Source organism: Pseudomonas sp. Z4-20, from assembly GCF_051131955.1.
GTDB lineage: Bacteria > Pseudomonadota > Gammaproteobacteria > Pseudomonadales > Pseudomonadaceae > Aquipseudomonas > Aquipseudomonas marvdashtae.
On the sequence record NZ_CP071641.1, the window covers coordinates 5,288,941 to 5,346,611 of the forward strand.

Consider the following 57,671-nt stretch of genomic DNA (forward strand, 5'->3'; position numbering starts at 1 on the left):
CGCATACGTCTTTACTTGTATGTACAAGCATATGCAATCGAACGGCCAACTTATTGGAGACGATCTTCAGGAACGGTTGGGGAATTGGCTGAAGCCTTGTGATTTAAGGGCTGCTGAGCTGCATGAAATTTTTGAAGAGGGTATTCGAGGGGGAAATCGGAGGGGCACAGAAGCGTGGTATTGCGCCACGCTGGGGCGTTCGGTAACAAGTTGGTGCGCGAAGGAAACGGCGAAACCTGCTTTTGTGGCGAGGGAGCTTGCTCCCGCTGGGTTGCGCAGCGACCCCCCATTTTTTGTGGGCGCTTCGCACCCAAGCGGGAGCAAGCTCCCTCGCCACAACAGCTCTCAAGCCGCAAATTAGTGGGCCGTCAGCTCAATCACACAGCATTGACCGTGGGTGAAGACATCCACCAGCCCGGTGTTACCGCTCAGTTGCAGGCAGTCATAGAGTCCCAGCTCGGCGATCGACTCGCCCACCTTGACGCTCAACGCCGGGTCCGCACTGAACACCAACACCGTCCCCGCCTCGCTGAAGAACCGCTGCTGCCCCCCCATCCATTGCAACCGCGCACGGTAACGCTGCGGCGCGTAGATCAGGTTGAAGTCGCGAATCGGTCCGCCCAGCAATGAGCAGTGCACATGGCTCTCGCCGCTGAACGCGAAAAGATCCAGCGGATGCAAAGACCGCGTGGAATGGCCATCGACGTTGAGCGTCATGCCGTCCCCCTGCAAGACACTGATGATCCGCTCATAACCGGCGAACGTGGAAAAGCCGCCGGACTCACTAATATCGGCAATCGACAGGCGCCAGCCGAAACCTTCCAGGCCCGTGCCGGCATCGCGGGTGATTTCTTCAGTGCTGCCACCGCCATTCTTCCATGGCATGCGCGGGTACTGCGCGGCACGTAAAACCTTCACCTGGCTCATTTATGAAAACGTCCTTCCAAGCTGTGACGGGAGCCCGGATGGATCAGCCGCGCGGCGGTCACCGGTTGGCGCCCGGACCAGGTGCGACGACGGATCAACAGGCACGGCTCGCCCCTTTCGATCTGCAACAACTTGCATTCGCTCGGTTCTGCAAGAATTGCCTCGACCACGTGCTCGCCTTCGGTCAGCGGCGCAACCTGGTTCAGGTAGGCGTAGGGGGTTTGCACGGTGAAATCCTGCTGGAGGTATTCCGGCGCCACCAGTGCGTTGACGAAACGGTCCTCGATCTGCACGGGGATGTCGTTTTCGAAATGCACGATCAGCGAATGGAACACCTTCTGGCCTTCGCGCATGTCCAGGGCCAGCGCCCGTTCGGAGCCGGCCGCCTCTTCTTCCAGGGTGATGACCTTGCAGGTGTGGCGATGGCCCCGGGAGGCGATCTCGTCGGCAATGTTGTGCACTTCGAACAGCGCGGACTGGCTCTTGGGTTCGGCGACGAATGTGCCGACACCTTGCATGCGCACCAACAGGCCATCGGCGGTCATTTCTCGCAGGGCGCGGTTGATGGTCATGCGGCTGAAACCCAGCTGGCTGACCAACTCGCTTTCCGATGGCACGCGGTAATGCGGCGGCCAGTTTCCACTGTCGATCTGCTGGGTAATCATCTGTTTGACGCGGGCGTACAAGGGCGCCGGACTGTCACCCATGTGTGCGGCCAGCGGCGGTTTGGCAGGCGGAGTCGGCACGGCGGTTCCCTGTTCTGCGAATAAGGTTGCTAGCTTGCCGGAGTTTACCGGCCAGGCAAACGTCTGTATATGTATATACAAATTACACACACCGAGGTTCAACCCATGTCCGCCTTCTTCGCTGAGCGCGCGCTGTTGCCTGATGGATGGGCCAATGATGTACGTCTTGAGGTCAACGCCGAAGGCGTCTTGATCCATATCCAGGCCGGTTCCCACGCAGACGGCGCCGAACGGCTGGCGGGTCCTTTGTTGCCAGGCATGCCGAACCTGCACTCCCACGCCTTCCAGCGGGCGATGGCCGGGCTGGCGGAAGTGGCGGGCAATCCCAACGACAGCTTCTGGACCTGGCGCGACCTGATGTACCGCCTCGTTGGTAAAATCAGCCCCGATCAGCTCGGCATCATCGCTCGGCAGCTGTACATCGAAATGCTCAAGGCAGGCTACACCTCGGTCGCCGAATTCCATTACGTTCATCACGACACCGACGGCACGCCTTACGCCAACCCGGCCGAACTTGCCTTGCGCATCAGCCAGGCCGCCAGTGCCGCCGGCATCGGCTTGACGCTGTTGCCGGTGCTCTACAGCCATTCCGGCTTCGGCGGTCAGGCGCCCAATGAAGGGCAGCGCCGATTCATCAACAGCACCGAAAACTACTTGAAGCTTCAATCACGCTTGCAGCCGATCCTGGCCGGGCAAGCGAATCAGGCCCTGGGCTTGTGCTTCCATTCCTTGCGCGCCGTGACGCCCGGGCAAATCCAAGAGGTGCTGGCCGCCAGCGATCCCCATTGTCCAGTGCACATCCACATTGCGGAGCAGCAAAAGGAAGTCGACGACTGCCTGAGTTGGAGCGGCGCCCGCCCGCTGCAATGGCTGTACGAAAATGCCCAAGTCGACCAGCGCTGGTGCTTGGTCCACGCTACCCACGCCAATCCCCAGGAAGTCAGCCTGATGGCCAGGAGTCGGGCGATTGCTGGCTTGTGCCTGACCACCGAAGCCAATCTCGGCGACGGGATCTTTCCGGCCGTAGACTTCCTCGCCCAAGGTGGGCGGATGGGCATCGGTTCCGACAGCCATGTGTCGTTGAGCGTGGTGGAGGAGTTGCGCTGGCTGGAATACGGCCAGCGCCTGCGAGACCAACGGCGCAACCGGTTGTACCGAACGGATCAACCGATGGTCGGACGCACGCTCTATGGCGCCGCGCTGGAAGGTGGCGCTCAGGCGTTGGGGCAACCCATCGGTGCTTTTGCAGTAGGTAAACGTGCCGACTGGCTGGTGCTCGATGGCAACGATCCGTACCTGGCCACGGCCAACGGCGACGGCATTCTCAATCGTTGGCTGTTCGCCGGTGGCGATCGCCAGGTCAGGGATGTGATGGTGGGCGGCCAGTGGGTGGTGCGGAATGGGCGCCATGCCGGGGAAGAGGAAAGTATCCGGGCGTTTACCCAGGTTTTGTGCGAACTGTTGGGCTGAGAAAAAGCCCCCGGTAAACGATACCGGGGTGCTACCTCAACGGCTGACGACCTCTTGGGACTTGTCGACAATTCGCGCTTGCCTCAGCGAATGCTCGATGATCACCGCTTCAATGCTACGAACGCTGATGCCCAGCCGCTTCTTGGCTACGACCAGCCCATAGGCCGCCAGCTCATTACTGGCGATGTCGCTTGCCACAGCAGGAACCTTCACCAGAAGCACTCCGTCACCCAGCAGGGTCACCTGCAAGCTCAGGCGATTGCCGTTGGCCATTGCGACTGAACCTTCCACCGAGCCGCTACCGGAGCCTTGCAGCACAGGCGCTTGACGGTTGCTCGCATCTATCAGCTCCAGCGTAAGGCTGTTGCCCAGGTCGGTCGCCGAATACTGCCCTTCCCCATTTAGCGGTTCGCCGGCACGGGTGCGGTAAAGCGCCAGGCTTTTTTGCACCGCAGGCTCGGCGACACCGTCAGCCAGGGCCAGGCTCATCCTGCCATTGCCGTTGAGTACAGCATCCTGCAGAACCAGCTGATTAACGCCGACAAAATTGGCAGCGACATCAGTCAGGTTCGGCGTATCGCTGAACAAGGCGGTAGACGGGATCGGCTGCGCGGGGGACAGCCCCTCTGCAACCACCCGATCTCCCGGGCGCTTGATAGCGACTTCGGTGCCATTAGCTCCCGGCGCAACATTGATCAGCCCCACTGGAGTGTGAAAAGACGGATCAATGTTTGCCGTGCCCACTTGCAGCTGGTCAGCCAGCTGATAATTGGCCGCATCGGCGCCGTGCAACAACAGGTTGATCACACTCACGGGCTTGCCCTGGCCTGCCTTTGGTGTGTCAAACAACGCCTTGCCTGTGGCCCCGACCCCGTCGCCGGCAATCACACCAGCAAGAGCGACAGCCCGGATGGTCGCGGTATTTCCACCGTCGAAAGGTTTATTGGCGATCCCTATCGTCGCATTCAATAGCTTGCGGCCGATATCTGCGGTGCCGATCCGGGCAGTGGTGTCGAACGCATAGTTGTTCGCCTCGTCACCGCTCAAGGCAACGCCCGAGCCACGGACCGCTTTGTTCTGGCCGGCGTTCTTGTTGATAAAGGCGCCGGTGGTGCCACTGGCGTTGACCTTGCCGGCATCAGCACCCAGGATGCCGATCAGCGCGAGGTTGCTCAGGTTGGCTGTGGTGTTGCCGTCATAGATTTTGTCGGCGACGTCGGCAGTGGCGGTCAAGACCTTGCGGTCGATATCGGCCGTGCCGATCCGGGCAGCGGTGTCGAATGCGTAGTTGTTCGCCTCGTCACCGCTCAAGGCAACGCCCGAGCCGCGGACCGCTTTGTTCTGGCCGGCGTTCTTGTCGACAAAGGTTCCGGTGGTACCAACAGTCTCTACCTTGCCGGCATCAGCACCCACGATGCCGATCAGCGCGAGGTTGCTCAGGTTGGCTGTGGTGTTGCCGTCATAGATTTTGTCGGCGACGTCGGCAGTGGCGGTCAAGACCTTGCGGTCGATATCGGCCGTGCCGATCTGCACGGTGGTGTCGAACGCATAGTTGTTCGCCTCGTCACCGCTCAAGGCAACGCCCGAGCCACGGACCGCTTTGTTCTGGCCGGCGTTCTTGTTGATAAAGGCGCCGGTGGTGCCACTGGCGTTGACCTTGCCGGCATCCGCACCCAGGATGCCGATCAGCGCGAGGTTGCTCAGGTTGGCTGTGGTGTTGCCGTCATAGATTTTGTCGGCGACGTCGGCAGTGGCGGTCAAGACCTTGCGGTCGATATCGGCCGTGCCGATCCGGGCAGCGGTGTCGAATGCGTAGTTGTTCGCCTCGTCACCGCTCAAGGCAACGCCCGAGCCGCGGACCGCTTTGTTTTGGCCGGCGTTCTTGTCGACAAAGGTTCCGGTGGTACCAACAGTCTCTACCTTGCCGGCATCAGCACCCACGATGCCGATCAGCGCGAGGTTGCTCAGGTTGGCTGTGGTGTTGCCATCATAGATTTTGTCGGCGACGTCGGCAGTGGCGGTCAAGACCTTGCGATCGATATCGGCCGTGCCGATCTGCACCGTGGTGTCGAACGCATAGTTGTTCGCCTCGTCACCGCTCAAGGCAACGCCCGAGCCGCGGACCGCTTTGTTCTGGCCGGCGTTCTTGTTGATAAAGGCGCCGGTGGTGCCACTGGCGTTGACCTTGCCGGCATCAGCACCCAGGATGCCGATCAGCGCGAGGTTGCTCAGGTTGGCTGTGGTGTTGCCGTCATAGATTTTGTCGGCGACGTCGGCAGTGGCGGTCAAGACCTTGCGGTCGATATCGGCCGTGCCGATCCGGGCAGCGGTGTCGAATGCGTAGTTGTTCGCCTCGTCACCGCTCAAGGCAACGCCCGAGCCGCTGACCGCTTTGTTCTGGCCGGCGTTCTTGTCGACAAAGGTTCCGGTGGTACCAACAGTCTCTACCTTGCCGGCATCAGCACCCACGATGCCGATCAGCGCGAGGTTGCTCAGGCTCGCCGTGGTGCTGCCGTCGTAGGTTTTGTCGGCCACGTCGGCAGTAGCGGTCAGGACCTTACGATCGATCCGGCCAACATTTCCGCTGACACTGGAGGCATCGACCTGATAGCCAAAGATCTTTACCGCACCCTTGGTCGCTTCGGACACTTCGACGTTGTCCACCGTCACCAGCTTGCCCGCCCCCGCATTTCTATCCGCGTAAGAGGCACTGCCGAACGAAAGTACGTCGATGGTATCGCCATCGATTGCCCCACTCATGGCAAAGTTGGGGTTCGTCACCGTCGCGGTGGTGTTTCCATCATAGGTCTTGCGCACCTCCCCCTGCAGCTCGACATGCACCTTGGGCGCAAAACTGTAGAGGTGGCCATTGCCCGTACCCAGCACCGTGTCGCCAAATTGCGCTGCGTACTGCTTGAAGGCGGCAGCCAGTGCGCCGCGGGTATCATCCAGCGGGCTGGTGGAATAGGTCAGCCATCGGCCATTGTTGGCAGCCAATGCGTTGGCGCCGGCCTGGTTGACCAGGTTGCGCGCGGCGACCAATACGACGGCATCGCCGGTGCCCTGGGCGCTGACCGTACCTGCGCTGCCGATGACCACATCCCCGGTGCCCGCTTGGGCGATGATATGCCCGTTCGCATGGGTGTTGCGCAATTGTCCATCGATCTGGATGTCGCCATTGAGCAGCGTCAGGTTGTTGCCGGCACTGAAGCCGAAACCGGAGGCATCAACCGAGGTGATGCCGGTGCCGTCAGAACGGCCGATAGTCAGGTTGTTGGCCCCCAGCAGCTTGCTGATGTCCGTAGCCGGCGCGTTCGCATCCAGGAGAATGCCGCCACCGGCACTCCCGCTACTGCTGTTCAACTGGATGTCCGTAGTCGCATCGAAGGGTTCCAGGCGAATGCTGGCAGTACTCAGGTTCTGCAGCGTCGCCTGGGTGAAGTCGACGTTGTTGGCACGCAGCGTCAGCCGGCCGGCGCCGGTATTCAGGTTGAGCGTGTTGGTGAAGTTGATCGCCCCGTCGGTATAGATCGAGGCCCCGGCAAGCATGGTCATTGGCGTACTGAAGTTGACATCGCCGCTCAGGCTGAGTAAACCCGCCAGACGCTTCTCTCCGGTGGAACCGCCTAGCGCCTTGCTGCCCATCGCGTCGCCGAAATACAGCCGTCCCGCGCCGAGCGCGATATTGCTGTTGAGGATGGCAATGCTATCAGCGTTTGCGGCGGTGCCGAACGACAGGTAGAGGTTGCCACCGTTGGTGGTGATCGGCGTATTGATGGTCAATGCGCCACGACCACCGCTATCGGAATCGCTGGACATCCTCACGTAACCGCCTGCGGTGGTCAGCGCGCCGGCAATGGTCAAACCGTCGGCACCCAGCAACGTGATGCTGCCCGCTCCAGGCGTACCGTTGCCAATCGAGGAGACGTTGTGATCGGGCAAACTGGCCAAAGCGGGATTCACGCCGGCGCCCGACGCAGTTAGGTTGAACACATTGCTGATAGAGCCGGTGCCAGTGCCGCCGGCCTGCATGTAGATACTGCCCGTACCGGAAACCGCAAGCGTATTGTTCGGGTTGGCGAAGGTAATGGTTGCGTTACTGCCACCGAGCGCCTCGGCACGGAAACTGATGTTTTCCTGCAGGGTGATGACGCCGTCGCCACCATTGAGGTTCAGATTCGCAAAGTTGATATTGTTGGTTGCCTGCATCAGCACGTTAGCCAACTGGGCTTCCAGCGTCTTCTCAAAGACCGTCACGTTACCGCTGCCGGCGGACCAGTTACCACTGACCCCAGTGCCGCCGGAAACGGTGATGTTGGTCGGGTCGAGCAACAGATCACCCGTGCGCCCCTTGGCCGCACGGGCATCGGTCGTGCCGGCATACTGCAGCGTCTGCTTACCGGATACTTCGGCCTTGCCACCGTTGCCGCCCCGGGCACCGCCACGGATAGAGATATCGCCGGCAAAACGGTTGTCCCCGTCAGCCCAGAACACGACAGTACCGCCGTCGCCGTCGTGGGTCGCATCCGCGTTCACCTTGACGTTACGCTCGACCGTCACCTGCCTGGCGGTGGCCACGCCGGTATCCTGGCCTTGCCAGCCACCACCGACCTTGATCGTACCGCCACCGCTCGTCCCGCTGGCCTTGAGGGTTGCATCGGCAACGACGATCCGCTCCCCCGTCACTACGATGTCGCCGCCCCGGCCATGCCCGGAGGACGCATCAAGCGTACCGGCGATCTGGGTCAGACCGCCCTCGCTATCACCGTCAAGCAGGATGCGACCACCGCGCGTGACCAGACCTTTGGCCTCGATGAGGCCGGTATTGTTGATCACACTGTTCAATGCGGCATCGGCGGAGCGTGCGCTCAAGGCAACCATGCCGCCGTCGGCGCTGATATGGCCATCGTTCTGAACGAGCGCGTCGAGCACACCGCGGTCGATGTTGACGCTCACCAGGCCGTCCCCCTGGAAATCGAGGCTGACCTTATCGCCTGCGGCCAGCACGGTGCTGCCGCCAGGGGTACGGATTGTTCCGCTGTTGCCGACCTGCGGGCCGATCAATGCGACCACGCCACCCGGCGCCGCGTTGACCGTGCCCTGGTTGAGCACCGCACCCGCTCCGGCGCCATCCTTCAAAGCGGTTTTGCCAGCAAGAAAATCCTCGTCGGTGATCTTCAGGGAGGACGCCACCAGACCGCCAACATTGACTTGCGCGCCTTTACCGATCACCACCCCATTAGGGTTGAGCAGCCACACCTGACCATTAGCGTTGAGCCTGCCCATGATCCGACTGGCGCTGCCGCCGCCTGTGACGCGGTTGAGCGCGACGCTCCGGGCGTCTGGCTGACGGAAAGTGACGCTGGCATCAGCAGCAATATCGAAGCTGTTCCAATGGGTGACGAGTTTGCCGGTGTGCTGGTCGATGACCATATGGCTGCCGTTCTGCGAGATCGCTCCGCTGCCACCGACTACAGATCCGCCAGTGGGCAGCTCGGCCGCTTGAACCATCCCGCTACCGAGCAGGCCAAGGACGGCGAGGACGCCGACTACCCCAGCGCACTTGCCCCTTGAGGTGGAATGTTCCGCTATGGCAACAAATGCCTGATCGGCATCGCTCCAGACAAGACGATAAAGATGGTTCAATGAAGCGCGCTGCATGAGGTGCTCCTAGATAGAGACCGTACCAGGTCTGATCAGAATGCGTATGAGACCTGGACCCAGGCGCGCCAGTGGCTGTCGCGGCCGTCCGCGTCCAGCCCTGACTGTCCCCGTCCCGGGTTGCTGCCTAGCGTGCGCGCCACAGCGGTACGGACACTGAAATCGCCCGCCCACAGGTTGGTGCCCAAGCCGACGGCGTGCAGGGCGTAGCGATTCGTCTGATCGGCATTGTTGAGCGAGCCTGGCCAAGGGTTCTCGTTCAGCCAGACACGACCGGTGTCGAAAAACCCGAGGCCCTGCATCGTGACGCTTGGCAGACCCAGATCAATGTTGCGGCGCAGCTCAAGGGTGGCCAGCCAGCCATGATCCGCGGAGGCTTCGCCAACCGGATAGGCGCGAACACCGGCAGGGCCACCGAGCAGGAATTTTTCCGAGGAGTCGAGGTTGTCACCGGCCCACTGCGCCGAAACGCCGCCGAACAACGTCCATGGACTAGCGAGCCCCAAGCTCTGCAGGCGGGAAACACGCACGTTGAGCTTGTGGAAGCTGCCGTCGCTTTGGGCACTTGTGCTGTCGGCAAACTGATCATCGCGATTACCGGACAGATCCAGTTCGCCAAGCGTCAACGCCACCATGGCATCCGTCACACCGCCACCTGCGAAACTGTCGAAGCGGTTACCGTTCAGGGCAACGATCAAATTATTCAGCTCGCGATCACGCAGGTTGGTACCCAGGCCACGATCCTCGAGCGCCTTGTATTCATAAGTCGCCGACAGATTGAGATTCTGCAGGCGTGAGCGAATCAACGGATAGCTGAGCCCCAGCGAGCCGCTACGGGCTGAACCACGCAGATCCAGCGAGCGGAACTGCTCCTGATCCACCTCATACCGCAGATAAGAGGCCGAGGCGTTGAGGCGCAGACCGGAGGCTGTCAGCGGCACACTGTAAGAGCCGCCAACAATGTCGCTGCCTGTACTTTTGCTCAAGCCGATACTCAGTTGGTCGCCGATACCCAGTGGGTCGTTGAGGTTTATCTGTGCATTGGCACGGGCAGTACCCGTACTGCGATTGCCATAGTTGTCCATCGAAACCCCGCCATCGACCAGGGCACCCTGCTTGGCGTTGATCAACAGGCGGCTGGTGCCGCGCTCAGTGCCGCGCTCAAGCGCCGACTGGGCACTTACACCGGGCTGATCATTGATCAGCAGCAAAGCGCGCTCCAGATCCTCGACTTGCAGCACCTTGCCTTCCGGCAGCGCAGCCTCGGCGATTTGTCGCAAGCGAGCGTTGCTGCTGCGGGTATTGCCGTTCAGTTCGATGCGTGAGGCGCCAGACTGCAGCCGCCCCTTGACCAGGGCGATCTGCAACTTGCCCTCCGTCAGATCCTGCCGGGGCAGATACGCGCGGGCCAGCACGTAGCCGCGTCCGCGAAGGTAGCGGGTGAGGCTGTCGGCCAACTGCTGCAGACCTGCATGATCGAGTGTCTTTCCCAGGGCGGGCTTGACCAGTTCTTGAAGATTCTCCGCTTGGGCCAGCCCGGTATCACCACTGAAGTAAATCTCTTTGAGCTGCACGCGAAGCCCGGAATCCGCAGGACGGCGGCTGTCGGAGGGAAGCTCGAACGCCGGCGGTGGTTCGGTAGAACGAGGCTCGGACGGCAGTGTCTGCTGGTGCTCGTTCAATAACTGTCCGGCATCGGGAATGCTCAGCGCGAAGACGAACGGGGCCGCACTCGCCCCCACCAGCGCGACGGCGTAATACAGCAGACGCTTGCCCAGGCGAGCGGGACACTGGTAAGGAACTGGCATGGTACAACTCCATGAAAATAGGGAAACCACCCACCGTGCCTCGGCCCGCCAGAAGCAGAACGCGTAGGGTTCAATTACGCCGCCAATGTCCCGACTGTGCTTGACCGGACCGATGCTTTGGCGCAGGCGTAAAAAACCACTCATTCACGCAAACGGCGAGGAACATGACGCACGCGACCAGAGCGCGCACGTCGCCTGCTGCATATCCAGGAGGAGTTACTGAGAGTTCTGCGCAATGTATCGACAGAGTTGAGCAGATCTTGACCCGATGCGGGTTTGAGGAGAGTTGCAGCACGCACTCAGTCGATGACCAGACTGAACGGCACCGCCAGCGGTACGATGTCCAAGGCGACGCCGATCAATGCCGACACGCTCACGAAAAGCGGAGTGTTGACGCCAGTGCCCAGCGTACCGTCATGGCGAAATTCAGAATCCGGGCGCAGCAGAGCGCCCTATTGAGAAGTGCGAATCATCAGGCCAGTTCAAGACCGCTCACGCACGTTGATTCAGGACAGTAGTCAATCCGAAGTCTTGGCCATCTGCCGATCCGACGCACGCCAGATCAACCGTGTCGTGTCATAGCCCTGCTGGCGCGCCTTGCTCAGCAATTCTTCCCGCACGTCCACATTGACTGTTGGCGAGCGGGACAGCAGCCACATGTAGCGACGGCTCGGATCGCCGACAATTGCCGTCTTGTAATCGTCGCTGACGTACAACACCCAATATTCACCCTTCGCCACACCCGGTACGATCCGCGAGAACCAGTTGTCGAATTCGACCCACAGCTTGTCAGTCTTGCCTGGCACTTGCGGGGAGGCCGTACCCCTGGCTTCCTCCCACTGCCAGTCCGACGTCAGGCAGCGGTTGAATACATCCACATTGCCGTCAGGCTTGAGGGTGTAGTGGGCTTCGGATTGTGCGCAGTTGCGCTGGAAATACATCGGCAGCCGGGCCAACTCGTACCAGGTCCCTTGGTAACGCTTGAGATTGACACTGTTGACAGTCTTGGGCGCCAACGGGTCTTCGCCAGAAGTGGCACAGCCAGCCAATACCAGGCCAGCCAGAAGCACAAAAACTAACCGCATCATTATTTTTTTCTCCCGCGGGCGCTTGGCCCCGGTTTACTTCAGATCACTTCAGGCCTTGGCCGGAAAACATCAACACTTTGTCACCCGCGTACTGCACGCTGATAAAGCTTTTCTGGTCGCCCCAAGTGCAGCTGGACATGCCGAGCGCGCCCGAGCAATCAGTCGGTTGCCCCAGTAACGTTTCGACCTCGGCCTTGGGCATGCCGGCCGACAACTTCGAATAGTTTTCCTGGTTGACCTTGCTGCATGCGGTCAACACGACGCACATAAACAGCAGGGCGATAGATCGCAGCGACATGGTGTAACTCCTGGAACGGAAGGGAGGTGGCAGGGTGCCAACCTGAACCTTAGAAGAGAAAACCCCTATCTGGTTCCCCGACGGACCCAGTATTTATTGGCCGCACAGTGGTGTTTCATCGGCCTGGTCGTCCAGTTTGTGACGCCGTCGTGCCTTTCGTCGGGAATGGGCCGCTGAAGCCTGATGGGCCTGACCTTTGCGCCGATAAAAAGTAACAGCGCAAAGTCCAGTGTTATGGCAAATTGGCGCCCCTTTCTGACCCGTCCCTCCGCGGTAGCGCTCTTAATGACCAGAAATATGAAATTCAGCCATAAAATCCTGCTGGCGGCCGCCCTCGTGGTGGCCGTCGCATTCGCCTGTTTCATCCTGTTCAACGATTACCGCCAACGACAAAGCCTCAACGCCAGCACCGAGACGTCCATGCAGGAACTCGGCAACCTGACCAGTCGTAATATCCAGACGTGGGTCGAGGGCCGTATTCAACTGTTGCAATCGCTGGCCCAGCAAATCGCCATTGATGGAAACAGCGCCGAGAGCTTGAAACGCGCCGTGGGCCTGCCGGCTTATACCGGCAACTTCCAGCTCAGCTATTTCGGCGGTACCGACGGCGTCATGTTCTCGATACCCGCCGGCAATCGTGCCGCCGATTACGACCCTCGCGCTCGCGGCTGGTACAAGGCCGCCAACAGCGCCCAGCAAACCATCGTCACCGAACCCTACATCGCGGCTTCGTCGGGCAAGCTGGTGATCACTGTTGCCACGCCGGTACAACGCCAAAACCAGATGATCGGCGTGGCGGGGGCGGACATCGACCTGTCGAGCGTCAGCGCCATCATCAACTCGCTGAATTTCGGCGGCCACGGCCATGCGTTCATCGTCAGCGCCGAGGGCAAGATCCTGGTCCATCCCGACAGCAAGCGCGTGCTCAAGACGCTCGCCGAGGCCTACCCCAACGGCGCGCCGCACGTCAGCCCGGGCATGAAGGAAGTCGAGTTCGACGGCAAGACCCAATTCATCTCCTTCACCCGCGTGAATGGCGTACCCGGGGCGGATTGGTACGTGGCGCTGGTGCTCGACAAGAGCACGGCGCTGGCGATGCTCAGCGAGTTCCGCACCTCGGCGTTGATTGCCATGGCCATCGCCGTGGTGTTCATCATCGCCCTGCTGGGCATGCTGATCCGCGTACTGATGCAACCGCTGCTGACCATGGGCCGCGCCATGCATGACATCGCCGAGGGCGAAGGTGACCTGACCCGGCGCCTGGTCATTCATGGCCAGGACGAATTTGGCGCCCTGGGCACCTCGTTCAACCGATTTGTAGAGCGTATCCACACATCGATCCGCGAAGTGGCTTCGGCGACCGGTCAGGTCAACGAAGTGGCGCTGCGCGTAGTCAGCGCGTCCAACTCGTCGATGTACAACTCCGACCAGCAGGCGTCGCGCACCAGCAGCGTGGCCGCGGCGATCAACGAGCTCGGCGCCGCCGCCCAGGAAATCGCCCAGAACGCCGCCCTCGCCTCGCAGCATTCCAGCGAAGCCCGCAACCTGGCTGAAGATGGCCAGCAGGTGGTGGATAAAACCATCACGGCGATGCAGCAGCTGTCGGCCAAGATCAGCGACTCGTGCGGCAACATCGAAACCCTGAACAGCAACACGGTGAACATCGGCCAGATCCTTGAGGTGATCACCAGCATCTCCCAACAGACCAACCTGCTCGCACTGAACGCCGCCATCGAAGCCGCCCGGGCCGGTGAAGCCGGACGTGGCTTCGCGGTGGTCGCCGATGAAGTCCGCAACCTGGCCCACCGCACCCAGGATTCGGCGCAACAAGTGAAGAAGATGATCGAAGAGCTTCAAGTCGGCGCGCGGGAAGCGGTGCTGACCATGACCGACAGCCAGCGGCAGAGCGAGAGCAGCGTCGGCATCGCCAACCAGGCCGGCGAACGCCTGGGCAGCGTGACCCAGCGCATCGGAGAAATCGACGGCATGAACCAGTCCGTGGCCACCGCCACCGAAGAACAGACCGCCGTGGTGGAATCGATCAACGTCGACATCACCGAAATCAACACCCTGAACCAGGAAGGCGTGGAGAACCTGCAAGCAACGTTGCGGGCCTGTGCCGACCTTGAGCAGCAGGCGGCGCGGTTGAAGCAGTTGGTGGGTAGTTTCAGGATCTAGCGCCTACATCCCGAGCAAGCTTCACAGAGACTGTGCGGGCTTGCTCGCGATAGCGGCATTAGCGCATGCGAGACCTTATGTCAGCGCAGCCCTGACGCAAGACCGAATTAAGACTAGAATCGGTCCATCCACAATTCCGAGGTCCACCTGATGAAGCTGTCATCCCAAATCAAACCCATCAGCTACTTGAAAAGCCATACCGCTGAGATCGTCAAGACGATCACCGAGACTAGAGAGCCGCTGGTCATCACCCAGAACGGTGAAGCCAAGCTGGTGGTGATGGATGTAAAAAGCTTCGAAGAGCAAGAAGACACAATGGCGCTGCTGAAATTGTTGGCGATGGGCAATCAAGAGATTGAAGACGGTAAATTCAAGGCGATTGAAGAGGTCTTCGGTGAGTTGGACAAGGCCGACATTCAATGAGGTTGAACATCGTCATCCTTCAATCGGCTGAAGCGGACCTTAAGGAACTTCGTAGCTATCTCATTGAGCGATTTTCTCTTCAAGCTTGGCAGAATACCTACGCCAGCCTTAAAACGGCGATCCGTCAGTTGGAGACCTTGCCCTATGCGGGATCAATTCCGGCAGAAATCGAAAGGCTCAATCTCGGCCAGTATCGTCAAATAGTGTCAGGGATGAACAGAATCATTTATGAAGTACGAGGCCAAACGATCTATGTCCGTATCATTGCCGACAGCCGCAAGAGCTTACCCACGTTGCTGATGAAACGATTACTTCGAAGTAATCCGTAGGGCTTCACTAAAATCGCGACCCAGGCCTCTTCAAAAACTCCATCTCCTCAGCCGTCGACTCACGCCCCAACACCGCATTGCGATGAGGGAAGCGTCCAAACCGGGCAATGATCTTCTGATGCCGTTCGGCATAATCCAGGTTGTCTTCAAACACCGCCCGCTGCGCCTCCGGTTGCTCCCGGACCAGGTCGATGAACCGCGACACGGCTTCGTTCTGCACCGCGAGGTTTTCGCAGTGTTCGAGTACGAGGTAGATAAATACGCGCTGGATGGGCTTGAGGTGCCGGTCGAAACCCGCCGCCAGTCCCTGTGCTACCAGCGCTTGGGCACGCAGGTCGCCGGAAAAGCTTCTGGGGGTGTCGCGAAAGATCATCCGCGGAAGTTGATCGAGTAACAGCACCAGGGCCAGCCAACCTTCCGGGCGTTGCGCCCATTCGGTCAATCCGCCGGCCAGTGCCTGCTCGACCAGAGCGCCGAAGCGCTCTTGCGCCTGGCGATCGTGGCCCTTGCCAAACCACAGCTTGCCCTTGTCAGCCGCTATTTCGTCCGGGGTGTTGGCTGAACCAAACCACCAATCGAGTAACGGCTGCCAGGGCTCGGCCATGATTTATTCCTTGTGGTAGGCCGTGGCGCGGGCCACTTCTTCTTTCGAGCCAAGGAACACTGCTACGCGCTGGTGCAGGCCTTCAGGCTGGATATCGAGGATACGCTGGTGGCCATCGGTGGAAGCACCGCCCGCCTGTTCCACCAGGAACGACATCGGGTTGGCTTCGTACATCAGGCGCAGCTTGCCCGGCTTGGACGGCTCACGGCTGTCGCGCGGGTACATGAACAGACCGCCACGGGTCAGGATACGGTGCACATCGGCAACCATCGCCGCGACCCAGCGCATGTTGTAGTTCTTTTTCAGCGGACCTTCTTCACCTGCCAGCAACTCGTTGACGTAGCGTTGTACCGGGGCTTCCCAGTGACGCTGGTTGGACATGTTGATGGCGAATTCCTGGGTGGTTTCAGGAATGGTAATGTCTTCGTGGGTCAGTACGAAGCTGCCCATCTCGCGATCCAGGGTGAAGCCTTTCACGCCGTCGCCCAGGGTCAACACCAGCATTGTCTGAGGGCCGTAGATGGCATAACCGGCGGCGACCTGCTCGGTGCCCGGTTGCAGGAAGGCCTTTTCATTCAGGGCTTCGTTCTGGCTCAGGTATTCGTTCGGGCAACGCAGCACCGAGAAGATGGTGCCGACCGGCGCGTTGATGTCAATGTTCGACGAACCGTCCAGTGGGTCGAACACCAGCAGATAGGCACCCTTGGGGTATTTGCCCGGGATCTGGTAGGCGTTGTCCATTTCTTCGGACGCCATGCCAGCCAGGTGGCCGCCCCATTCGTTGGCTTCGAGCAGGATTTCGTTCGACAGCACGTCGAGTTTCTTCTGCACTTCGCCCTGCACGTTCTCGGTGCCCATGCTGCCCAGGACACCGCCCAACGCGCCCTTGGACACGGCATGGCTGATTTCCTTGCATGCACGCGCCACCACTTCGATCAAAAAGCGCAGATCGGCAGGGGTATTGTTGCTGCGGGTCTGCTCAATCAAATAGCGACTCAAGGTAACGCGGGACATGGACGGCTCCGAAGAATAGGGGGCGGAAAACCCGCGCAGTTTAGCGCGAGTCTGGACTTAATTCCTCCTATGAGACGGGATATGGAGGATTGAGTTCACGGGCTGGGGCTCGCTTCGGTGTTTATGTTGATAAAGAGGACGCATCACCAGCAGGCTCGCCCGTTATGGAAGCGAGCCTGTTGATAAGCAGGCGCTTCAATTATTGACCGGCGGCTTGCGCAGCAGGCTGAACGCCATCGCCGCGAGGAACAGCACGCCCAGCAGCAAAACCACCCACAGGCCGATCTTTTTCCAGTTGGTCTCGACGATCGCGGGCGTGGTTTCAACCGCCGGGGTCGAGGTGGCCGCACCGTTCACTGTTGCCGTTCCCAATGTCGCCAGCCGCGACGGCTTGTAATCCGGCACCAGTGTCGTCAATGGCAGGCTCGCCGCTTTCACCGTCGCGCTGCCCAGCGCCAGGCTGTACGGGCCTTCGCCACGCGCCAGGAACACCACCTGCGTCGGGCGCACGGCAAAACGCAGGGCCGGGGCTTCGACGCCCAAGCCACCGCCGCGCTCATCCACGGTCAGTTTCAACTGCTGGACAGTCTGTCCCGACAGCTGCAGCTGGTTTTGCAGCACGTCCTGGCCGTTCTGGGTCAAGCGATAGAGCAAACCGCTGCCCATTGGCTGCCAAGGCTGGCTGCTTTCACGGCGGCCGGCCAAGGTCACCGGCGCCAGGCTGTTGGCCTGGCTCAGTTCCACCTGCACCTGCTCGATGTTCACCCCCATGGGCAACTGCCAGGTGTATTCACCGGCCTTCGTGGTACCACCGGCCAAAGGCTGCGACCACACCAACGGCAACGGCAGGCTCTCGCGGCTGGCGCTTTGCAGTTGAGCCGAGGTCAGCACCGGCGCCGAGGAAGGCGAATCCCACAACAATCGCAAGTACCGCGCCGATTGCCCCGGCAAGCTCACTTCATGCTGCTCGACCCGCTCGTCGGCGAATGTCAGCCGCGCAACCTGGCCTTCGCCCCAGGCTTGCCAGTGTTGCAAATCGTCACTGGCTTCGATGCTGAAGCGCTGGAAGCCGTCGCGTTCGCTGGTCCAGTCGAGGATCAATTGCTGCAAGGGCGCCTTGATCGCGCTGGCATCGAGCAACCAGCCACGCAGCTCCTCTTCGCCCGCCTCGAGCCGACTGGACGGCTGGACTTCGACCAAAGTGCCGTTGGCGTTCGACTGCACACGCACACTGGGCGCTCGCTCGCTGTCATCGGCAGCGTTGTATAGCGGAAACCACTTCACGTCGGTGAGGGTGCGGTTTTCCCGGCTTTGCGCCGATTCACGAACCAAAGCATATGCCTGAGGCTGTCCGGCCGCGTTGAAGACCCGAAGGTCGCTGAGATCGGTCTGCCGCGCCTGCAACTGGACGTCCAGCGGCAACGGCAGGCGATACCAAGGCCCCTCCCCGCTCAAGGCCAGAGGCACCTGATGGGCGAAGTCCGCCGGTTTTTCCTGGGCCGTAGCCGACAGCGCCACCCACAACCCGACCACGCCCAGCCCGATCCGATTCAACTTGCGACTCAAGACGACACTCCCTCACTGACAGGCATCGGCGGCTCGGTTTCCGAGACCGTTTCCGGGCGTTTCGGTGGCAGCGGCGCGAAATAGCCCACCACCAACAACAAGACCCCCACGCCGATAAACGACACGATCCGCGCCAGACCGCCACGGTTACTCAATTCGACAAAGAACAACTTGGCTACCACCACGGCGATCAGCGCCGCGCCGATCAACCACACTTCACGCCGGTGCCGCAGGTGCCCGCCAATCATCAGGCCGAGGGCAATCAAGGTCCAGACGATGGACAAGCCGGCCTGCACGAACATGGACTCAAGCAGCGCGTCCAGCTCGTACGGGACATCCATCCACTGGTGGGCAACGCGCATCACCAAGGCGGTGAAGAACGCGAACAGCGACACACCGGCGATCAACTGGGCGACCTGTCCGATGCGATTCCAACGGTTCGTCGATTGCTCCACGGCGTTGCGGGCCCACACATAGATCCCGAACAAGGCGAACAGCAGGCCCAGCTCCAAGGGATTGAGCAACGGCACGTAAGGCAGTGGCTCTGAGTTGCCGTCACTGAAGGTGTTGGTCATCCAGAACCAACCGAGCATCAACAGCGCCATGGGCGCCGCCGCGTAGACACGATATTCGCGCGGTTGGGCCGATACCGGCCACGGCAAGGTACGCGGCGCGGCCATCAGCACCAGGTAAAGGCCTGGCAGGATCGCCCAGGCCAGCCAGCGCCAGGCGTTGTACTGCTCAGACAGCAACAGCAGGCCGTAACGCAACTCCAGCATCAGCACCGCCATGAGCAACCAGCAACCGAGCACATGAGCCGTACTGCGCGCCTGGGCCGGCAGCGTCGTGGCCAGGCGTTTCAGCGACAGGAAATGCACGGCAAATACCGCCAGCCAAGCCAGCCAGCCAAAGTCCGCCGCCGGGTGATAGTGGCTGTGCCCTGTTGCCACCAGCACACAGCCCGCCGCCGGGATCAACAAGGTGCACAGCAGCCCCAGCGCCGGCCATTTCAACCGCAGCGACAATACGCTCCACACCGCCACGCTGGCAGCCGCGACAATCAGCAACAAGTTACCTTGCAGGTTTTGCGGGGCAAAGCGCAGCACTTCGCTGACCCACGCCAGCGCCCACCAACCGGCACCCCAGATCAGCAACAGCTCGGACAAGCGCTGCAAGCTCAAGGCATCGAGTTCCTGCGCCGCGTGCGCCCGTTGCAGGCGCCATGCGCCCACCAACGCGGCCAGCCCCAGCACCAGCGGCGTCCAGAAACCGCTATGGGCCAGGGGCCGCAGGTCCTCGGCATTGAGCGGACCCAGCAGTGCCGGCCCTGCCACCAGGAACGACGCACCGCCAAGCACTTGCAGCAATAGGCCAAAGACAAAGCTCACGCGTTGTTTGAGGTACAGGCTCAGCCAGATGATCAGCAGGCCGCTGGCCGCCCACACCCCGCTCGCCGTTTGCCAGGGCAGGACGAACAGCACGGCAAGGTTGATCAGCACCAACCCGGCCAGCAACACCACCGACAAGCCGCGCAGCAACCGGACGTCATTGCGCACCATGTCGTCGCGAGCCGCCAGCAACATGCCGCCGATCAATGCCAAGCCGATCAGCGAGGCGCTAAGCAGACCGCTCCAGCCGGCATTGAGCACTGCCGCCGAATCCCCTTCGGCACCTTGCAGGCGCAGCAAGAACAGCGCGCCGCCCAGCAGTTGCACGGCAAACGCGGTAAACAGGAACGCGCGCGATTGCAGGCGCAGGCCAACCACCAGCGTTGCCAGGCCGGCCAGCGCCCAGGCGATGGCTGTGGCGTGGATGAAGAAGAACAGCGGCGCCAACAGATAAAGGAAGCCCAGCCCCAGCACCGCCAGCACTGACTGCCCGCGGCGCTCCCAGCTTGCGGTGTGCCCAGGGTCAGCCTTGCGCAATTGATAGAAGCTGAACAGCAAGGCCACACCAAGCATCAACGCGCCCAGCGGCGCGCCTTCGAGCAGACTGCTTTCGCCGGTACTCAGTTCGCTGATGAAGGCCAGTGCCGAGCCCAATTGCAGCAACAGCGCAAAGATTCGCGCGAACGGCCGCTGCTGGCGCAGGCCCAGCCAGAAGATCCCGGCACCTTCCACCGCCCATGCCGCGGCAGTCCAGCGTGCATCAAGGCCAAGCGGGATGGCCAGGCTGCTGAAAATCACACCCAGGGCCAGGCAGGTTTCAGCCAGCAGCACGGCGCGACCGCCCATCAACACGCGAGCCAGCCCCATGTAGATCATGCCCAGGGCAAGGGCACTGAACGCTGCGGCGAATTCCAGATGCTGCACCAATGCCAATTGCAGGCCGAAGCCTACCAACGGCGGGCCGAACAGCATGGTGCCGTCCACGTAATCGCCCTTGCGCGCCGACCAGCGCAGCACGGCATCGCGGCTGTCATCTACGGGGGCATCGCTCATTTCCTGCAGCTTGCGCCGGGTGAACAGCAAGCCGATCGCCAGGTACATCAGGAAGAAAACAATCAGGAACGGTTCCGTGCTCCACAACAGTTCCGGCGCATAGGAACGCAGGCCCCAGGCAAAACCGATGCCGAAGGTGCCAACGAAGCCAATCAGGTTGAGCAGGCGCCAGGCCCTGAACCAGGCAATGGCGAAGATCCCGGCATTGAGCAGGATGAAATAGCTGAACAGCGCGACATGGTTACCGCTGCCGGTGGACGTCAGGATCGGCGCGGCAAACCCGCCCAATGCCGCGGCCGCTGCCAAGCCCAGGGCGTTTTGGGTAACGGCCAGGATCGCCGAAAACACCGTGACCGCCACCAACAGGCCCAAGGCAGCCTTGGAGTCGAGCAACGGATGCAAGCGCATGGCAGCAAATACGGTCAGGTACAGCACCGCAATCCCCGTGCCCTGCAACATCAGAGCATAGTTGCTGTTGCGTTGACGCAACCACCAGCCCAGGCCCAGCAGGCCCAAGGCGCTGGCCGCGACGCCGGCGTAACGCACCTCGATCGGCACGATCATGCCTTCGGTGGCGTAGCGCAGCAAAAAGGCCAGGCCAAGGAACAGCAACACCACACCCACTCGCAGCACGGTGTTGCCGCCGAACAGCCAGTTGCGCGCGCCAGTCCAGGCATGGTCGAACAGATTCGGGCCCCGAGGGGCTGCCGGTTCCGCAACCCTCGGCTCCATAGGGAGAGGCTCAAAGTCGCGGTCAGCACCCCGGCTAAAGGTTACTGGCGCAGGGCTCCAGATTTCGTCCGGCAACGGCTGGCTGGCCTGGGTGGCCATGACGGAGACGGGTTCGAGCTCGGGTGGCAGATCCCAGACGAGCTCCGGCCCGGTGCGGGCTTCGGGTTTTGCGGCTTGGGGCACCACAGATTCGGGCGCGGGAGCCGGATCAATTGGCGCGGCAACGGTGCCGCTTTCGAGGACCGCCAGACGCGCTTCCAATGTGAGCACGCGCTGCTGGGCGTCTTGCAACAACAGCTGTTGCTTGGCGACCTGGATACCCAGTCGTCCCAATCGATACGCCTGGGCGACGCCGAGCCCCACCAACGCCCCGACCAGCGCATCAGCGAACGACTCATCCACCACCCAGCCAAGGGCCAGGCCCAACAGTGTCAAAATCCATTGCATATGGTCGATATCCCTAAGCCGCCCGTCGCGGGCATGACCGGAATGATGCGGTGCCCGGGTCAGCTTGGCGAAACCGTCCAACCCCTGTCGGAGTGTCGGTATTTGCGTTGCTGGGCCCGGCGACCATCATGCCCGGCGAAACTGGCGCCTAGTATATCGACGAAGCCCAACGACCGTTGGGCTTCGCTCACATTTCTTGCAACAGATCAGTCCAGGGCCTTCCAGATGTCGGTGGCGTATTCGCGGATGGTCCGGTCGGAGGAGAACCAGCCCATGCGCGCGGTGTTGAGCACCGCCGAACGCCACCACTGCTTGGAGTCGTGCCAACGCTCCTCGACCTTGGCTTGGGCGTTCCAATACGCGTCGAAATCGGCGCAGACCAGGAAGCGGTCGTAATCCACCAGCGAGTCCACCAGCCCGGTGTAGCGCATCGGATCGTCCGGCGAGAACACGCCACCACGAATCGCCTGCAGCACGTCGTTGAGCCTGTGGGACGCGGCCACGTCCGGCGCGGCGCTGAATTCACCGTTGCGCTTGCGCGCTTCCACCTGCTCGGCGGTCAGGCCGAAGATGAACATGTGCTCGCCGCCGACGCGCTCGTGCATCTCGACGTTGGCGCCGTCCATGGTGCCGATGGTCAGCGCGCCATTGAGGCCGAACTTCATGTTGCTGGTGCCCGACGCTTCGAAACCGGCCGTAGAGATCTGCTCCGACAAATCCGCCGCCGGAATGATACTTTCGGCCAGGCTGACGTTGTAGTTAGGCAGGAACACCACCTTGAGCAGGCCGCGCACGGTCGGGTCGTTGTTGACCACGCGGGCGATGTCGTTGGTCAGCTTGATGATCAGCTTGGCCTGGTGATAACTGGCGGCGGCCTTGCCGGCGAAGATCTTCACCCGCGGTACCCAATCCACTTCCGGCTCGGCGCGGATTGCCTGGTACAGCGCCACGGTATGCATCAGGTTGAGCAACTGGCGCTTGTATTCGTGGATCCGCTTGACCTGCACGTCGAACATCGCCGCCGGGTTGACGGCGATGCCCAGCCGCTCGTGGATCAGGTAGGCCAAGGCTTTCTTGCTGTGCAGGCGCTGTTCGGCGAACTGTTTGCGGAACGCCGGCTTGTCAGCGAACGGCTCCAGTTCGATCAGGCGCTCCTCGGGGTTGTCGAGCACGCTCGGGCCGAGGGCGTCGACCATCATCGAGGTCAATTCGGCGTTGGCCTGGAACAGCCAGCGGCGGAAGGTGATGCCGTTGGTCTTGTTGTTGATCCGGTCCGGGTAGAGCTTGTGCATCTCGGAGAATACCGTGCTGCGCATTAGCTGCGTGTGTAGCGCGGATACACCGTTGACGCTGTGGGAGCCGAGGAATGCCAGGTTGCCCATGCGGACCCGGCGGCCGTTGTCTTCTTCGATCAGCGACACCGAACGCAGCACGTCGAAGTCATGCACGCCCTTGGCTCGCAGCGAATCGATGTGTTGGGCGTTGATCAGGTAGATGATCTGCATGTGCCGCGGCAGCATGCGTTCCATCAGCCCTACCGGCCAGGTTTCCAGGGCTTCAGGCAGCAGTGTGTGGTTGGTGTAGGACAACGTGTCCTGGGTGACCTGCCAGGCCGCGTCCCATGCCACGTCGTAGACGTCGACCAACTGGCGCATCAACTCGGCCACGGCAATCGATGGGTGAGTGTCGTTGAGTTGGATGGCGGCATGGTCGCCCAGGGTCAGTACCGAGGTGTGCATGTTGCGATGACGGCGCAGCAAATCCTGCAACGAAGCGGCGACGAAGAAATATTCCTGACGCAGGCGCAACTCCTGGCCAGCCTCGGTGCTATCAGCGGGATACAGCACGCGGGAAATACTCTCGGCCCGGGCCACTTCGGCCACCGCGCCGAGGTGGTCGCCGGCGTTGAAGCGCTCCAGGTGCAAGTCCTCGACGGCTCGGGCGCGCCACAGGCGCAGGGTATTGACGCTGGCACCGCGCCAGCCCACTACGGGGGTGTCATAGGCAATGGCCCGCACGGTTTCAGCCGGCGACCAAACCTGGCGGGTCTTGCCGCTCTCGTCGGTAACGGTCTCGACGCTGCCGCCGAAGCCGATCGGATAGACGACTTCCGGACGCTCGAACTCCCACGGGTTGCCGAAGTCCAGCCAGTGCTCGGTCTGCTCCTGCTGCCAGCCGTCGACAATCGCCTGGCGGAACAGGCCGTGCTCATAACGGATGCCATAGCCATGGCCGGCGATACCCAAGGTCGACATGCTTTCCATGAAGCACGCCGCCAAACGGCCGAGGCCGCCGTTGCCCAGGGCCGCGTCGGGCTCCAGCAAGCGGATGCGCTCCAGGTCCACGCCCAGCTCGGTCAACGCCTCGCGGGCGGTATCCAGGAGGCCGAGATTGCTGAGGCTGTCATACAGCAGGCGACCGATGAGAAATTCCAGGGAGAGGTAATAGACCCGCTTCTGGCCCTTGCGGTAGATCTGCCGCGTATGGTCCATCCAGTGTTCGACCATGTGGTCGCGGGCGGCAAGGGCTATGGCTTCGAACCAATCGTGATCAAACGCATGATCGGGGTCCTTGCCGACGGCATAAGTGAGTTTGGTCAACACGGCGTCGCGAAAAGCGGCAACCTCCGCTTCGCGAACAAGTGGTTCTTGAGTCATTGATGAGACCTCGAACGAGCATGGAATTGTCTGAGCCTAGTCGGTCTGACAGACGGTACAGGCTCTGGTTCGGTGTTTTTCCTCCGCGCCGGAGATTCGTCGCCAAAGAAATGCCAATTAACGGGAGCAATGCAGGGGCCGTGCCGGTCTTGAAGGGTTTTGTCGGGCCAGAAAAAAAACCGGCAGATGGTCGTTCAAAATTTCACCAGTCCCGGTATGATCGCGCGCCCTGATGCATGCTGGTAAACCTTGATGATGAAGCCCAACCTGATCGCCGCCGCGGAGATCGACCGACTCGATACCTGGGCCAAGTACTCCGCCCCGATGTGCGGTTCCTGCGTGTCGAGCTGCTGCACGCTGCCGGTAGAGGTCAAGATCAAGGACCTGATCCGCATTGGCATCGTTGACGAATTCGAGCTGGGCGACCCGCCGAAGAACATCGCCAAGCGCCTGCAGAAGGAAGGGATCGTCGAGCGCTATAACCAGAAGTCGGAAATCTTCACGCTCCAGCGCATGAGCAACAACGATTGCCTGTATCTGGACCGCAAGAGCCGGCTGTGCACCATTTACGAGAAGCGCCCGGACACCTGCCGCAATCACCCGCGGGTCGGACCACGCCCGGGTTACTGCGCCTACAAGCCCAAGGAAGTGGAACGCGAGCGTAATCCGCGGACTTTGGACAAATTTTGATCGGGCGCTAGCTTTCCTGGCATCCGCTCGCGATTGCCGCTTTCCAATACCGTGAAACCCAGACATAAAAAAACGCCCCCAATCTCGCGACCGGGGGCGTTTTTTTTAGCCGCTAACTAAGTCGAAACTCAGTTACCGCTTTTCTTGGCAGCGCGGGTACGCTCGCTTTCGCCAAGGATTTTCTTACGCAGGCGAATCGACTTAGGCGTCACTTCACACAGCTCGTCTTCCTGTACGAACTCCAGCGCTTGCTCCAGGGTGAACTTGACCGGCGGAACCAGGGCGATGGTTTCGTCTTTGCCCGAAGCACGCATGTTGTCGAGCTTCTTGCCTTTGGTCGGGTTCACGCCCAGGTCGTTGTCGCGGCTGTTCAGGCCGACGATTTGACCTTCGTAGATATCCTGGCCGTGCTCGACGAACAGCTTGCCGCGCGCTTGCAGGGTTTCCAGCGAGTAGGTCAGTGCCTTGCCGGTCGCAACCGATACCAGAACGCCGTTCTGACGGCCGGACATGTCGCCGGACTTCATCACGTCGTAACGATCGAAGATCGACGTCAGGATGCCGCCGCCGGAGGTCAGGGTCAGGAACTCGTTACGGAAACCGATCAGGCCACGGGCCGGGATGTTGTACTCAAGGCGCACACGGCCCTTGCCATCCGGAACCATGTTGGTCAGGTCGCCTTTACGCAGGCCCATTTGCTCCATGATCGCGCCCTGGGATTCTTCCGGCAGGTCGATGGTCACGTTTTCGTACGGTTCGTGCTTGACGCCATCCACCATGCGGATGATCACTTCAGGACGACCTACACCCATTTCGAAGCCTTCGCGACGCATGGTTTCGATCAGTACCGAGAGGTGCAGCTCACCACGGCCAGACACTTTAAACTTGTCGGCCGAGTCGCCTTCTTCAACGCGCAGGGCAACGTTGTAGAGCAGTTCCTTGTCCAGGCGCTCCTTGATGTTACGGCTGGTCACGAACTTGCCTTCGCGGCCGCAGAACGGCGAGTCGTTAACCTGGAAGGTCATCGAAACGGTAGGTTCGTCAACGGTCAGCGGCTTCATCGCTTCGACGTTCAGTGGGTCGCACAGGGTGTCGGAGATGAACAGCTGGTCGAAGCCGCTGATGCAGACGATGTCGCCGGCCGCTGCTTCTTCAACGTCGATGCGGTGCAGGCCGTGGTGACCCATCAGCTTGAGGATACGACCGTTGCGGCGCTTGCCGTCGGCGTCGATGGCGACCACCGGGGTGTTCGGCTTGATGCGACCACGGGCGATACGGCCAACACCGATAACACCCAGGAAGCTGTTGTAGTCCAGTGCCGAGATCTGCATCTGGAACGGACCGTCACGGTCGACTTTCGGCGCAGGTACGTCGTCGACGATCGACTGGTACAGCGGCGTCATGTCTTCGGCCATGGCGGTGTGGTCCAGGCCGGCAATACCGTTCAGGGCCGAGGCGTAGACGACTTTGAAGTCCAGCTGTTCTTCGGTGGCACCGAGGTTGTCGAACAGGTCGAAGATCTGGTCCAGAACCCAATCCGGACGCGCGCCTGGACGGTCAACCTTGTTGATAACCACGATCGGACGCAGGCCGGCTTCGAAAGCCTTCTTGGTCACGAAGCGGGTTTGCGGCATAGGGCCGTCCTGGGCGTCGACCAGCAGCAGCACGGAGTCGACCATCGACATCACGCGCTCTACTTCACCGCCGAAGTCGGCGTGGCCCGGGGTGTCCACGATGTTGATGTGGTAGCCGTTCCAGTTGATGGCGGTGTTTTTCGCCAGGATGGTAATACCGCGCTCTTTTTCCTGGTCGTTGGAGTCCATCACGCGCTCGTCGTTGAGCTCGTTGCGCTCCAGGGTGCCGGATTGACGCAAGAGTTTGTCTACCAGGGTGGTCTTACCATGGTCAACGTGAGCAATGATGGCGATGTTGCGTAGATTTTCGATCACTTGTGTATCTCGATCAGAGGATTCGGTGTGCTGACAGGTCGTGGCAGCGATTTACAGTAGAGTCCGACAATTACAGCGTGTCGGCGGCGTCGGGGGGCCGGTGACGCAGGCCACAGGCAAACAGCCCCGGGCACTTAGCTCGGTCGATAAACGCGCACATTGGCATGCCCCTCACTGAGCAAATGGTGGGCATGCAGGCGACTCATCACGCCTTTGTCGCAATACAGCAGGTACTGGCGAGTAGGGTCCAGTTCCTTGAAACGCGCGTTCACTGCATAGAACGGCATCGTTTGTACCTCGATGCCGGCGACATCCAACGGGTCGTCCTCAGCTTCATCCGGGTGTCGGATGTCGATGATGATCTGACCGGCCAATGCTTCGCCGACTTCCTCAATCTGTATGTCCTGGCCCAATTCATCGATGACCCGATCAATTGGCACCAGCCTGGCGTTCTCGATCGCACGCTCGAGGACCGCCATGTCGAATGCTTTCTCTTCGTGCTCCACGCGTCCGCGCTTGGCCGCCGTCTTCGGATTGACCGAGATGACCCCGCAATACTCGGGCATGTGCCGGGCAAAATCAGCGGTGCCGATTTCATTGGCCTGGTCGATGATGTCCTGCTTGTGGCTGGCAATCAGTGGGCGCAGCACGAGTTTTTCAGTGACGCAGTCAATGACCGACAGGTTCGGCAACGTCTGGCTCGACACCTGGGAAATCGCCTCGCCAGTCACCAGCGCATCGATCTGCAGGCGATCGGCGATGTTCGACGCGGCCCGCAACATCATACGCTTCAAAATGACGCCCATATGACTGTTATCGACTTTGCCGAGAATCTCCCCCAGGACTTCCTCGAACGGCACGCTCACAAATAACACGCGTTGGGAGCTGCCGTACTTCTTCCAGATGAAGTGCGCCACTTCCATCACGCCCAATTCGTGGGCGCGCCCGCCGAGGTTGAAGAAGCAGAAATGGCTCATCAGCCCGCGACGCATGATCTGGTAGGCGGCGACAGTGGAGTCGAAGCCACCGGACATCAACACCAGCGTCTGCTCCAGCGACCCCAGCGGATAGCCGCCGATGCTGTCGTGCTGGCTGTGGATCACGAACAACCGCTGGTCGCGAATTTCAATGCGTACCTCAATCTGCGGATCTTTTAGCGAGATACCGGCGGCACCGCACTGTCGGCGCAACTGGCTGCCGACATAACGTTCCACGTCCATCGAACTGAACGGGTGCTTGCCGGCACGCTTGCAGCGCACCGAAAAGATCTTCCCGGCCAGCGCGTCACCATAATGAAGCATGCATTTGGCCAGGATGTCGTCGAAATCCCCCAGCGGGTATTCGTCGACTTGCAGGAAATGCGCAATGCCCGGCATGCAGCTCAGGCGCTCGGTCATATCCTTCAGGAGCTTGGGATCGCTGACGCGGGTTTCCAGTTCGAGATTGTCCCACACACCGTTCACCACCACGGCCGGGTCCAGGTCTCGGAGCACGGCGCGGATGTTCTTGGCCAACTGGCGGATGAAACGCATCCGTACCGGGCGGCTCTTGATGGTGATCTCGGGGAAGACTTTTACGATTAGTTTCATGAAAACAGCGCGCGATCGGCCAGCCGAAAAAGGGGGGCGCGGATTATAGCGGAAATTGCTCAAGGTTTGACCAGTTAATGTGCGGGCGGTTTTGCGCGCACCAAAACGGTTCATTAATGACAAAAAGCGCCACATTGCAGTGCGCAATTGTTCGACAATCCATATTTCCGACGTTTAAAAGCGTGTATTTGGTGCAAAAAACCCATGCTGGGGCACTGGCATGCAAATTGCTCCCTTGTGAGGCAGGTTGCCTTGGCAGAGTATTCGCGCCGGCATCACCCATATCTAAGGGCACACCATTACCGCCCGAAGCCACCCGGAGGACATATGTCGAAGTCGGTTCAACTCATCAAAGATCATGACGTCAAGTGGATTGATCTGCGCTTCACTGACACCAAGGGCACTCAACATCACGTGACCATGCCGGCCCGTGATGCGCTGGACGACGAATTCTTCGAAATCGGCAAGATGTTCGACGGTTCCTCCATCTCCGGCTGGAAAGGCATCGAAGCCTCCGACATGATCCTGATGCCGGACGACGAAACCGCCGTCCTGGACCCGTTCACCGAAGAGCCGACCCTGATCCTGGTTTGCGACATCATCGAACCTTCGACCATGCAAGGCTATGACCGTGACCCACGCGCCATCGCCCACCGTGCCGAGGAATACCTGAAGTCCACCGGCATCGGCGACACTGCATTCTTCGGTCCCGAGCCTGAGTTCTTCATCTTCGACTCGGTCAAATTCAAGTCCGACATCTCCGGCTCCATGTTCAAGATCTTCTCCGAACAGGGTTCGTGGATGTCCGACCAGGACGTGGAAGGCGGCAACAAAGGCCACCGTCCTGGCGTCAAGGGCGGCTACTTCCCGGTTCCTCCGTTCGACTTCGACCACGAAATCCGTACCTCCATGTGCAACGCACTGGAAGAAATGGGCCAGACCGTCGAAGTTCACCACCACGAAGTGGCGACTGCCGGCCAGAACGAAATCGGCGTGAAATTCAACACGCTGGTCAAGAAGGCTGACGAAGTCCAGACGCTGAAATACTGCGTCCACAACGTTGCCGACGCCTACGGCCGCACCGCGACCTTCATGCCGAAGCCGCTGTACGGCGACAACGGTTCGGGCATGCACGTCCACATGTCGATCTCCAAGGACGGCAAGAACACCTTCGCAGGCGAAGGTTATGCCGGTCTGTCGGACACTGCCCTGTACTTCATCGGCGGTATCATCAAGCACGGTAAGGCCCTGAACGGCTTCACCAACCCGTCGACCAACTCCTACAAGCGCCTGGTGCCAGGCTTCGAAGCTCCGGTCATGCTGGCCTACTCGGCTCGCAACCGCTCCGCCTCGATCCGCATTCCTTACGTCAACAGCCCCAAGGCTCGTCGTATCGAAGCGCGCTTCCCGGATCCGGCTGCCAACCCTTATCTGGCCTTCGCTGCACTGATGATGGCTGGCCTGGACGGTATCCAGAACAAGATCCACCCTGGCGATGCCGCCGACAAGAACCTGTATGACCTGCCGCCTGAAGAGGCCAAGGAAATCCCACAGGTTTGTGGCAGCCTGAAAGAAGCCCTGGAAGAGCTGGACAAGGGCCGCGCGTTCCTGACCAAGGGCGGCGTGTTCTCCGACGACTTCATCGATGCCTACATCGCATTGAAGAGCGAAGAAGAAATCAAGGTTCGCACCTTCGTACACCCACTGGAATATGAGCTGTACTACAGCTGCTGATCCGGTAAGCGCCGCCCCGCACGGCGTGAAATAAAAAGAGGCCTCCCTTTCGGGAGGCCTTTTTTATGGGCGCAGGTTAAGCGCATGATGCCTCGTCATTCCCCCACAGAAGACGAGACTGCCCATGACTTTGCGCTTCAAGCTCTACCTCGCCCTGTCTGCCGCGCTGCTGGCCCCTACCGTCCAAGCCGCCTCAACCCCCGCCCCTGAGGCCCTTACGCCTCTGCTAAACGCCATCGGCGAACGCCTGGCGCTTGCAGACCAAGTGGCGCTGAGCAAATGGGACAGCCATAAACCCGTGGAAGACCGTCAGCGCGAGCGTGAAGTGATCGCCGCGGCCGTCGCCCAGGCACCGGCCTACAAATTGACTGGCGAAACCGTGGAAGCGTTTTTCGCCGCCCAGATTGAAGCCAACAAACTGGTGCAATACATCAACCTGTCCGACTGGGCCCTGGAAGGCAAAGCTCCGGACCTCCCACGTCCGGACCTGGTGGGACAGATTCGTCCACAACTCGACCGACTGCAAAAGCGCCTGTTGCAACAACTGGCCGACTTCGCCCCCTATCGCACCGACCCGCAATGCCCACAATGGCTGGCCCGAGCCACTCACCACAACAAGCAGCACCCGATACACCGGCTCGCCCTGATCCGGGCGACTGCTGAGCTGTGCGTACTCAAAGGCTGAAGCATCCGACGCAGATAGGCATTTTCCGACAAAGCGGGTCGCGCAATTCCTATTCGATATAAACCTAATCCGACATCAATCGCGCTAGCCGATACCTAACCTGCGAAGCCTGCTTACCCATAAGGATGGACAGATGCACGCTTGCCTCAGACTTTTACCCATCGCTTTTGCCTGCCTTGCCGCTTCCGCCTGCGCCAGCCCGACTGAAATGCCTCCCCAGCCCCCGGCCATCGAACGCGACGTCCTGCTCCAGAGCAGCGAGTCCTGGGACGGTACACCTTACGCCAGCTATCCGACCTCGCCCCCTGAACTGACACTGCTCAAGCTCAAGATACCGGCCAATACCCAACTGCCCTGGCACACTCACCCTATCCCCAATGCCGCCTATATCCTGTCCGGCGAACTTACCGTCGAAAGCCGCGATGGCAGGCACGAACGAAGCTTGAAGGCTGGCGATGTGCTGGCCGAAATGGTCGACATCAGCCATCGCGGCAGGACCGGCGACGGCCCGGTGGAACTCATCGTGTTCTATGCTGGCAGCCAGGGCATTCCACTTTCACAATGACCCGCGCGCCCAAAAGGAAATCGAATGCGGCCGATTTTGTCACTCCTGCTGCTGTTGCTGGCATTGCCAGCAATGGCGCAGATATACAAATACACCGACGCCGACGGCAACACCGCCTATAGCAACCAGCCGCCCGACGGCGTCCCTGCCCAGGCGGTGGAGCTGCCGCCGCTCAACAGCGTCGAGCCCCAGGCCCCAGCCAGTATGGACGCGCCTGCGGCCCCAGCGAACAACGAGCCGCGCAACGCTTACGAGGTGCTTGAGCTAACCGACATTCCTACCGAAGAAGCCCTGCGCGCCAATAACGGCACCTTCACCGTTGGCGTCCGGACCCAGCCGCGCCTGCGCAGCCCCCATCTGTTCAGACTGTTGCTGGACGGCCAGCCGTACGGTCAACCGAGCAACGTGCCGCGCCTGCAATTGGTGAACATCGACCGCGGCGAGCACAGCCTGGCGGTTCAAGTCGTCGATGGGGAAACCCTCGTGCAGCAGAGCGAAACCGTCACCTTCACCGTCCAGCGAGTGCATGTTCCATGATCCGCTGGCTGCTCGCCCTTGGCTTGTCGCTGACCGTGTTGCCAAGCCTGGCGCAGGTCTATACCTACATCGACGCCCAGGGCAACCGGGTCTTCACCGACCAGCCACGCCCGGGCAATGCAAAGAAGGTCGAATTGCCGCCCGGTAACCGGATGGCGACACCACCGTCCGCCGCCACCTCGGCGGCGATGTCCGCAAAGCCGCCCTCCGAGCCCTTGTTCCGTTATGAGATGCTCCGGCTGTTGATTCCCGAACCGGACGCGACGATACGCAGTACCGCAGGGGAAATGATCGTCACCGCGACCAGCGAACCCGGCCTGCAGAAAGGCCACCGCTATCGCCTGCTGCTGGATGGCAAGCCCACCGGCGAACCGGGACCCAGCCCGGTGTTTGCCCTGGAGAACATTGATCGAGGCACCCACCATCTGGCGGTGGAGATCCTCGATGAACAGGATCGTATCGTCGAACGCACCGCCAACCAGCCGTTCCACATGCAACGCATGTCCCTGGCACAGAAGCGCCGCGTCAAACCGTGCGCCAAGACCGACTATGGCCAACGCCCGGAGTGCCCGCTTTCCGACAAACCCAAGGAAGAAGAAAGCAGCATCCTCCCCTTCTTTTAATGCTCATCAAGATGGCGCACCCTATTGGTGCGCAAATCAGCACCCTACCCAAACCCCAACCCATTTTGGTTCGAAACTACCCGATCAAGCTGGCAGAACGCCACGGAAACGGGCGGAAAAAAGCTATTTGAGGCTTTAAACGCTTCTTTTCGGAGCCTTGGTTTGGTTTTTGCATTTTCCTGGTATCAGCGCATTAATCGCGCGCGCAATTTGAGGGCTTGACCCCGATTGCTACGCTTTAAAAGAGGTCCTGATGACCATTAGCGACGCACTACACCGCTTGCTGCTCGACAACCTCACCACCGCGACCATCCTGCTCGACGCCGAATTGCGTCTGGAGTACATGAACCCGGCGGCCGAAATGCTCTTGGCCATCAGTGGCCAGCGCAGTCACGGGCAATTCATCAGCGAACTGTTCACCGAGTCCGCCGAGGCGCTGAACTCCCTGCGCCAGGCCGTTGAACAGGCCCACCCGTTCACCAAGCGCGAAGCGATGCTCACCGCCCTGGCCGGCCAGACCCTTACCGTCGACTACGCAGTTACGCCGATCCTGAACAACGGCACCACGCTCCTGTTGTTGGAGGTCCATCCTCGCGATCGCCTGCTGCGCATTACCAAGGAAGAAGCCCAGTTATCCAAGCAGGAAACCAGCAAGATGCTGGTGCGCGGCCTGGCCCATGAGATCAAGAATCCACTCGGTGGTATTCGCGGCGCGGCGCAATTGCTTGCCCGGGAACTGCCGGAAGAGAGCCTCAAGGACTACACCAATGTCATCATCGAGGAGGCCGACCGCCTGCGAAACTTGGTGGACCGCATGCTCGGCTCGAACAAGCTGCCGTCCCTGGCGCTGTGCAACGTCCATGAAGTGCTGGAGCGTGTCAGCAGCCTGGTGGAAGCGGAAAGCCAGGGCTGCATCACTTTGGTGCGCGACTATGACCCGAGCATTCCCGACGTCCTGATCGACCGCGAGCAGATGATCCAGGCGGTGCTCAACATCGTGCGCAACGCCATGCAGGCCATCAGCAGCCAGAACGAACTTCGCCTGGGCCGTATCAGCCTGCGCACCCGCGCCATGCGCCAGTTCACCATCGGCCATGTACGCCACCGCCTGGTGACCAAGATCGAAATTATCGACAACGGCCCGGGCATCCCTGCGGAATTGCAGGAAACCATTTTCTTTCCCATGGTCAGCGGCCGTCCGGACGGTACCGGGCTGGGCCTGTCCATCACCCAGAACATCATCAGCCAGCACCAGGGCTTGATCGAATGTGAAAGCCACCCCGGCCACACCACTTTCTCGATCTTCCTGCCACTGGAACAAGGAGCCACATCGACATGAGCCGTAGTGAAACCGTGTGGATCGTCGATGACGACCGTTCTATCCGCTGGGTCCTGGAAAAAGCCTTGCAGCAGGAAGGCATGACCACCCAGAGCTTCGACAGCGCCGACGGGGTGATGAGCCGCCTGGCCCGTCAGCAGCCGGACGTCATCATTTCCGACATTCGCATGCCCGGCGCCAGTGGCCTGGATTTGCTGGCGCGGATTCGCGAGCAGCACCCGCGGTTGCCGGTGATCATCATGACCGCTCATTCCGACCTGGACAGCGCCGTGGCGTCCTACCAGGGCGGTGCGTTCGAATACCTGCCCAAGCCGTTCGATGTCGACGAAGCCGTGTCGCTGGTCAAGCGCGCCAACCAGCACGCCCAGGAACAACAAGGCCTGGAAGAAGTGCCCGCCCTGGCCCGCACGCCGGAAATCATCGGCGAAGCGCCGGCGATGCAGGAAGTGTTTCGCGCCATCGGCCGACTGAGCCATTCCAACATCACCGTGCTGATCAACGGCGAATCGGGCACCGGTAAAGAGTTGGTTGCCCATGCCCTGCACCGCCACAGCCCACGGGCGGCGTCGCCGTTCATTGCGCTGAACATGGCGGCGATTCCCAAGGACTTGATGGAATCGGAGTTGTTCGGCCATGAAAAAGGTGCCTTCACCGGCGCGGCCAACCTGCGCCGTGGACGCTTCGAACAAGCCGATGGCGGTACGCTGTTCCTCGATGAAATCGGCGACATGCCGGCCGATACCCAGACTCGCTTGCTCCGTGTCTTGGCCGACGGCGAGTTCTATCGAGTCGGTGGGCATACGCCGGTCAAGGTCGATGTTCGCATCATCGCCGCCACCCATCAGAACCTGGAAACATTGGTTCACGCCGGAAAATTCCGCGAAGACTTGTTCCACCGCCTGAACGTGATCCGCATCCACATCCCGCGCCTGGCGGACAGGCGTGAAGACATCCCGACCCTGGCACGCCACTTCCTCGGCCGCGCGGCACAGGAACTTGCGGTGGAGCCCAAGCTGCTCAAGAGTGAAACCGAGGAATACCTCAAGAACTTGCCATGGCCGGGCAACGTGCGCCAACTGGAGAACACCTGCCGCTGGATCACGGTGATGGCGTCCGGTCGCGAAGTGCATATCAGCGACCTGCCGCCGGAACTGTTGAGCCTGCCCCAGGATTCGGCGCCGGTGACCAACTGGGAACAAGCGCTGCGCCAGTGGGCCGACCAGGCCTTGGCACGTGGTCAATCGAGCCTGCTCGACAGCGCCGTCCCGGCCTTCGAGCGCATCATGATCGAAACCGCCCTCAAGCACACCGCCGGCCGCCGTCGCGACGCCGCCGTGCTGCTGGGCTGGGGCCGCAACACCTTGACCCGCAAGATCAAGGAATTGGGCATGAAGGTTGACGGCGGCGATGACGATGAAGGGGATGAGGGCTGACCGCCCTTGGCTTTGCGCCAGCCTCCAGGCGGGGCGCATGCACCGCATCAATGCACCATGAACTGCAATTGCGCATGTAATGCGAGCGCTGAACCCAACGCTCCGTCTCGGAAAACCAAACCCACATAACGCAAAAGCCCCGGTTTACGGGGCTTTTCGCTTCATGACCATTTTTTTGTGACAAAACATTCGAAACTGGCACGCCCTCTGCAATAACCCAGTCACTACCCAGTTTTGGGGACCTTGGTACAGGCAGGCCGGGGATTCCCCTCTTTTATACCGGGCTCATCGAGCCCACAGTTTTGGGGGCCTTGATACAGGCAGGTCAAGGTTTCCCTTCTTTACACCAGGGCTGGACCCTTCGCGGCAGGCCCTCCCGTTTCGGGAACCTTGGTACAGGCAGGCCGGGGATTCCCTCTTTTATTGCTCCTGGAGACGGACCTCCAGCCGCCAGCGGTCATCGACTTCGCTGCCGGCCCAATCCCCTCGCAACGGACGCGCCGCCACCAGCGTCAGCAACAAGCCCTTGTCACTCAAGCGAACCCGCCAGTTCACGTCCCTGCCGTTGAGCTTGAGCTGGCCCTTCTGCGCCTTGCCCTTTGCCTGGAACAACAGCGCGACCGAGCCGTCGATGATTTCCCCGTGCAGCTTGGGCTCATTGTTGAACCACGCTACCAAGGCCCCGTCGACCACTTCGATCTGCTGCAGCTCGCTCGGCTCGGGCGTGGTGATGCGACCGATCATCAGCCCGACCATCATGCCGAAAAGCGCCAAGGAGCCCATCACCCGAGGCATTAGCTTCGAACGTCGATCGGTTTGCGGCGTAGAATGCCGCTCATCTTTATCTGCGGAGCCGTGCATGTTTCACGTCATCCTTTTTCAACCGGAAATACCGCCCAATACTGGCAACGTCATCAGGCTGTGCGCCAACAGCGGCTGCCACCTGCATCTGATCGAACCACTGGGCTTCGAGATGGACGACAAGCGCCTGCGCCGCGCCGGCCTCGACTACCACGAGTATGCCACCTTGCAGCGACACGCCGACTTGGCGAGTTGCCTTGAAAGCCTGGGGCAACCGTGTCTGTTTGCCTTCACCACGAAAGGCTCTCGGCCGTTTCATGACGCCAGCTTCGTCCCCGGTGACGCATTCCTGTTCGGACCGGAAAGCCGTGGCCTGCCGGCAGAAGTGCTGGACGCGCTACCAGCGGAGCAACGCTTGCGCTTGCCGATGCGCGAAGGTTGCCGGAGCCTGAACCTGTCCAACACCGTGGCGGTGGCGGTTTACGAAGCCTGGCGGCAGAACGGCTTCAGATAACCCGATTCGAACCAGCCTAAGAAAAAAGCGCCTATCAAGGCGCTTTTCCAGGTTTCATCGACCGCTTACTGAACGGTCGTTTCACCCGCTTCCTGCATGCGCTGCAGCTCTTGGGCGTACAACGCATCGAAGTTCACCGGGGCCAGCATCAGGGCCGGGAACGAACCACGAGTCACCAGACTGTCCAGGGTTTCCCGCGCGTAGGGGAACAGGATGTTCGGGCAGAACGCGCCCAGGGTGTGGCTCATCGAAGCGGCATCCAGATTCTTGATCAGGAAGATGCCGGCCTGCTGGACCTCGGCGATGAACGCCACTTCGTCACCGTTCTTCACGGTCACCGACAGGGTCAACACCACTTCGTGGAAGTCTTCTTCCAAGGCCTTCTGGCGGGTGTTCAGGTCCAAGGCCACGCTCGGCTCCCACTGCTGGCGAAAGATCGCCGGGCTTTTCGGGGCTTCGAAGGACAGGTCGCGAACGTAAATGCGCTGCAAGGAGAATTGCGGTGCGGCTTCTTCTTCAGTGGCAGCTGTGTTCTGTTGGTCAGTCATCGCAGATCCTTCTTACTTTCAGGTTCTATTAATTGGGAATTCAGGCCTTGAGCAGCGCGTCCAGCTTGCCGGCGCGCTCCAGGGCGAACAGATCATCGCAACCGCCCACGTGGGTGTCGCCGATCCAGATCTGCGGCACGGAGGTACGCCGGGCCTTCTGGGTCATTTCGGCGCGCAGCTGCGGCTTGCCGTCGACCTTGATCTCTTCGAAAGCCACGCCCTTGTTCTTGAGCAGCATCTTGGCTCGGGAGCAATAGGGGCAGTAATCGCTGGAGTAGACAACAACGTGGGGCATCTCACTTCACCAGGGGCAGATTGTCGGCTTTCCAGCTCGCAACGCCACCGGACAGCTTGGCGGCGGTGAAGCCGGACTTCATCAGTTCGCGGGCAAGGGTGCCGGCCTGCTGGCCTTGGGCGTCGACCAGGATCAGCGTCTTGGCCTTGTGCTTTTCCAGTTCGCCCACGCGAGCGATCAGTTTGTCCTGGGGAATGTTCAGCGCGCCAACAATGTGACCAGCGGCGAAATCCTTGCTCGGGCGGATATCGACCACCACGCCGGCATCCTTGTTGACCAGCGCGGTCAGCTCGCCGGTGCTCAGGCTGCGTCCGCCGCCCTGCATCGTATGGGCAACCAGCAACGCCAGCAGTACGACGAAGATACCGACGAGAATGTAGTGGTTAGTGGCAAATTCAATCAGGTGAGCAACCATCGAAGGAGGTTCCAGGGCGTTAAAATGTCGGCCAGTATACACAGCACGCATGGCCGGCCAAACCCCGCCCGGCGGTGACGGCACCGGAACTTACCTTTAAACTGCCCGTCCCTTTTCCATCGTCTTCTTTTAATCAGCCACGAGTGGATTCCATGACTACCACGCCTAAACCTTTGGTCCTGATGATTCTCGACGGCTTCGGTCACAGTGACAGCCACGAATCCAACGCCGTGTACGCGGCGAAGAAGCCCGTCCTGGACCGTTTGTGGGCCAGCGTGCCGAACGGCTTGATCTCCGGAAGCGGCATGGACGTCGGTCTGCCAGACGGGCAAATGGGCAACTCCGAAGTCGGCCACATGAACCTCGGCGCGGGTCGCGTGGTGTATCAGGATTTCACCCGCGTGACCAAATCGATCCGCGACGGCGAGTTCTTCGAAAACCCGACCATCTGCGCCGCCGTGGACAAAGCCGTGGCTGCCGGCAAGGCCGTGCACTTCATGGGCCTGCTCTCGGACGGTGGCGTGCACAGCCACCAGGATCACCTGATCGCCATGGCCGAGCTCGCCGCCAAACGCGGCGCCACGCATATTTATCTGCATGCCTTTCTCGACGGCCGCGACACGCCGCCCAAGAGCGCCGAGTCGTCGATCAAGCTGCTGGACGACACGTTCAAGGCGCTGGGCAAGGGCCGGATCGCCAGCCTGATCGGCCGCTACTTTGCCATGGACCGCGATAACCGCTGGGACCGCGTCGCCCAGGCTTACAACCTGATCGTCGATGGCAGCGCCGAATTCAACGCCGCCTCCGCCCAGGAAGGCCTGCAAGCCGCGTACGAGCGCGGCGAAAGCGATGAATTCGTCAAGGCCACCACCGTCGGCGAGCCGGTGAAGGTTGAAGACGGCGACGCCGTGGTGTTCATGAACTTCCGCGCCGACCGCGCCCGCGAATTGACCCGCGTCTTTGTCGAAGACGACTTCAAGGAGTTCGAGCGCGCTCGGCAGCCGAAACTGGCCGGCTTCGTGATGCTGACCCAATACGCCGCCAGCATCCCTGCGCCATCGGCCTTCGCCGCCGGCAGCCTGGAAAACGTGTTGGGCGACTACCTGGCAAAAAACGGCAAGACCCAGCTGCGCATCGCTGAAACCGAGAAGTACGCCCATGTGACGTTCTTCTTCTCCGGCGGCCGCGAAGAGCCCTTCCCGGGCGAAGAGCGAATCCTGATTCCGTCGCCGAAAGTCGCCACCTACGACCTGCAACCGGAAATGAGCGCGCCGGAAGTGACCGACCGCATCGTCGACGCCATCGAGAACCAGCGCTATGACGTGATCGTGGTGAACTATGCCAACGGCGATATGGTGGGCCACAGCGGCGTGTTCGACGCGGCGGTCAAGGCCGTGGAATGCCTTGACGTCTGCGTCGGTCGCATCGTTGACGCGCTGGAAAAAGTCGGCGGCGAAGCCCTGATCACCGCCGACCACGGAAACGTCGAGCAAATGTCCGACGAGTCCACCGGCCAGGCCCACACTGCCCACACCACCGAGCCGGTGCCGTTCATCTATGTCGGCAAGCGTGACTTCAAGGTCCGCGACGGCGGCGTGTTGGCTGACGTCGCGCCGACGATGCTGATGCTGCTGGGCATGGAAAAACCGGCGGAGATGACCGGGACTTCGATCCTGGTCTGACCCGCACCCCAATGCGGGAGCAAGGTTGCTCCCGCATTGGTCCAGGTGTTTTTTCGGCCAGTTATCACACAGCCCCAAATGGGCGTTTTTTTTGCAGCGTGGGGCGGGCATACTAGGCCGTCCCTTTCCTGGTGTCGCCCGCCTCTATGCTTCGCGTCCTGATAGCCTTTGCTCTGACCTGCCTGCTCCAACCGGCCTTCGCTGATGAGCGCGCGCAAACCCAACAACAGTTGGACGCCACGCGTCAGGACATTGCCGAGCTGAAGAAACTGCTGAACAAGCTGCAGGAAGAAAAATCCAGCGTACAGAAAGACCTGCGCGGCACCGAGACCGAGATGGGCAAGCTGGAAAAGCAGGTCGACGCCTTGCAGAAAGAGCTGAAGAAAAGCGAATCCGAGCTGCAACGGCTCGATGGAGAGAAAAAAAAACTCCAGAGCGCGCGCACTGAACAGCAAAAGCTGATCGCCATCCAGGCCCGGGCCGCCTACCAGAACGGCCGCCAGGAATACCTAAAGCTGTTGCTCAACCAGCAGAACCCCGAAAAATTCGCCCGCACCCTGACCTATTACGATTACCTGAGCCAGGCACGCCTGGAGCAGCTCAAGAGCTTCAACGAAACCCTGCGCCAACTGGCCAATGTCGAAAAAGACATCGAGTTGCAGCAAGCCCAGCTATTGGTGCAAAAAAGCAGCCTCGACACCCAACGCGAAGAACTCGACAAGGTCCGCAAGGAACGCCAGGTCGCACTGGCCAAGCTCAATGACGATGTGAAGGCCCGCGACAGCAAGCTCAAGGCCCGCGAGCAGGACCAGGCCGAACTGGCCAATGTGTTGAAAACCATCGAAGAGACCCTGGCCCGCCAGGCCCGAGAGGCGGAAGAAGCGCGCCAGAAAGCGCTGATCGCCCAGCAGGAAGCCGAAAAAAAGCGTTTGCGTGAAGCCCAAGCCGACGCCGATGCCGGCGAGGCACCGCGCAAGCCAGCCAAAGTCAGCCCCGGCGCGCTGGTTACCAGTGACGGCGAAACCTTTGGCGGCGCTTTTGCTTCAGCCCGGGGCAAACTTCCATGGCCGGTCAATGGTCGATTACTTGCGCGCTTCGGTGAAACCCGCGGCGACGACACCCGCACCAAATGGGACGGCGTGATGATCAGCGCCTCCGCCGGTAGCCAGGTGCACGCCGTACATGGCGGGCGCGTGGTGTTTGCCGACTGGCTGCGCGGTGCCGGCCTGCTGGTGATCCTGGATCACGGCAACGGATACCTGAGCCTTTACGGCCATAATCAAACGCTGCTCAAGTCGGCGGGAGATGTGGTCAAGGCCGGCGAGTCCATCTCCACGGTCGGCAACAGTGGCGGGCAGGACACGCCAGCACTGTATTTTGCTATTCGCCAGCAGGGTCGCCCCAGTGATCCGGCCCAATGGTGTCGTGCGCAAGGATAAGCGCGCCCATCCAACTCAGGAGTTCGTTCGACATGCTGCATTTGTCCCGCCTCACCTCGCTGGCCCTGACGATCGCCCTCGTGATCGGTGCGCCTTTGGCTTTTGCCGCGCAACCCGCGCCGTCGCCAACAACCGCTACGGCTGTCACCACCAAGGCCCCGCTGCCATTGGATGAGCTGCGTACCTTCGCCGAAGTCATGGACCGGATCAAAGCCGCGTATGTAGAACCGGTGGACGACAAGATGCTGCTGGAGAATGCCATCAAAGGCATGCTCAGCAACCTCGACCCGCACTCCGCCTACCTGGGACCAGAAGATTTCGCCGAGTTGCAGGAAAGCACCAGCGGCGAATTCGGCGGCCTCGGGATCGAGGTCGGCAGCGAAGACGGTTTCATCAAGGTGGTCTCACCAATCGACGACACGCCTGCCTCCAAGGCCGGCATCCAGGCTGGCGATTTCATCGTCAAGATCAACGGCCAGCCGACTCGCGGCCAGAGCATGACCGAAGCCGTGGACAAGATGCGCGGCAAGATCGGAGAAAAGATCACCCTGACCCTGGTGCGCGACGGTGGTACGCCATTCGACGTGACGTTGACCCGCGCCGTCATCCAGGTCAAAAGTGTGAAAAGCCAGTTGCTGGAGTCGGGCTACGGCTACATTCGCATTACCCAGTTCCAGGTCAAGACCGGCGAGGAAGTCGCCAAGGCCCTGGCCAAGATGCGCAAGGACAACGGCAAGAAGCTCAACGGCCTGGTCCTGGACCTGCGCAACAACCCCGGCGGCGTGTTGCAATCAGCAGTTGAAGTGGTGGATCACTTCATCACCAAAGGCCTGATCGTCTACACCAAGGGTCGCATCGCCAATTCCGAGCTGCGCTTCTCGGCCACCGGCAACGACCTGAGCGAAGCCGTGCCACTGGTGGTGCTGATCAACGGCGGCAGCGCGTCGGCATCGGAAATCGTCGCCGGAGCCCTGCAAGACCAGAAGCGCGGTGTCGTCATGGGTACCACCAGTTTCGGCAAGGGCTCGGTGCAGACCGTGTTGCCGCTGAACAACGACCGCGCCTTGAAGATCACCACCGCGTTGTACTTCACGCCCAACGGCCGCTCCATCCAGGCCCAAGGCATCGTCCCGGACATCGAGGTGCGCAAGGCCAAGATCACCAGCGAGCAGGACAGCGAGTACTTCAAGGAAGCCGACCTGCAGGGTCACTTGGGCAATGGCAACGGCGGCGCCGACAAACCGACCGGCTCCGGCGCCAAGGCCAAGCCAATGCCGCAGGATGACGACTATCAGTTGGCCCAGGCCTTGAGCTTGCTCAAGGGGTTGAACATCACGTCCGGCCGCTGAGATGGGCCTGCGGTTTACCTTCGTCCTGCTGTGCCTGCTGGCGGGAGCCGTTAACGCGGCCCCTGCCACAACCTCCTCGCCGCACAAAGCGTATCTGAGCTTGATCATCGACGACCTGGGGCAAAACCTGCCCCGGGATCGCCGGGTTCTGACCCTCCCCGGTCCGGTCACCGCCGCGATCATGCCCGACACGCCCCACGCCGCCGAATTCGCCCGCGAAGCCCATCGCGCCGGCAAGCTGGTCATGCTGCACATGCCCATGGACCCGGCCACCGGGCCATTCGCCTGGCATCCGGAGCTACCCATCGAAGAACTGGGCAAGCGCCTCGACGCCGCATTCGCAGCCGTGCCCTACACCAGCGGAATCAACAACCACATGGGCAGTCGCATGACCGCCCAGCCCCAAGCCATGGCGTGGTTGATGGCGAACTTGCAGCAACGACACAAGTTCTTCATCGACAGCCGCACCAGCGCCCGGACAGTCGCCGCCGCCGAAGCGCAAAAGATCGGCCTGGCCAGTGTGTCGCGGGATGTGTTCCTGGATGACGAACGCACCGAAGCCGCCATCGCCCAGCAACTGCAAATCGCCATCGACTTGGCCCGCCGGCAAGGCTCGGCCGTGATGATCGGCCATCCCTACCCCCAGACCCTGGCCGTGCTCGAACGCGAACTGCCCAAGCTCAAGGCCCAAGGCATCGAATGGATCGACATCAAGTCAATGATCAGCCTGCGCAGTAACCGGGCGATGGTTGGGCATGGGAAAGATGGGGTTTATCGGTAGCCAGCGAGGCTGACGCCCCCCTCAGAGATACCGCGCCATGATCGCATCCACCGCGCCTTCCTTGCGCAGTTCATCCAAGGCCTTCTGCAACCGGGCAACAACCTCGTCCGGTACGTCCTTGTTCAACGCCAGGTACAGCTCGGCGCTGTTGAATCGCAGCACCGTCTTGAGATCGTTTACCCCCTCCTGACGCGCCAGGTAACGACCGGCTGGATCGCCGGTGGCCCACAGATCGATCTGGCCGTTGACCAGCTTTTTAGCGTTGTCCTGATCGCGCAGCACGACAATTGGCTTGAGCCCCTGCTTGGCCAATGTTTCGGCAATCGCATCACCCTTGTAGGCGCCGATCCTGTATTGGCGCGCCTGCTCCAACGAGTCGAGGGCGATCTTGCTGTCGGCCTTGGCGAGCATGATCCAATCGTCCGGACCAATGGGGCCGACCCATTTGAATAGCTTTTCGCGCTCCGGTAACCGCGCCATGACAAACACACCGTAGCCAGGATTTTCCAGGGCGAGTTTATAAATGCGCTCCCAGGGGAAGCGCAGCGTGAGGCTATAAGTAATGTCGGCACGCTTGAATATCTCGCGGACAATATCCACGGCGATGCCATGGATGTTTTCGTCCTGGGCGAAGTTCTTGCCGTTCTTCGCCATGTTGTAAGGCGGAAAGTTCTCCGTCAGCAACACCAGGCCGACATCCCGCCGGTCTTGCGCCTGCGCGGTAGCAGCGAATAAAAGAAGTGCGCTGGCGAGTACAACGAAAAAGCGTCTGAGCATGTCTGGCTACCGGATTCCATGGCATGCCCAAGAGTGCCTTGGGCCCGCGCCCCTGTCTACCGCCCCTCGCTACGCCGACATAAAACCGTTCAGCATAGAACCGAGCGTCATCTCGGATGAGGTAATTAGTTACCGCCAGGCATTCGACCGTACCTGATTAATTGACTGCGCCGGCCAACGCCGGCTCTATTCAACTGTTCACAGGTACCGCACGATGAAAACAACCGCTCTTTTCTTGTTTGGCGCGCTGTGCTCGATTGCCATTCATGGCACTGCACATAGCAAGGACTACGGAGAACACCTGCAGAACTTCACGGACTCAATACTTTTGGAAAATGCTGACGGGACTCGTAACCACTGGACAGGCATCGGACGATTGACCACACATAATTGCACCGCAACGCTGCTTGACACCCGAGACGCCTCCGTAACCGGCCACACCCCCGCCTACGTGCTTACCGCTGGACATTGCATTGAACTCACCTACGGCAACATCGTGACCGATCGACCTGAGTGGGGTGTCTTGCGATTCAACTTGTTCAGTGACACCGCTACCAAAGACTACACCATGAAAACAGTAGCCTGGCGGAGCATGCACGGCGTGGATCTGGCAATCATCGAATTGGAAGACACTCTTCAAACACTGATCCAGGACGGAGTACAGCCCTTGAAACTGGCCCGACAACTGCCGGCCAGCGGAACAGATGTATTGACCGTGACCGCTCCGCGCGGCTTCTTCAACCAAGAGACATTTGCGTCAACATTGCGCATGGCGGCCTGTACCTTGCAACCCGCTAAAGAGGTGGTAGCCAACCGATGGGTATGGCGTAGCACTTTGATGACTCGCTGTAAGGACATCGCTGGCGGCAGTTCCGGGGGCCCGGTTCTTGACCGTCATTCCAACGAGATAGTTGGCATTGTGAATATAACGCTCAAGGCGCAAGACCTTAGCTCCACCTGCCGCACCAATGCGCCGTGCACGCCGATCGACGGCGTTTATAGGGCCACGCCTGGAGATGTGTTCGGAATTCCAACGGGGTTCCTCAATGACTGTTTCGAACAAGGCCGCCTGATCGATCACGGAACACTGTCCTGCGCGCTCTTTCCAGCATTTACAATCATCAGCGCTGATCAGGATAAACCAACAAAACTTCAAAAACCCAACAGGCACGAGGACGGAACCCTCGAAACACCGACATGGGACTATCGCTTCTCCATCGATACCCCCTTTTATCGCTACGCAACTGTTCGCACCGCTAAAGATTGCGAAAAGCCCCGCAAATACAGCGGTGCGATAAATGCTAAAAATGCTCAAGGCGCCAAAGATGCGTTTATCGACACACCCATCGGCACCGAGCCGGGGTATTACTTTCTTTGCATTATCGGCGTTGATTCACCCGCTCAGCGCCCTTCAATCGGGCTGATGAGCAATGCGCTTTCGCTTCCCGTGCAAATCCTCGGTGGCGCGCCGGCAACGAAACCCGCGCTATCGTTCCAAGGACTTACGGTGAGTCTTGCAGGCAACGAAGAGCCGGACCGAATCTACGTCTATAAATTCGGCCCACCGGATACAACGGATTGTTCAAAGAAGGAGGGATACAACTTCGCCCCAACCTTGTTTGTCGAAATGGCAGGTACACCCTTGCCAATCAAGTTTTGCAGCGTCGCTCGCGACCGCTCGGGAAACGAGTCGGAACCAAGGATCGATCTGCTGAGCGCCTCCACATCGCAGCCTCTCTATAGCTTACAGACCGAGCATTGAACCTATCGAATGACAATACCGCGCTGGGCCATATATGCCTTGGCTTCCGGCACGGTGTATTCGCCAAAGTGGAAAATGCTCGCCGCCAGCACTGCACTGGCATGGCCTTCCAGGATGCCGTCGGCCAGGTGTTGCAGGTTGCCGACGCCGCCGGAAGCGATCACCGGGATGCCCAAGGCATCGCTGATGGCGCGAGTCACACCTAGGTCGAAGCCGTTTTTCATGCCGTCCTGGTCCATGCTGGTCAGCAGGATTTCACCGGCACCCAGGCCTTCCATCTTCTTCGCCCATTCAACAGCGTCGAGGCCTGTGGGTTTGCGCCCGCCGTGAGTGAAGATCTCCCAGCGCGGGGTTTCGCCCGGGCCGGAGACCTTCTTCGCATCAATGGCCACGACGATGCACTGCGAACCGAAGCGCTGGGCCGCCTCGCCGACGAATTCCGGGTTGAACACCGCCGCGGTGTTGATCGACACCTTGTCCGCGCCGGCATTGAGCAGGTTGCGGATGTCCTGCACGGTGCGTACGCCACCGCCCACGGTCAGCGGGATGAACACCTGGCTGGCCATGCGCTCGACGGTATGCAACGTGGTGTCGCGACCATCGACGCTGGCCGTGATGTCGAGGAAGGTAATCTCGTCCGCACCTTGCTCGTCGTAGCGGCGGGCGATTTCCACCGGGTCGCCGGCATCACGGATGTTCTCGAACTTGACGCCCTTGACCACCCGACCGTTGTCCACATCGAGGCAGGGAATGATGCGTTTTGCTAATGCCATGGTTAGTCCTCGAGTTGCAAGCTTCAAGCTGCAAGAAAAAGCGGATGCGGTCGCGCTTCAACTTGCAGCTTGCGGCTTATTGCTTAGAGCTGGCCGCATAGCCATCACATAAAGCTTGGGCTTCTGCCACATCCAGCGTGCCCTCATAAATCGCGCGGCCCGTGATCGCACCGATGATGCCTGGCGCCTTGGCGTCGAGCAGTGCCTTGATGTCGCCCAAGTTGTGGATGCCGCCAGAGGCGATCACCGGGATCTTGGTGGCGGCGGCCAGGGCAGCGGTGAACGGGACATTGCAGCCCTGCATCATGCCGTCTTTGGCAATATCGGTGTAGACGATGGCGGACACGCCGTCGGCTTCGAAACGCTTGGCCAGGTCGATCACCTGCACGGTACTGACTTCAGCCCAGCCGTCGGTGGCGACAAAACCGTCCTTGGCGTCGAGGCCGACGATGACCTTGCCCGGGAAGGCGCGGCAGGCCTCGGCGACGAAGGCCGGGTCTTTCACAGCCTTGGTGCCGATAATCACATAGCTCACGCCGGCCTTGACGTAGTGCTCGATGGTTTCCAGCGAGCGAATGCCGCCGCCGATTTGGATCGGCAGGTTCGGGTAACGCTTGGCAATGGCCGTGACCACTTCGCCATTGACCGGCTGCCCTTCGAAGGCGCCGTTCAGGTCGACCAGATGCAGGCGACGGCAGCCGCCCTCCACCCACTTGGCGGCCATGCTCACCGGGTCATCGGAAAACACCGTGGAGTCTTCCATGCGGCCCTGACGCAGACGTACGCAAGCGCCGTCCTTGAGATCGATAGCGGGGATAATTAGCATGCTTTTCCTTCGTCAAAGAGCTGCAAGCTGCAAGCCATAAGCGGCAAGCAGGCACGCGTTTCAATACTTGCAGCTTCAAGCTTGAAGCTTGCCGCTGCTCTAATTCTTCTCAAGCGCCCACAAGTCGCTTTCAATGCTTTCGAACCTTTCTTTAAGGTGCGTCTGCACATCGAAAATCGCCCTGTTGTAATAGTGCGGAGCAATTTCGCGGGTAAACAGGTCAAGAATTTCCGCCGCTTCGAATGAACCCAGGTCCAGCTCGAAACGCTCCTCCATGAACCGCTGGATCTTGCGGTTCGCCTCACTCTCCTGCTCGGGCGTGAGGGTGAGGATTGGCGGTTTCTTGCGCGCCATTACCAGCGCCCGTCCCATGCCGCGAAGTTCTGCAACAGTTGCAGACCATGGGTATGGCTCTTCTCCGGGTGGAACTGCACGGCGAAGCGCGAACCATCGGCCAGGGCCGCGGCGAAATCGATGCCATAGTGGCCGCTGCCCACCACCTGCCGCGCACTGCCGGCGGCGATGTAGTAGCTGTGCACGAAATAGAAGCGCGCCAGGTCCGGAATGTTGTGCCACAGCGGATGATCAACCGCCTGTTTCACTTCGTTCCAGCCCATGTGCGGGACTTTCAAATGCTCGCCGTCTTCATGCAAACCCTTGCCAAAGAACTTCACCTGGCCCGGGAACAGGGAGATGCAATCGACACCATCATTCTCTTCGCTGCGCTCGAGCAAGGCTTGCATGCCCACGCAGATGCCGAGGAACGGACGGTCCTGGCTGACTTCGTGCACCAGCTTGTCGAAGCCCAGGCGACGAATTTCGGCCATGCAATCGCGAATCGCACCAACGCCGGGGAACACCACCCGGTCGGCTTCGCGAATCACGTCGGCATCGCTGGTGATCAGCACCTTGCCGGCGCCCACGTGCTCGAGGGCCTTGGCCACCGAATGCAGGTTGCCCATGCCGTAGTCGATAACCGCGACCGTCTGCATTACAGGACGCCCTTGGTGGAAGGCATCTGGCCGGCCATGCGGTCATCGAGCTCGACGGCCATGCGCAGCGCGCGGCCGAACGCCTTGAACACGGTTTCGATCTGGTGGTGGGTGTTGTGCCCGCGCAGGTTGTCGATGTGCAGGGTCACGTTGGCATGGTTGACGAAGCCCTGGAAAAATTCCTGGAACAGGTCAACGTCGAAGCCGCCGACGGTAGCGCGGGTGTACGGCACGTGCATTTGCAGGCCAGGGCGGCCGGAGAAGTCGATGACCACGCGCGACAGCGCCTCATCGAGCGGCACGTAGGCATGGCCATAGCGGCGGATGCCCTTCTTGTCGCCGATGGCCTTGGTAAAGGCCTGGCCCAAAGTGATACCGACATCTTCCACCGTGTGGTGGTCGTCGATATGCAGGTCGCCCTTGCTGACGATGTCCAGGTCGATCAGCCCGTGACGGGCGATCTGGTCGAGCATGTGCTCAAGAAAAGGCACGCCGATATCAAATCGGGCCTTTCCGGTGCCATCCAGGTTGATCGAGGCTTTGATCTGGGTTTCCAGAGTGTCGCGCTCGACAGACGCCTTACGTTCGGCCATCACCAGCTCCGCAAAATCATTGGGCGAAAAAGGCAGCCATTATAGGGGCGCGAGCGGCAAACAGAAACACAAGAGGTGACATCGGTGACGGGCTGAATTCGGTGCCGTCGGCGTTAGACATGTCCATACAGGTTTATGCCATCGCCCAAAACGACTGTGGGAGCGGAGCTCGCTCCCGATAACGGGGGCCAGCAGACTGATGTCGACTGAAACTCCGTTATCGCGAGCAAGCCCGCCCCCACAAGGGTTGCCCTGACGTTATGGTCAGGGCAACTGTCTTAGCGGAACAACACCGCTGTCTTCTGCAACGTCACCCACACACCCCACGCCAACGGAATGCCCACCACCAGCCAGGCGGCAATCGCCAGGGGCTTGGTGCCCGGTGCGGCTTTCCATTCCAGCGAAGTGGTGCTGTCGGCGCCCTTGTCATGGCCCAGCGCCTGTTCGGCGGCCAGTTCGGCGTCGGTCATGAAGTATTTGTCGGCGACCGGGCGAACCATCAGGTTGCACAGGAAGCCCAGTACCAGCAGGCCGGCGAGGATATACAGGGTGATGTCATAGGCCGCGGCGCGTTCAACGCCGATGCTCAACTGATATTCACGCAGGTAGTTCACCAGTACCGGACCCAGCACGCCTGCCGCCGCCCACGCGGTCAGCAGGCGACCGTGGATGGCACCGACCATTTGCGTACCGAACAGGTCCGCCAGGTAGGCCGGCACAGTGGCGAAACCGCCGCCGTACATCGACAGGATGATGCAGAACGCCGCCACGAACAGCGCGACGCTGCCCAGGTGACCGAGGTTCGGGATCAGCGCGTACAGGGCAAAGCCCAGGGCGAAGAACACGAAATAGGTGTTTTTACGGCCCAGGTAATCCGAGCAGGATGCCCAGAAGAACCGGCCGCCGATGTTGAACAGGCTCAGCAGGCCAGTGAAACCGGCCGCGATGGCCGCGATCTGGCCCAGTTGCGCAGCGTCCAGCTGACCGAAAGGTAGGTCATTGCCGAGCAATTTGCCGCCGAACACTTCCTGCAACAGTGGCGATGCCATGCCGATGATGCCGATACCGGCAGATACGTTCAGGCACAGCACCAGCCATACCAGACGGAACTGCGGGGTTTTCCAGGCAGTGTTCACGTGAACGTGGCGATGGGTGATCATTGCGTTCGCGGCTTTTTTCGGCGCCGGCGCCCAGCCTTCAGGCTTCCAGCCGGTCGGCGGAACGCGGTACGACAGGGCGCCACCGATCATGAACACGAAGTAGATCGCGGCCATGACCAGGAAGCTCTGCCATACGCCCACTTCAGTTGGCGAAGCGAAATGGCTCATCAGCGCCGCAGCCAGTGGAGCACCCACCATCGCGCCACCGCCAAAACCCATGATCGCCATGCCGGTCGCCATGCCGCGCTTGTCCGGGAACCACTTGATCAGGGTCGAGACCGGGGAAATGTAGCCCAGGCCCAGGCCGATACCGCCGATGACACCAGAGCCGACCCACATCAGCCAGATCTGGTGGGTATAGATACCCAACGCGGAAATCAGCAAGCCACCGCACCAGCACAATGCTGATACAACGCCAGCCTTGCGTGGCCCGGCGTGTTCAAGCCAGCCACCCCAGATGGCTGCCGAGCAACCCAGGAAGATGAAGAACAGCGTGTAGATCCAGCCGAGCATCGAGATCGGCCAGTCGCATTGGGACGAGAAGATTTGCGCGATGAAGCTCATGTCCGGTGCACAGGCCACCGGCTTGGTGACACCCAAGGCCTTGGACAGTGGCAACCAGAACACCGAAAAGCCGTAGGCCATGCCGATGCAGAGGTGAATGGCCAATGCGGCCGGTGGAACCAGCCACCGGTTGAAGCCCGGCTTGGCGATGATGCGTTCCTTGGAGAGGAACGCTGGCTGGTCGGCAACGCCGCCTGCCGTGATGCTCGTGCTCATTGTGAATCCCCCAGTTATTGGAATGGTTCGCCAGCCATGCATCACCCTCAGCCTCCATTGCACGCAGGCACGGCTGTATTTTGTGGTGAAGCTCCATTTTAGTGCGACATCACGTCACAGAAGGACGGGCGAACTGACAAAGGTTACCATTTGCTCGTGACAGAAAAGCCAAAGTGCTATCACCTTTTTTCTGTTACTCGTCTTATCGCGCCTCTGCTCGCTTTCTGTAGGGCAGAATTCATTTATTTTTCAGGAATTTCCATGCCCATCGTTGTCGAGCACCTGAATGCCCCCACTGCCCAGGACCTGCAAGACCTGCAGAAAATCTACCGGGACGCCCCGGCCTGGCTGTTCGAACCTTTCAGCGACGCCGCACAACTGATCGACCGTTGCCTGGACGACGGCACGTTGATCGCCGCGCGCTTCAACGATCGACTGCTCGGCGCCGCGCGCCTGCAACGGCACCAGGGCGCTTGGTACTTGTCTCAAATGTGCGTGCGAAACGTCACTCGTCGCCGTGGCGTCGGCGAGCGAATGGTGAGCGAAGCGCGAAGGATGGCCCAGCAAGATGAAGCAGAGCTTCGGCTTTTGGCACCGGCAGGACATCTGGAGGCGCAGGCATTGGCGGCGAAACTGAAATTGACCTTGGATATCCGCTGACGCCTGTCCACGCGCAGTAAGTCTGCCGCAAGACGGATCAGCCAACGCGCCAGCAACCCGGGACGTTATACTCCCGGGCAAAATTTGAACTCAACCTACAAGGATTCGCCCATGAAAGCGTTCGGCAAAATCCTGGGTCTGGTACTTCTCGGGCTGTTGCTGATCATTGTGGCCCTGGGCTTTGCCCTGACCCACCTCTTCGATCCCAACGACTATAAAGAAGAGATCCGCCAGATAGCCCGTGACAAAGCCCACATCGAGCTGACACTCAATGGGGACATTGGCTGGAGCCTGTTCCCATGGCTGGGCCTGGAATTGCATGACGCCAGCGTCGCCACCCTGGCCAGCCCTACGCAACCTTTCGCGGACCTGCAAATGCTCGGGCTGTCGGTCCGGGTAATGCCGCTGCTGCGCCGCGAGGTGCAGATGAGCGATGTCCGCGTCGAAGGCTTGAACCTGCGTCTGAACCGCGACAAGAACGGTCACGGCAATTGGGAAGACATCGGCAAGGCGCCCGCCTCGGCGTCAACCACGGGCACCCCGGCTCCGGTCGAGCAACCCACTCCACCTGCCAGCACACCGGCAGAGAAACCGGCCCAGCCAACCCGCCTGGACATCGACAGCCTGACCGTGAACAACGCCCGGGTGGAATACACCGACGAGCAGACCGGCAAGCAGTTCACCGCCGAAAGCATCCAACTGAGCACCGGCCCGGTCCATGACTCCACCAACATCCCGGTCACCCTTACGGCGTTCCTGTCCAGCAACCAGCCCGCCGTACGCGTGCGCACCGAGGTCACTGGCGAGCTGCGCTTCGAACGTGCCTTGCAGCGCTATCGATTCGAAGACCTGAAGCTTTCCGGCGAAGCCACTGGCGATCCACTGCAGGGCAAGACCGTGAGCTTCGCGGCACAAGGGCAACTCTTCCTCGATAAAGCTGCAAACGTCGCCGAATGGACCGGCATCAAGCTGTCCGTCAATCAATTGCGTGCCTTGGGCGAGTTGAAAGTCAACGACCTCGACAAAACACCGCAACTGAACGGTGGAATTTCGATCGCCCAGTTCGACTTGGCGAAGTTCGTCGACAGCATCGGCCAGACACTGCCGGCCATGGCGGAAGGCAGCCTGAGCAAAGTCGAACTGGCAAGCCGCATTGCAGCCACGCCAACAACCATCGAGCTCAACGACATCAACTTCAAGATCGACGACAGCCATTTCAGCGGCCGCGTAGCCGTGGAGGATATCGCCAAGCAATCCCTGCGTGCCCAGCTCAAGGCCGACACGTTCAATGTCGATCGCTACCTGCCGCCAAAATCCGCCGAAGCCGACAGCTCCAAGGCCGCCCGCGAGGCCGAGGTCAGCAACACCGAGGCCAGCGCCATGGCCGGCGCCGGCAGCACACCGTTGCCCAACGCCCCGACCCAAGGCGCCTGGAGCAACGACCGGCTCTTTCCGGTGGAGCGCCTGAGCAAGCTGGACGTCGATGCCGACCTGACTTTCGGCCTGCTGACCCTCGACAAGCTGCCCATCCAGAATGCCGCCCTCAAGGCTACCGGCCAAGGCGGCCTGCTGACCTTGGAAAACCTGCGTGGCGATCTGTACAACGGCAACTTCGAAGCCAAGGGCACCCTGGACGTACGCCAGCCCACGCCGCAGCTGAGCCTGCAAACCCGCATCAATCGCGTGCCGGCGGAAAAAATCATCGAAAGCCAGGGCAAGAATCCCCCCGTCAAGGGCCTGGTGACGCTCAACAGCGCCGTCACCGCCAGCGGCAACAGCCAGAAAGCCCTGATCGACAGCCTCAACGGCACAGCCGGGTTCGTCATCAACGATGGCATGCTGCTCAACGCCAACCTTGAACAGCAACTGTGCAAAGGCATCGCCACGCTGAACCGCAAGTCCCTCAGTGGCGAACCGCGAGGCAAGGACACGCCATTCCAGCAGCTCAACGGCAATCTCACTTTCAACAACGGCGTTGCAAGCAACCCGGACCTGAAAGTGCGCATTCCCGGCATGACCGTCAACGGCAACGGCGATATCGACCTGCGAGTGCTGGGCATGGACTACCGCGTCGGCGTCATCGTCGAAGGCGACAAGAGCGACATGCCCGATCCAGCCTGCCAAGTCAACGAGCGCTACGTCGACGTCGAATGGCCGTTGCGCTGCCGCGGCCCGCTGGAGCTGGGTGCGAAGGCCTGTCGACTGGACAACGATGGCCTGGGCAAAGTCGCAGCGAAACTGGCCGGCGACCGCCTCGGCGACAAAATCGACGAGAAGCTGGGCGACAAGGTCAGTCCCGAGCTGAAAGACGCGCTCAAGGGGCTGTTCAAGCGATGACATCTGAGCAGTTCTCCATCGCGGTACTGGACTGGTTCGACCGCCACGGACGCCACGACTTGCCCTGGCAACAGGGCATCAACCCTTATCGGGTGTGGGTTTCGGAAATCATGTTGCAACAGACCCAAGTCAGCACCGTGCTCAACTACTTCGACCGGTTCATGGCTGCCCTGCCCACGGTCCAGGCCCTCGCTGCCGCGCCGGAGGATGAGGTGCTGCACCTGTGGACCGGACTGGGTTACTACACTCGCGCACGCAACCTGCAGAAAACCGCGAAGATCGTCGTCGAGCAATATGGCGGCGAATTTCCGCGGGACGTTGAGAAGCTTACCGAACTGCCCGGGATCGGTCTCTCGACCGCAGGTGCGATTGCCAGCATCAGCATGGGCCTGCGGGCGCCGATCCTCGATGGCAATGTCAAGCGAGTGCTGGCGCGCTTCACGGCCCAGGAAGGCTACCCGGGTGAGCCGAAGGTTGCGAAACAGCTGTGGGCCGCCGCCGAGCGTTTCACACCGCAAGATCGGGTCAACGCCTACACCCAGGCGATGATGGACCTGGGCGCCACGCTCTGTACCCGCAGCAAACCCAGTTGCCTGCTCTGCCCGCTGAAGCAAGGCTGCGAGGCGCACATGCTGGGCCTGGAAACCCGCTATCCAATTCCCAAGCCGCGCAAGGAAGTACCCAAGAAACGCACCTTGATGCCAATGCTGGCCAACCGCGAAGGGGCTATCTTGCTTTACCGTCGCCCTTCCACTGGTTTGTGGGGTGGCTTGTGGAGCCTGCCGGAACTCGACGACCTGGATGATCTGCAACACCTGGCATCGCAACACGCGTTGGAGCTGGGCCAGCAGCAGGAAATGCCGAACCTGGTGCACACCTTCAGTCACTTCCAGTTGGCAATCGAACCCTGGCTGGTCCGGGTCCAGCAAACCGGCCACCACGTGGCCGAGGCCGACTGGCTCTGGTATAACCTCGCCACCCCGCCGCGCCTGGGCCTCGCCGCTCCGGTCAAAACCTTGCTCGCACGCGCGGCCGCCGTATTGAACGCAGGAGAATCGCAATGACCCGCACCATCATGTGCCGCAAGTACAAAGAACAACTGGAAGGCCTGGAGCGTGCCCCATTTCCCGGCGCCAAGGGCCAGGACATCTACGACAACGTCTCGGCCAAGGCCTGGGGCGACTGGCAAAAACACCAGACGCTGCTGATCAATGAAAAACGCTTGAACATGATGAACGCCGAGGACCGAAAGTATCTCCAGGGCGAAATGGAAAAGTTCTTTTCGGGCGAAGAATACGCCAAGGCCGAAGGCTACGTGCCGCCGTCCGAATAAGCTGTCCGGAGCGGGAGCGGATCGTAAGCGACGGTAATAGTTAAATATTTTTTGATAACTTGCTTGACGCCCCCCTGAAAAACCCGTTTAATGCGCCCCGTTGCCCAGATAGCTCAGTCGGTAGAGCAGGGGATTGAAAATCCCCGTGTCGGCGGTTCGATTCCGTCTCTGGGCACCAAATACCGAAAACCTCGATCAAGAAATTGATCGGGGTTTTTTATTGGCCGGGATTTCTTCCTGTGCCTTGTCGACTCAGCTACATTCGTCCGCTCCCCTACTCCTGCAAACGAGTCGTCATGGACATCACCGGCATCCCCTTCGGCACCACCGACTGGTCAACCATCGAGCCCACCGAACACCAAGGCATTACCGGAACCGCCTACTGGCGCACGCAGCATTTCGGCAGCATTCGGGTGCGAATGGTGGAATACACGGCGGGTTATCTGGCTGACCATTGGTGCACCAAGGGCCACATCCTGTTTTGCCTCAAGGGTGAATTGAACACTGAACTCGAAGACGGCCGACAATTCTTGCTCAAGCCAGGCATGAGCTATCAGGTGGCTGACAAGGCCGAGCCCCATCGCTCTTCAACCTCTCTTGGCGCCACCTTGTTCGTGGTGGATTGAGATCGAAGCGATCACCTTGAAGCTGTAGGATAGACGGCCTTATTTTCCAGCAAGGAACCGACCCATGGCATCGGTCAACAAACAACAGAAGCGAAACCAGCGCGCCAAGGCGAAAGCCAAGCAAAACAGGATTCAACGCGCCGCTGCGCCTGAGCACTTCCTCGACCCGAACGATGAGCGCATCGACCTGGAAACCGTGGATTTATCGGACCTGTTCCAGCTCATGAGCGCTGCGGAAAAGACCAGCCAGCAGGCCATGTGCACGGCCTTCCTGGGGCATCCGCTGCTGGAGTTGGTGCTGGAACAGGAAGGCGAGGAAGGCGCCACTGACTTCATCATTACGGCCCTGATCGAGTATCGCCAGATGACCAAGGGTGTCGACGAGCAGACCGCACTGGACTGGGTCGAGAGCAAGCAGTTCCAGGCTGATTATGTGGCTGCATCCCAGGCGCTGGCGCAAGGATAAGCCTGACGTCACGTCGGGCTTGCGATGGCTGACAGCTTGGGGGGAGAGTTCCTACAAGCCAAAGTCAACCAACATGCAACGGCGTCATACCCATCCTGCATAAACCAGGTATTTTTCCCCCCAACCTATCAGCGCCGTCCGGCATCATCGAAACTTCCTTTGCAGCATGCTCTGGTCCACTCCCTTCCACGACCGGACATTTCGATGACGCCAACGCTGCCCCAAGATGATCCACAGCTCGCCCCCTTGATCAATGACCTGGGCGAGTTGATCCGCCAGGCACGCCAGAAAGTTCTGCGTGCCGTCGATACGCTCCAGGTACAGACCTGCTGGCAGATCGGTCGACACATCGTCGAATTCGAGCAAGGCGGTGCCGAACGGGCGGCTTACGGAGCACGGCTGCTACCGTCTTTGGCGAAGGTGCTTACGGCGCGGTTTGGGAAAGGGTTTGACGCTTCTAACCTGCGCTATATGCGACTTTTCTATCAGACGTTTCCAATGTGTGACGCACTGCGTCACGAATTGAGCTGGACCCACTATCGCACGCTGCTCCGCGTCGAAAAAGATAGTGCCCGCCATTGGTATATGAACGAAGCCGCCGCCCAAAACTGGTCGACCCGAGCACTGGAACGTCAAATCGGCACCTTCTATTACGAACGCCTCCTGGCAAGCCGCGACCGGCCTGCCGTGGAGCAGGAAGCTTTTACCAATATCGAGAAACTTGATCTTGGTCCTAGAGACATAGTCAGGGACCCGGTGGTCCTTGAGTTTCTAGGGCTGCCAAACGCCGGCATATTGCAGGAAACCGACCTTGAACAAGCCCTGATCAATCAACTGCAGGGCTTCCTCCTTGAATTGGGGAAAGGCTTCGCCTTCATAGCCCGTCAACAGCGCATCAGCACCGAAAGCAAAGATTTCTACCTCGACCTGGTTTTCTATAACTATGTGCTCAAGTGCTTTGTCATCGTCGACCTCAAGCGTGGTGAGCTGACCCACCAGGACATCGGCCAGATGGACATGTATGTGCGCCTCTACGATGACCTCAAGCGCGGCCCCGACGACAAACCCACCGTAGGCATCATTCTCTGCGCCCAGAAGGATGAATCCGTGGTGCGTTACTCGGTGTTGCAGGGCAATGAACAACTGTTCGCCAGCCAGTACAAACTAGTGCTTCCCACCGAAGAAGAGCTGCGCAAAGAGCTCGATCGCGAGCGCGCACGGCTTGAAGA

General features: G+C 60.5%; 49 protein-coding genes and 1 tRNA gene (1 of these 50 running past the window's edge). 26 read left to right on the plus strand and 24 right to left on the minus strand.

Going from position 1 to position 57,671, the window contains the following annotated elements; genetic code table 11:
- Positions 1–357 precede the first annotated feature (357 nt).
- Together J3P82_RS24095 and hutC are read right to left on the minus strand one after the other, a co-directional pair.
- A complete protein-coding gene (locus J3P82_RS24095; RefSeq protein WP_434559140.1) occupies positions 358–927 on the minus strand; it encodes a HutD/Ves family protein in 570 nt (189 codons plus the stop codon).
- Positions 924–1,634 carry a histidine utilization repressor gene (gene hutC, locus J3P82_RS24100; protein ID WP_186613319.1) on the minus strand — a complete coding sequence of 237 codons (711 nt, stop codon included), beginning with the start codon at positions 1,632–1,634 and terminating at the stop codon, positions 924–926. Before hutC ends, J3P82_RS24095 begins: the two co-directional genes overlap by 4 nt.
- A gap of 144 nt (positions 1,635–1,778) precedes the next feature.
- On the opposite strand from hutC, the gene J3P82_RS24105 reads away from it, so the two are divergent.
- Positions 1,779–3,143: a formimidoylglutamate deiminase gene (locus tag J3P82_RS24105; RefSeq protein ID WP_434559142.1), complete on the plus strand. Its 1,365-nt coding sequence runs from the start codon at positions 1,779–1,781 to the stop codon at positions 3,141–3,143.
- A gap of 36 nt (positions 3,144–3,179) precedes the next feature.
- Here J3P82_RS24105 and J3P82_RS24110 read toward each other — a convergent pair whose 3' ends face one another.
- The 4 genes from J3P82_RS24110 to J3P82_RS24125 form a co-directional block, all read right to left on the minus strand.
- The gene (locus tag J3P82_RS24110) at positions 3,180–8,804 is read right to left on the minus strand and encodes a YDG domain-containing protein (RefSeq protein ID WP_434559144.1); all 5,625 of its coding nucleotides are present in this window, start codon (positions 8,802–8,804) and stop codon (positions 3,180–3,182) included.
- Positions 8,805–8,839: 35 nt separating this feature from the next.
- Positions 8,840–10,612: a ShlB/FhaC/HecB family hemolysin secretion/activation protein gene (locus J3P82_RS24115; RefSeq protein WP_434559146.1), complete on the minus strand. Its 1,773-nt coding sequence runs from the start codon at positions 10,610–10,612 to the stop codon at positions 8,840–8,842.
- A gap of 518 nt (positions 10,613–11,130) precedes the next feature.
- On the minus strand, positions 11,131–11,700 hold the full coding sequence (locus J3P82_RS24120) for a lipocalin family protein (RefSeq protein WP_434559148.1): 570 nt from the start codon (positions 11,698–11,700) through the stop codon (positions 11,131–11,133).
- A 43-nt stretch (positions 11,701–11,743) separates the two neighbouring features.
- Positions 11,744–11,998: a hypothetical protein gene (locus J3P82_RS24125; RefSeq protein ID WP_434559150.1), complete on the minus strand. Its 255-nt coding sequence runs from the start codon at positions 11,996–11,998 to the stop codon at positions 11,744–11,746.
- A gap of 285 nt (positions 11,999–12,283) precedes the next feature.
- On the opposite strand from J3P82_RS24125, the gene J3P82_RS24130 reads away from it, so the two are divergent.
- From J3P82_RS24130 to J3P82_RS24140, 3 genes are all read left to right on the plus strand, one after another.
- Positions 12,284–14,176, plus strand: coding sequence for a methyl-accepting chemotaxis protein (locus tag J3P82_RS24130; protein ID WP_434559152.1), 1,893 nt, complete (start codon positions 12,284–12,286; stop codon positions 14,174–14,176).
- 150 nt (positions 14,177–14,326) lie between these two features.
- Positions 14,327–14,599 (plus strand): type II toxin-antitoxin system Phd/YefM family antitoxin, encoded by a 273-nt coding sequence (locus tag J3P82_RS24135; protein ID WP_186613274.1) that lies wholly within the window; start codon positions 14,327–14,329, stop codon positions 14,597–14,599.
- Positions 14,596–14,928 carry a type II toxin-antitoxin system RelE/ParE family toxin gene (locus tag J3P82_RS24140; RefSeq protein ID WP_434559154.1) on the plus strand — a complete coding sequence of 111 codons (333 nt, stop codon included), beginning with the start codon at positions 14,596–14,598 and terminating at the stop codon, positions 14,926–14,928. Before J3P82_RS24135 ends, J3P82_RS24140 begins: the two co-directional genes overlap by 4 nt.
- A 7-nt stretch (positions 14,929–14,935) precedes the next feature.
- On the opposite strand, the gene J3P82_RS24145 is transcribed toward J3P82_RS24140, so the two are convergent.
- From J3P82_RS24145 to J3P82_RS24165, 5 genes are all read right to left on the minus strand, one after another.
- Positions 14,936–15,532, minus strand: coding sequence for a DUF924 family protein (locus J3P82_RS24145; protein WP_434559156.1), 597 nt, complete (start codon positions 15,530–15,532; stop codon positions 14,936–14,938).
- 3 nt (positions 15,533–15,535) lie between these two features.
- Positions 15,536–16,546: a class 1 fructose-bisphosphatase gene (locus tag J3P82_RS24150; protein WP_025211364.1), complete on the minus strand. Its 1,011-nt coding sequence runs from the start codon at positions 16,544–16,546 to the stop codon at positions 15,536–15,538.
- A 195-nt stretch (positions 16,547–16,741) separates the two neighbouring features.
- Entirely contained in the window at positions 16,742–18,112 is a 1,371-nt protein-coding gene (locus tag J3P82_RS24155) for a DUF3999 domain-containing protein (RefSeq protein ID WP_434559158.1), read from the minus strand.
- Positions 18,109–21,732, minus strand: a complete 3,624-nt coding sequence (locus tag J3P82_RS24160) for a DUF2339 domain-containing protein (protein WP_434559160.1) — start codon at positions 21,730–21,732, stop codon at positions 18,109–18,111. The genes J3P82_RS24155 and J3P82_RS24160 overlap by 4 nt, the downstream gene beginning before the upstream one ends.
- Before the next feature lie 206 nt (positions 21,733–21,938).
- The gene (locus J3P82_RS24165) at positions 21,939–24,389 is read right to left on the minus strand and encodes a glycogen/starch/alpha-glucan phosphorylase (RefSeq protein WP_434559162.1); all 2,451 of its coding nucleotides are present in this window, start codon (positions 24,387–24,389) and stop codon (positions 21,939–21,941) included.
- Positions 24,390–24,641: 252 nt separating this feature from the next.
- Between J3P82_RS24165 and J3P82_RS24170 the strand changes: the two genes are divergently transcribed.
- Positions 24,642–25,079, plus strand: a complete 438-nt coding sequence (locus tag J3P82_RS24170; protein WP_003196865.1) for a YkgJ family cysteine cluster protein — start codon at positions 24,642–24,644, stop codon at positions 25,077–25,079.
- 128 nt (positions 25,080–25,207) lie between these two features.
- On the opposite strand, the gene typA is transcribed toward J3P82_RS24170, so the two are convergent.
- Both typA and thiI read right to left on the minus strand, forming a co-directional pair.
- Entirely contained in the window at positions 25,208–27,028 is a 1,821-nt protein-coding gene (gene typA / locus J3P82_RS24175) for a translational GTPase TypA (RefSeq protein WP_186638811.1), read from the minus strand.
- Between the two features lie 134 nt (positions 27,029–27,162).
- On the minus strand, positions 27,163–28,617 hold the full coding sequence (thiI, locus tag J3P82_RS24180; RefSeq protein WP_434559164.1) for a tRNA uracil 4-sulfurtransferase ThiI: 1,455 nt from the start codon (positions 28,615–28,617) through the stop codon (positions 27,163–27,165).
- A gap of 327 nt (positions 28,618–28,944) precedes the next feature.
- Here thiI and glnA point away from each other — a divergent pair, with 327 nt between their 5' ends.
- The 7 genes from glnA to ntrC all read left to right on the plus strand — a co-directional run bounded on the left by glnA (position 28,945) and on the right by ntrC (position 35,533).
- The gene (gene glnA / locus J3P82_RS24185; RefSeq protein ID WP_186638815.1) at positions 28,945–30,351 is read left to right on the plus strand and encodes a type I glutamate--ammonia ligase; all 1,407 of its coding nucleotides are present in this window, start codon (positions 28,945–28,947) and stop codon (positions 30,349–30,351) included.
- A gap of 124 nt (positions 30,352–30,475) precedes the next feature.
- Positions 30,476–31,036, plus strand: a complete 561-nt coding sequence (locus J3P82_RS24190) for a chorismate mutase (RefSeq protein WP_434559166.1) — start codon at positions 30,476–30,478, stop codon at positions 31,034–31,036.
- 208 nt (positions 31,037–31,244) lie between these two features.
- Positions 31,245–31,601: a cupin domain-containing protein gene (locus tag J3P82_RS24195; RefSeq protein ID WP_434559168.1), complete on the plus strand. Its 357-nt coding sequence runs from the start codon at positions 31,245–31,247 to the stop codon at positions 31,599–31,601.
- Between the two features lie 24 nt (positions 31,602–31,625).
- The gene (locus tag J3P82_RS24200; protein WP_434559170.1) at positions 31,626–32,138 is read left to right on the plus strand and encodes a DUF4124 domain-containing protein; all 513 of its coding nucleotides are present in this window, start codon (positions 31,626–31,628) and stop codon (positions 32,136–32,138) included.
- On the plus strand, positions 32,135–32,761 hold the full coding sequence (locus J3P82_RS24205) for a DUF4124 domain-containing protein (RefSeq protein WP_434559172.1): 627 nt from the start codon (positions 32,135–32,137) through the stop codon (positions 32,759–32,761). Before J3P82_RS24200 ends, J3P82_RS24205 begins: the two co-directional genes overlap by 4 nt.
- Positions 32,762–33,014: 253 nt before the next feature.
- The gene (gene glnL / locus J3P82_RS24210; protein ID WP_434559174.1) at positions 33,015–34,100 is read left to right on the plus strand and encodes a nitrogen regulation protein NR(II); all 1,086 of its coding nucleotides are present in this window, start codon (positions 33,015–33,017) and stop codon (positions 34,098–34,100) included.
- Positions 34,097–35,533 (plus strand): nitrogen regulation protein NR(I), encoded by a 1,437-nt coding sequence (gene ntrC / locus J3P82_RS24215; RefSeq protein WP_186613250.1) that lies wholly within the window; start codon positions 34,097–34,099, stop codon positions 35,531–35,533. The genes glnL and ntrC overlap by 4 nt, the downstream gene beginning before the upstream one ends.
- 420 nt (positions 35,534–35,953) lie before the next feature.
- Here the strand turns inward: ntrC and J3P82_RS24220 are convergent, their stop codons facing one another.
- Complete coding sequence (locus J3P82_RS24220) at positions 35,954–36,394, minus strand: hypothetical protein (RefSeq protein WP_434559176.1); 441 nt, start codon at positions 36,392–36,394, stop codon at positions 35,954–35,956.
- Here J3P82_RS24220 and J3P82_RS24225 point away from each other — a divergent pair.
- Positions 36,393–36,848: a tRNA (cytidine(34)-2'-O)-methyltransferase gene (locus J3P82_RS24225; RefSeq protein WP_434559178.1), complete on the plus strand. Its 456-nt coding sequence runs from the start codon at positions 36,393–36,395 to the stop codon at positions 36,846–36,848. The genes J3P82_RS24220 and J3P82_RS24225 overlap by 2 nt on opposite strands.
- Before the next feature lie 65 nt (positions 36,849–36,913).
- Here J3P82_RS24225 and secB read toward each other — a convergent pair whose 3' ends face one another.
- From secB to J3P82_RS24240, 3 genes are read right to left on the minus strand one after another with little or no spacing between them, the layout of a single operon-like run.
- Positions 36,914–37,396: a protein-export chaperone SecB gene (secB, locus tag J3P82_RS24230; RefSeq protein WP_434559180.1), complete on the minus strand. Its 483-nt coding sequence runs from the start codon at positions 37,394–37,396 to the stop codon at positions 36,914–36,916.
- Between the two features lie 40 nt (positions 37,397–37,436).
- The gene (grxC, locus tag J3P82_RS24235; protein WP_305497430.1) at positions 37,437–37,691 is read right to left on the minus strand and encodes a glutaredoxin 3; all 255 of its coding nucleotides are present in this window, start codon (positions 37,689–37,691) and stop codon (positions 37,437–37,439) included.
- 1 nt (position 37,692) lies between these two features.
- Entirely contained in the window at positions 37,693–38,106 is a 414-nt protein-coding gene (locus J3P82_RS24240; protein ID WP_186638826.1) for a rhodanese-like domain-containing protein, read from the minus strand.
- A 152-nt stretch (positions 38,107–38,258) separates the two neighbouring features.
- Here J3P82_RS24240 and gpmI point away from each other — a divergent pair, with 152 nt between their 5' ends.
- The 4 genes from gpmI (at position 38,259) to J3P82_RS24260 (ending at position 43,357) form a co-directional block, all read left to right on the plus strand.
- The gene (gene gpmI / locus J3P82_RS24245; RefSeq protein ID WP_434559182.1) at positions 38,259–39,788 is read left to right on the plus strand and encodes a 2,3-bisphosphoglycerate-independent phosphoglycerate mutase; all 1,530 of its coding nucleotides are present in this window, start codon (positions 38,259–38,261) and stop codon (positions 39,786–39,788) included.
- A 146-nt stretch (positions 39,789–39,934) separates the two neighbouring features.
- Positions 39,935–41,227 carry a murein hydrolase activator EnvC family protein gene (locus tag J3P82_RS24250; protein WP_434559184.1) on the plus strand — a complete coding sequence of 431 codons (1,293 nt, stop codon included), beginning with the start codon at positions 39,935–39,937 and terminating at the stop codon, positions 41,225–41,227.
- Between the two features lie 32 nt (positions 41,228–41,259).
- Complete coding sequence (locus J3P82_RS24255) at positions 41,260–42,576, plus strand: S41 family peptidase (RefSeq protein WP_434559186.1); 1,317 nt, start codon at positions 41,260–41,262, stop codon at positions 42,574–42,576.
- A 1-nt stretch (position 42,577) separates the two neighbouring features.
- Positions 42,578–43,357, plus strand: a complete 780-nt coding sequence (locus J3P82_RS24260; protein WP_434559188.1) for a divergent polysaccharide deacetylase family protein — start codon at positions 42,578–42,580, stop codon at positions 43,355–43,357.
- Positions 43,358–43,378: 21 nt separating this feature from the next.
- Here J3P82_RS24260 and J3P82_RS24265 read toward each other — a convergent pair whose 3' ends face one another.
- A complete protein-coding gene (locus J3P82_RS24265) occupies positions 43,379–44,134 on the minus strand; it encodes a substrate-binding periplasmic protein (RefSeq protein ID WP_434559190.1) in 756 nt (251 codons plus the stop codon).
- A gap of 214 nt (positions 44,135–44,348) precedes the next feature.
- Here J3P82_RS24265 and J3P82_RS24270 point away from each other — a divergent pair, with 214 nt between their 5' ends.
- Positions 44,349–45,896 (plus strand): trypsin-like serine peptidase, encoded by a 1,548-nt coding sequence (locus J3P82_RS24270; protein WP_434559192.1) that lies wholly within the window; start codon positions 44,349–44,351, stop codon positions 45,894–45,896.
- 2 nt (positions 45,897–45,898) lie between these two features.
- Here the strand turns inward: J3P82_RS24270 and hisF are convergent, their stop codons facing one another.
- The 6 genes from hisF to J3P82_RS24300 form a co-directional block, all read right to left on the minus strand.
- Positions 45,899–46,669 (minus strand): imidazole glycerol phosphate synthase subunit HisF, encoded by a 771-nt coding sequence (gene hisF / locus J3P82_RS24275; RefSeq protein ID WP_047226901.1) that lies wholly within the window; start codon positions 46,667–46,669, stop codon positions 45,899–45,901.
- A 76-nt stretch (positions 46,670–46,745) separates the two neighbouring features.
- Positions 46,746–47,495 carry a 1-(5-phosphoribosyl)-5-[(5-phosphoribosylamino)methylideneamino]imidazole-4-carboxamide isomerase gene (hisA, locus tag J3P82_RS24280; protein WP_434559194.1) on the minus strand — a complete coding sequence of 250 codons (750 nt, stop codon included), beginning with the start codon at positions 47,493–47,495 and terminating at the stop codon, positions 46,746–46,748.
- A gap of 99 nt (positions 47,496–47,594) precedes the next feature.
- Positions 47,595–47,849, minus strand: coding sequence for a DUF2164 domain-containing protein (locus tag J3P82_RS24285; protein ID WP_003186749.1), 255 nt, complete (start codon positions 47,847–47,849; stop codon positions 47,595–47,597).
- Complete coding sequence (gene hisH / locus J3P82_RS24290; protein ID WP_434559196.1) at positions 47,849–48,487, minus strand: imidazole glycerol phosphate synthase subunit HisH; 639 nt, start codon at positions 48,485–48,487, stop codon at positions 47,849–47,851. Before hisH ends, J3P82_RS24285 begins: the two co-directional genes overlap by 1 nt.
- Positions 48,487–49,080 carry an imidazoleglycerol-phosphate dehydratase HisB gene (gene hisB / locus J3P82_RS24295; RefSeq protein ID WP_003186751.1) on the minus strand — a complete coding sequence of 198 codons (594 nt, stop codon included), beginning with the start codon at positions 49,078–49,080 and terminating at the stop codon, positions 48,487–48,489. Before hisB ends, hisH begins: the two co-directional genes overlap by 1 nt.
- A gap of 278 nt (positions 49,081–49,358) precedes the next feature.
- Entirely contained in the window at positions 49,359–51,020 is a 1,662-nt protein-coding gene (locus tag J3P82_RS24300) for an OFA family MFS transporter (protein WP_434559198.1), read from the minus strand.
- A gap of 261 nt (positions 51,021–51,281) precedes the next feature.
- Here J3P82_RS24300 and panM point away from each other — a divergent pair, with 261 nt between their 5' ends.
- The 8 genes from panM to J3P82_RS24340 all read left to right on the plus strand — a co-directional run.
- The gene (panM, locus tag J3P82_RS24305) at positions 51,282–51,680 is read left to right on the plus strand and encodes an aspartate 1-decarboxylase autocleavage activator PanM (protein ID WP_434559200.1); all 399 of its coding nucleotides are present in this window, start codon (positions 51,282–51,284) and stop codon (positions 51,678–51,680) included.
- 111 nt (positions 51,681–51,791) lie between these two features.
- Positions 51,792–54,017, plus strand: coding sequence for an AsmA family protein (locus tag J3P82_RS24310; protein WP_434559202.1), 2,226 nt, complete (start codon positions 51,792–51,794; stop codon positions 54,015–54,017).
- Positions 54,014–55,081, plus strand: a complete 1,068-nt coding sequence (gene mutY, locus J3P82_RS24315; protein ID WP_434559204.1) for an A/G-specific adenine glycosylase — start codon at positions 54,014–54,016, stop codon at positions 55,079–55,081. Before J3P82_RS24310 ends, mutY begins: the two co-directional genes overlap by 4 nt.
- On the plus strand, positions 55,078–55,350 hold the full coding sequence (locus tag J3P82_RS24320; protein WP_030141485.1) for an oxidative damage protection protein: 273 nt from the start codon (positions 55,078–55,080) through the stop codon (positions 55,348–55,350). The genes mutY and J3P82_RS24320 overlap by 4 nt, the downstream gene beginning before the upstream one ends.
- Positions 55,351–55,452: 102 nt before the next feature.
- Positions 55,453–55,528 (plus strand) — tRNA-Phe (locus J3P82_RS24325).
- 118 nt (positions 55,529–55,646) lie between these two features.
- A complete protein-coding gene (locus J3P82_RS24330; protein WP_434559206.1) occupies positions 55,647–55,976 on the plus strand; it encodes a DHCW motif cupin fold protein in 330 nt (109 codons plus the stop codon).
- Positions 55,977–56,040: 64 nt separating this feature from the next.
- Complete coding sequence (locus J3P82_RS24335; RefSeq protein ID WP_434559208.1) at positions 56,041–56,442, plus strand: hypothetical protein; 402 nt, start codon at positions 56,041–56,043, stop codon at positions 56,440–56,442.
- A gap of 204 nt (positions 56,443–56,646) precedes the next feature.
- A protein-coding gene (locus tag J3P82_RS24340; protein ID WP_434559210.1) for a PDDEXK nuclease domain-containing protein crosses the window boundary here: on the plus strand, positions 56,647–57,671 show its 5' portion. The gene runs 73 nt beyond the window's last position; the window shows 1,025 of its 1,098 coding nt (coding positions 1–1,025); the start codon lies at positions 56,647–56,649; its stop codon lies beyond the right edge, outside the window.

Excerpts from the sequence above, each read along its gene's own strand:
- J3P82_RS24095 (WP_434559140.1), bottom strand. The coding sequence starts at position 927 with ATGAGCCAGGTGAAGGTTTTACGTGCCGCGCAGTACCCGCGCATGCCA.
- hutC (WP_186613319.1), bottom strand. The coding sequence starts at position 1,634 with ATGGGTGACAGTCCGGCGCCCTTGTACGCCCGCGTCAAACAGATGATT.
- J3P82_RS24105 (WP_434559142.1), top strand. The coding sequence starts at position 1,779 with ATGTCCGCCTTCTTCGCTGAGCGCGCGCTGTTGCCTGATGGATGGGCC.
- J3P82_RS24110 (WP_434559144.1), bottom strand. The coding sequence starts at position 8,804 with ATGCAGCGCGCTTCATTGAACCATCTTTATCGTCTTGTCTGGAGCGAT.
- J3P82_RS24115 (WP_434559146.1), bottom strand. The coding sequence starts at position 10,612 with ATGCCAGTTCCTTACCAGTGTCCCGCTCGCCTGGGCAAGCGTCTGCTG.
- J3P82_RS24120 (WP_434559148.1), bottom strand. The coding sequence starts at position 11,700 with ATGATGCGGTTAGTTTTTGTGCTTCTGGCTGGCCTGGTATTGGCTGGC.
- J3P82_RS24125 (WP_434559150.1), bottom strand. The coding sequence starts at position 11,998 with ATGTCGCTGCGATCTATCGCCCTGCTGTTTATGTGCGTCGTGTTGACC.
- J3P82_RS24130 (WP_434559152.1), top strand. The coding sequence starts at position 12,284 with ATGACCAGAAATATGAAATTCAGCCATAAAATCCTGCTGGCGGCCGCC.
- J3P82_RS24135 (WP_186613274.1), top strand. The coding sequence starts at position 14,327 with ATGAAGCTGTCATCCCAAATCAAACCCATCAGCTACTTGAAAAGCCAT.
- J3P82_RS24140 (WP_434559154.1), top strand. The coding sequence starts at position 14,596 with ATGAGGTTGAACATCGTCATCCTTCAATCGGCTGAAGCGGACCTTAAG.
- J3P82_RS24145 (WP_434559156.1), bottom strand. The coding sequence starts at position 15,532 with ATGGCCGAGCCCTGGCAGCCGTTACTCGATTGGTGGTTTGGTTCAGCC.
- J3P82_RS24150 (WP_025211364.1), bottom strand. The coding sequence starts at position 16,546 with ATGTCCCGCGTTACCTTGAGTCGCTATTTGATTGAGCAGACCCGCAGC.
- J3P82_RS24160 (WP_434559160.1), bottom strand. The coding sequence starts at position 21,732 with ATGCAATGGATTTTGACACTGTTGGGCCTGGCCCTTGGCTGGGTGGTG.
- J3P82_RS24165 (WP_434559162.1), bottom strand. The coding sequence starts at position 24,389 with ATGACTCAAGAACCACTTGTTCGCGAAGCGGAGGTTGCCGCTTTTCGC.
- J3P82_RS24170 (WP_003196865.1), top strand. The coding sequence starts at position 24,642 with ATGATGAAGCCCAACCTGATCGCCGCCGCGGAGATCGACCGACTCGAT.
- thiI (WP_434559164.1), bottom strand. The coding sequence starts at position 28,617 with ATGAAACTAATCGTAAAAGTCTTCCCCGAGATCACCATCAAGAGCCGC.
- glnA (WP_186638815.1), top strand. The coding sequence starts at position 28,945 with ATGTCGAAGTCGGTTCAACTCATCAAAGATCATGACGTCAAGTGGATT.
- J3P82_RS24190 (WP_434559166.1), top strand. The coding sequence starts at position 30,476 with ATGACTTTGCGCTTCAAGCTCTACCTCGCCCTGTCTGCCGCGCTGCTG.
- J3P82_RS24195 (WP_434559168.1), top strand. The coding sequence starts at position 31,245 with ATGCCTCCCCAGCCCCCGGCCATCGAACGCGACGTCCTGCTCCAGAGC.
- J3P82_RS24200 (WP_434559170.1), top strand. The coding sequence starts at position 31,626 with ATGCGGCCGATTTTGTCACTCCTGCTGCTGTTGCTGGCATTGCCAGCA.
- J3P82_RS24205 (WP_434559172.1), top strand. The coding sequence starts at position 32,135 with ATGATCCGCTGGCTGCTCGCCCTTGGCTTGTCGCTGACCGTGTTGCCA.
- glnL (WP_434559174.1), top strand. The coding sequence starts at position 33,015 with ATGACCATTAGCGACGCACTACACCGCTTGCTGCTCGACAACCTCACC.
- ntrC (WP_186613250.1), top strand. The coding sequence starts at position 34,097 with ATGAGCCGTAGTGAAACCGTGTGGATCGTCGATGACGACCGTTCTATC.
- J3P82_RS24225 (WP_434559178.1), top strand. The coding sequence starts at position 36,393 with ATGTTTCACGTCATCCTTTTTCAACCGGAAATACCGCCCAATACTGGC.
- J3P82_RS24220 (WP_434559176.1), bottom strand. The coding sequence starts at position 36,394 with ATGCACGGCTCCGCAGATAAAGATGAGCGGCATTCTACGCCGCAAACC.
- secB (WP_434559180.1), bottom strand. The coding sequence starts at position 37,396 with ATGACTGACCAACAGAACACAGCTGCCACTGAAGAAGAAGCCGCACCG.
- grxC (WP_305497430.1), bottom strand. The coding sequence starts at position 37,691 with ATGCCCCACGTTGTTGTCTACTCCAGCGATTACTGCCCCTATTGCTCC.
- J3P82_RS24240 (WP_186638826.1), bottom strand. The coding sequence starts at position 38,106 with ATGGTTGCTCACCTGATTGAATTTGCCACTAACCACTACATTCTCGTC.
- gpmI (WP_434559182.1), top strand. The coding sequence starts at position 38,259 with ATGACTACCACGCCTAAACCTTTGGTCCTGATGATTCTCGACGGCTTC.
- J3P82_RS24250 (WP_434559184.1), top strand. The coding sequence starts at position 39,935 with ATGCTTCGCGTCCTGATAGCCTTTGCTCTGACCTGCCTGCTCCAACCG.
- J3P82_RS24255 (WP_434559186.1), top strand. The coding sequence starts at position 41,260 with ATGCTGCATTTGTCCCGCCTCACCTCGCTGGCCCTGACGATCGCCCTC.
- J3P82_RS24260 (WP_434559188.1), top strand. The coding sequence starts at position 42,578 with ATGGGCCTGCGGTTTACCTTCGTCCTGCTGTGCCTGCTGGCGGGAGCC.
- J3P82_RS24265 (WP_434559190.1), bottom strand. The coding sequence starts at position 44,134 with ATGCTCAGACGCTTTTTCGTTGTACTCGCCAGCGCACTTCTTTTATTC.
- J3P82_RS24270 (WP_434559192.1), top strand. The coding sequence starts at position 44,349 with ATGAAAACAACCGCTCTTTTCTTGTTTGGCGCGCTGTGCTCGATTGCC.
- hisF (WP_047226901.1), bottom strand. The coding sequence starts at position 46,669 with ATGGCATTAGCAAAACGCATCATTCCCTGCCTCGATGTGGACAACGGT.
- hisA (WP_434559194.1), bottom strand. The coding sequence starts at position 47,495 with ATGCTAATTATCCCCGCTATCGATCTCAAGGACGGCGCTTGCGTACGT.
- J3P82_RS24285 (WP_003186749.1), bottom strand. The coding sequence starts at position 47,849 with ATGGCGCGCAAGAAACCGCCAATCCTCACCCTCACGCCCGAGCAGGAG.
- hisH (WP_434559196.1), bottom strand. The coding sequence starts at position 48,487 with ATGCAGACGGTCGCGGTTATCGACTACGGCATGGGCAACCTGCATTCG.
- hisB (WP_003186751.1), bottom strand. The coding sequence starts at position 49,080 with ATGGCCGAACGTAAGGCGTCTGTCGAGCGCGACACTCTGGAAACCCAG.
- J3P82_RS24300 (WP_434559198.1), bottom strand. The coding sequence starts at position 51,020 with ATGAGCACGAGCATCACGGCAGGCGGCGTTGCCGACCAGCCAGCGTTC.
- panM (WP_434559200.1), top strand. The coding sequence starts at position 51,282 with ATGCCCATCGTTGTCGAGCACCTGAATGCCCCCACTGCCCAGGACCTG.
- J3P82_RS24310 (WP_434559202.1), top strand. The coding sequence starts at position 51,792 with ATGAAAGCGTTCGGCAAAATCCTGGGTCTGGTACTTCTCGGGCTGTTG.
- mutY (WP_434559204.1), top strand. The coding sequence starts at position 54,014 with ATGACATCTGAGCAGTTCTCCATCGCGGTACTGGACTGGTTCGACCGC.
- J3P82_RS24320 (WP_030141485.1), top strand. The coding sequence starts at position 55,078 with ATGACCCGCACCATCATGTGCCGCAAGTACAAAGAACAACTGGAAGGC.
- J3P82_RS24330 (WP_434559206.1), top strand. The coding sequence starts at position 55,647 with ATGGACATCACCGGCATCCCCTTCGGCACCACCGACTGGTCAACCATC.
- J3P82_RS24335 (WP_434559208.1), top strand. The coding sequence starts at position 56,041 with ATGGCATCGGTCAACAAACAACAGAAGCGAAACCAGCGCGCCAAGGCG.